The sequence below is a fragment of the Streptomyces sp. cf386 genome (genome assembly GCF_900103585.1).
Lineage (GTDB): Bacteria > Actinomycetota > Actinomycetes > Streptomycetales > Streptomycetaceae > Streptomyces.
This window is the reverse complement of sequence record NZ_FNHV01000007.1, coordinates 1-55,667: the sequence shown is the minus strand read 5'-3', so window position 1 is coordinate 55,667 and position 55,667 is coordinate 1. Positions and strand designations below refer to the sequence as shown.

The 55,667-nt window shown below is 70.3% G+C and carries 56 protein-coding genes, 2 pseudogenes and 2 riboswitches (1 of these 60 running past the window's edge); of the genes and pseudogenes, 22 read left to right on the top strand and 36 right to left on the bottom strand.

The window, feature by feature from the left end; genetic code table 11:
• The 5 genes from metF to BLU79_RS18970 form a co-directional block, all read right to left on the bottom strand.
• Positions 1-150: the beginning of a methylenetetrahydrofolate reductase [NAD(P)H] gene (metF, locus tag BLU79_RS18990; protein WP_093907006.1), read on the bottom strand. Its footprint begins 774 nt before the window's first position; 150 of the gene's 924 nt are visible here — the first part of the coding sequence; it begins with the start codon at positions 148-150; its stop codon lies beyond the left edge, outside the window.
• Between the two features lie 237 nt (positions 151-387).
• A complete protein-coding gene (gene thiE, locus BLU79_RS18985) occupies positions 388-1,050 on the bottom strand; it encodes a thiamine phosphate synthase (RefSeq protein ID WP_093907005.1) in 663 nt (220 codons plus the stop codon).
• A gap of 270 nt (positions 1,051-1,320) precedes the next feature.
• Positions 1,321-1,686: an Rv2175c family DNA-binding protein gene (locus BLU79_RS18980; protein ID WP_093907004.1), complete on the bottom strand. Its 366-nt coding sequence runs from the start codon at positions 1,684-1,686 to the stop codon at positions 1,321-1,323.
• A gap of 74 nt (positions 1,687-1,760) precedes the next feature.
• On the bottom strand, positions 1,761-2,978 hold the full coding sequence (locus BLU79_RS18975; RefSeq protein ID WP_093907003.1) for an NAD(P)/FAD-dependent oxidoreductase: 1,218 nt from the start codon (positions 2,976-2,978) through the stop codon (positions 1,761-1,763).
• A 77-nt stretch (positions 2,979-3,055) separates the two neighbouring features.
• Positions 3,056-3,409 carry an avidin-fold protein gene (locus BLU79_RS18970; protein WP_093907002.1) on the bottom strand — a complete coding sequence of 118 codons (354 nt, stop codon included), beginning with the start codon at positions 3,407-3,409 and terminating at the stop codon, positions 3,056-3,058.
• 52 nt (positions 3,410-3,461) lie between these two features.
• A riboswitch (TPP riboswitch) is annotated at positions 3,462-3,573 on the top strand.
• Here BLU79_RS18970 and thiO point away from each other — a divergent pair.
• From thiO to BLU79_RS18940, 6 genes are all read left to right on the top strand, one after another.
• Positions 3,571-4,737 carry a glycine oxidase ThiO gene (gene thiO, locus BLU79_RS18965; protein ID WP_093907375.1) on the top strand — a complete coding sequence of 389 codons (1,167 nt, stop codon included), beginning with the start codon at positions 3,571-3,573 and terminating at the stop codon, positions 4,735-4,737. Its footprint overlaps the riboswitch before it by 3 nt.
• Positions 4,734-4,946: a sulfur carrier protein ThiS gene (gene thiS, locus BLU79_RS18960; RefSeq protein WP_093907001.1), complete on the top strand. Its 213-nt coding sequence runs from the start codon at positions 4,734-4,736 to the stop codon at positions 4,944-4,946. Before thiO ends, thiS begins: the two co-directional genes overlap by 4 nt.
• A gap of 3 nt (positions 4,947-4,949) precedes the next feature.
• Complete coding sequence (locus BLU79_RS18955; protein WP_093907000.1) at positions 4,950-5,744, top strand: thiazole synthase; 795 nt, start codon at positions 4,950-4,952, stop codon at positions 5,742-5,744.
• A 118-nt stretch (positions 5,745-5,862) separates the two neighbouring features.
• Complete coding sequence (gene pknB / locus BLU79_RS18950; RefSeq protein ID WP_177001083.1) at positions 5,863-7,806, top strand: Stk1 family PASTA domain-containing Ser/Thr kinase; 1,944 nt, start codon at positions 5,863-5,865, stop codon at positions 7,804-7,806.
• 34 nt (positions 7,807-7,840) lie between these two features.
• Positions 7,841-8,734 carry a deoxyribonuclease IV gene (locus tag BLU79_RS18945; RefSeq protein ID WP_093906998.1) on the top strand — a complete coding sequence of 298 codons (894 nt, stop codon included), beginning with the start codon at positions 7,841-7,843 and terminating at the stop codon, positions 8,732-8,734.
• Positions 8,735-8,810: 76 nt separating this feature from the next.
• Positions 8,811-9,299, top strand: a complete 489-nt coding sequence (locus BLU79_RS18940; RefSeq protein ID WP_093906997.1) for a DUF4396 domain-containing protein — start codon at positions 8,811-8,813, stop codon at positions 9,297-9,299.
• A 39-nt stretch (positions 9,300-9,338) separates the two neighbouring features.
• Here BLU79_RS18940 and BLU79_RS18935 read toward each other — a convergent pair whose 3' ends face one another.
• A complete protein-coding gene (locus BLU79_RS18935; RefSeq protein WP_093906996.1) occupies positions 9,339-9,971 on the bottom strand; it encodes a sulfite oxidase-like oxidoreductase in 633 nt (210 codons plus the stop codon).
• 174 nt (positions 9,972-10,145) lie between these two features.
• Here BLU79_RS18935 and bfr point away from each other — a divergent pair, with 174 nt between their 5' ends.
• Entirely contained in the window at positions 10,146-10,622 is a 477-nt protein-coding gene (gene bfr / locus BLU79_RS18930; protein WP_031483318.1) for a bacterioferritin, read from the top strand.
• On the opposite strand, the gene BLU79_RS18925 is transcribed toward bfr, so the two are convergent.
• Both BLU79_RS18925 and BLU79_RS18920 read right to left on the bottom strand, forming a co-directional pair.
• Positions 10,619-10,852: a (2Fe-2S)-binding protein gene (locus tag BLU79_RS18925; protein ID WP_177001102.1), complete on the bottom strand. Its 234-nt coding sequence runs from the start codon at positions 10,850-10,852 to the stop codon at positions 10,619-10,621. The two genes, bfr and BLU79_RS18925, sit on opposite strands and share 4 nt — an antisense overlap.
• Before the next feature lie 144 nt (positions 10,853-10,996).
• Positions 10,997-12,349 carry a class II 3-deoxy-7-phosphoheptulonate synthase gene (locus tag BLU79_RS18920; protein WP_093906994.1) on the bottom strand — a complete coding sequence of 451 codons (1,353 nt, stop codon included), beginning with the start codon at positions 12,347-12,349 and terminating at the stop codon, positions 10,997-10,999.
• A 95-nt stretch (positions 12,350-12,444) separates the two neighbouring features.
• Between BLU79_RS18920 and BLU79_RS50015 the strand changes: the two genes are divergently transcribed.
• Positions 12,445-12,501, top strand: coding sequence for a trp operon leader peptide (locus tag BLU79_RS50015; protein ID WP_071528813.1), 57 nt, complete (start codon positions 12,445-12,447; stop codon positions 12,499-12,501).
• 110 nt (positions 12,502-12,611) lie between these two features.
• Positions 12,612-14,513 carry an anthranilate synthase family protein gene (locus tag BLU79_RS18910; RefSeq protein ID WP_093906993.1) on the top strand — a complete coding sequence of 634 codons (1,902 nt, stop codon included), beginning with the start codon at positions 12,612-12,614 and terminating at the stop codon, positions 14,511-14,513.
• Here the strand turns inward: BLU79_RS18910 and BLU79_RS18905 are convergent.
• The 5 genes from BLU79_RS18905 to BLU79_RS18885 form a co-directional block, all read right to left on the bottom strand.
• A complete protein-coding gene (locus BLU79_RS18905; protein WP_093906992.1) occupies positions 14,465-15,460 on the bottom strand; it encodes a 2-hydroxyacid dehydrogenase in 996 nt (331 codons plus the stop codon). The two genes, BLU79_RS18910 and BLU79_RS18905, sit on opposite strands and share 49 nt — an antisense overlap.
• Positions 15,461-15,533: 73 nt before the next feature.
• Positions 15,534-16,562 (bottom strand): 6-phosphofructokinase, encoded by a 1,029-nt coding sequence (locus BLU79_RS18900; RefSeq protein WP_093906991.1) that lies wholly within the window; start codon positions 16,560-16,562, stop codon positions 15,534-15,536.
• A 160-nt stretch (positions 16,563-16,722) separates the two neighbouring features.
• The gene (locus BLU79_RS18895; protein ID WP_093906990.1) at positions 16,723-17,424 is read right to left on the bottom strand and encodes a response regulator; all 702 of its coding nucleotides are present in this window, start codon (positions 17,422-17,424) and stop codon (positions 16,723-16,725) included.
• Positions 17,421-18,650, bottom strand: a complete 1,230-nt coding sequence (gene macS, locus BLU79_RS18890; protein ID WP_256333381.1) for a MacS family sensor histidine kinase — start codon at positions 18,648-18,650, stop codon at positions 17,421-17,423. The genes BLU79_RS18895 and macS overlap by 4 nt, the downstream gene beginning before the upstream one ends.
• A gap of 43 nt (positions 18,651-18,693) precedes the next feature.
• Complete coding sequence (locus BLU79_RS18885) at positions 18,694-19,413, bottom strand: lysophospholipid acyltransferase family protein (RefSeq protein WP_256333380.1); 720 nt, start codon at positions 19,411-19,413, stop codon at positions 18,694-18,696.
• 148 nt (positions 19,414-19,561) lie between these two features.
• On the opposite strand from BLU79_RS18885, the gene BLU79_RS18880 reads away from it, so the two are divergent.
• Together BLU79_RS18880 and BLU79_RS18875 are read left to right on the top strand one after the other, a co-directional pair.
• Complete coding sequence (locus BLU79_RS18880) at positions 19,562-20,341, top strand: alpha/beta hydrolase (RefSeq protein WP_093906988.1); 780 nt, start codon at positions 19,562-19,564, stop codon at positions 20,339-20,341.
• A complete protein-coding gene (locus BLU79_RS18875) occupies positions 20,334-20,984 on the top strand; it encodes a hypothetical protein (RefSeq protein WP_093906987.1) in 651 nt (216 codons plus the stop codon). The genes BLU79_RS18880 and BLU79_RS18875 overlap by 8 nt, the downstream gene beginning before the upstream one ends.
• On the opposite strand, the gene BLU79_RS18870 is transcribed toward BLU79_RS18875, so the two are convergent.
• From BLU79_RS18870 to BLU79_RS18845, 6 genes are all read right to left on the bottom strand, one after another.
• Positions 20,981-21,736: an endonuclease/exonuclease/phosphatase family protein gene (locus BLU79_RS18870; RefSeq protein WP_093906986.1), complete on the bottom strand. Its 756-nt coding sequence runs from the start codon at positions 21,734-21,736 to the stop codon at positions 20,981-20,983. The genes BLU79_RS18875 and BLU79_RS18870 overlap by 4 nt on opposite strands.
• A gap of 146 nt (positions 21,737-21,882) precedes the next feature.
• A complete protein-coding gene (locus tag BLU79_RS18865) occupies positions 21,883-22,836 on the bottom strand; it encodes an ROK family glucokinase (RefSeq protein WP_093906985.1) in 954 nt (317 codons plus the stop codon).
• Between the two features lie 54 nt (positions 22,837-22,890).
• Entirely contained in the window at positions 22,891-23,397 is a 507-nt protein-coding gene (locus tag BLU79_RS18860) for a DUF5304 domain-containing protein (RefSeq protein ID WP_093906984.1), read from the bottom strand.
• A 57-nt stretch (positions 23,398-23,454) separates the two neighbouring features.
• Positions 23,455-24,633, bottom strand: a complete 1,179-nt coding sequence (locus tag BLU79_RS18855) for an ArsA family ATPase (protein WP_093906983.1) — start codon at positions 24,631-24,633, stop codon at positions 23,455-23,457.
• A gap of 73 nt (positions 24,634-24,706) precedes the next feature.
• Positions 24,707-25,150, bottom strand: a complete 444-nt coding sequence (locus BLU79_RS18850) for an SRPBCC family protein (RefSeq protein ID WP_093906982.1) — start codon at positions 25,148-25,150, stop codon at positions 24,707-24,709.
• A 143-nt stretch (positions 25,151-25,293) separates the two neighbouring features.
• The gene (locus BLU79_RS18845) at positions 25,294-26,091 is read right to left on the bottom strand and encodes a metallophosphoesterase family protein (RefSeq protein ID WP_093906981.1); all 798 of its coding nucleotides are present in this window, start codon (positions 26,089-26,091) and stop codon (positions 25,294-25,296) included.
• A gap of 308 nt (positions 26,092-26,399) precedes the next feature.
• On the opposite strand from BLU79_RS18845, the gene BLU79_RS18840 reads away from it, so the two are divergent.
• Entirely contained in the window at positions 26,400-28,196 is a 1,797-nt protein-coding gene (locus tag BLU79_RS18840) for an AMP-dependent synthetase/ligase (protein WP_093906980.1), read from the top strand.
• Positions 28,197-28,228: 32 nt separating this feature from the next.
• Here the strand turns inward: BLU79_RS18840 and BLU79_RS18835 are convergent, their stop codons facing one another.
• Complete coding sequence (locus BLU79_RS18835) at positions 28,229-29,815, bottom strand: GMC oxidoreductase (protein ID WP_093906979.1); 1,587 nt, start codon at positions 29,813-29,815, stop codon at positions 28,229-28,231.
• A 187-nt stretch (positions 29,816-30,002) separates the two neighbouring features.
• The gene (locus BLU79_RS18830; protein ID WP_093906978.1) at positions 30,003-31,145 is read right to left on the bottom strand and encodes a glycosyltransferase family 4 protein; all 1,143 of its coding nucleotides are present in this window, start codon (positions 31,143-31,145) and stop codon (positions 30,003-30,005) included.
• Positions 31,146-31,295: 150 nt separating this feature from the next.
• On the opposite strand from BLU79_RS18830, the gene BLU79_RS18825 reads away from it, so the two are divergent.
• Positions 31,296-32,531 carry a glycosyltransferase 87 family protein gene (locus BLU79_RS18825; RefSeq protein ID WP_093906977.1) on the top strand — a complete coding sequence of 412 codons (1,236 nt, stop codon included), beginning with the start codon at positions 31,296-31,298 and terminating at the stop codon, positions 32,529-32,531.
• Here the strand turns inward: BLU79_RS18825 and BLU79_RS18820 are convergent.
• Positions 32,492-32,743 (bottom strand): annotated as a pseudogene (locus tag BLU79_RS18820) (MATE family efflux transporter); the annotation flags it as partial. The gene BLU79_RS18825 and the pseudogene BLU79_RS18820 sit on opposite strands and share 40 nt — an antisense overlap.
• Between BLU79_RS18820 and BLU79_RS49105 the strand changes: the two are divergent.
• Positions 32,720-32,917: pseudogene (locus BLU79_RS49105) on the top strand (PadR family transcriptional regulator); the annotation flags it as partial. The pseudogenes BLU79_RS18820 and BLU79_RS49105 sit on opposite strands and share 24 nt — an antisense overlap.
• Here the strand turns inward: BLU79_RS49105 and BLU79_RS18815 are convergent.
• The 5 genes from BLU79_RS18815 to BLU79_RS18795 all read right to left on the bottom strand — a co-directional run bounded on the left by BLU79_RS18815 (position 32,905) and on the right by BLU79_RS18795 (position 38,256).
• The gene (locus BLU79_RS18815) at positions 32,905-34,098 is read right to left on the bottom strand and encodes a hypothetical protein (RefSeq protein ID WP_093906976.1); all 1,194 of its coding nucleotides are present in this window, start codon (positions 34,096-34,098) and stop codon (positions 32,905-32,907) included. The pseudogene BLU79_RS49105 and the gene BLU79_RS18815 overlap by 13 nt on opposite strands.
• 43 nt (positions 34,099-34,141) lie before the next feature.
• Entirely contained in the window at positions 34,142-35,155 is a 1,014-nt protein-coding gene (locus tag BLU79_RS18810; RefSeq protein ID WP_093906975.1) for a C40 family peptidase, read from the bottom strand.
• A gap of 231 nt (positions 35,156-35,386) precedes the next feature.
• Positions 35,387-36,421: a C40 family peptidase gene (locus BLU79_RS18805; protein WP_093907373.1), complete on the bottom strand. Its 1,035-nt coding sequence runs from the start codon at positions 36,419-36,421 to the stop codon at positions 35,387-35,389.
• 211 nt (positions 36,422-36,632) lie between these two features.
• Positions 36,633-37,976 (bottom strand): NYN domain-containing protein, encoded by a 1,344-nt coding sequence (locus BLU79_RS18800; RefSeq protein ID WP_093906974.1) that lies wholly within the window; start codon positions 37,974-37,976, stop codon positions 36,633-36,635.
• A 40-nt stretch (positions 37,977-38,016) separates the two neighbouring features.
• Positions 38,017-38,256, bottom strand: coding sequence for a hypothetical protein (locus BLU79_RS18795; protein ID WP_093906973.1), 240 nt, complete (start codon positions 38,254-38,256; stop codon positions 38,017-38,019).
• Positions 38,257-38,424: 168 nt separating this feature from the next.
• Between BLU79_RS18795 and BLU79_RS18790 the strand changes: the two genes are divergently transcribed.
• The 7 genes from BLU79_RS18790 (at position 38,425) to BLU79_RS18760 (ending at position 44,699) form a co-directional block, all read left to right on the top strand.
• Entirely contained in the window at positions 38,425-39,183 is a 759-nt protein-coding gene (locus BLU79_RS18790) for a rhomboid family intramembrane serine protease (RefSeq protein WP_093907372.1), read from the top strand.
• Positions 39,180-39,461, top strand: a complete 282-nt coding sequence (locus BLU79_RS18785) for an Lrp/AsnC family transcriptional regulator (protein ID WP_093906972.1) — start codon at positions 39,180-39,182, stop codon at positions 39,459-39,461. Before BLU79_RS18790 ends, BLU79_RS18785 begins: the two co-directional genes overlap by 4 nt.
• Before the next feature lie 75 nt (positions 39,462-39,536).
• Positions 39,537-39,830: a small secreted hydrophilic protein gene (locus tag BLU79_RS18780; protein WP_093907371.1), complete on the top strand. Its 294-nt coding sequence runs from the start codon at positions 39,537-39,539 to the stop codon at positions 39,828-39,830.
• Positions 39,766-41,253 (top strand): sensor histidine kinase, encoded by a 1,488-nt coding sequence (locus tag BLU79_RS18775; protein WP_177001081.1) that lies wholly within the window; start codon positions 39,766-39,768, stop codon positions 41,251-41,253. The genes BLU79_RS18780 and BLU79_RS18775 overlap by 65 nt, the downstream gene beginning before the upstream one ends.
• A 22-nt stretch (positions 41,254-41,275) precedes the next feature.
• Positions 41,276-41,938, top strand: a complete 663-nt coding sequence (locus BLU79_RS18770) for a response regulator transcription factor (protein WP_093906971.1) — start codon at positions 41,276-41,278, stop codon at positions 41,936-41,938.
• Between the two features lie 78 nt (positions 41,939-42,016).
• A complete protein-coding gene (locus BLU79_RS18765) occupies positions 42,017-43,432 on the top strand; it encodes an SLC13 family permease (RefSeq protein WP_177001080.1) in 1,416 nt (471 codons plus the stop codon).
• Between the two features lie 73 nt (positions 43,433-43,505).
• Positions 43,506-44,699 carry a glycerate kinase gene (locus BLU79_RS18760; RefSeq protein ID WP_093906970.1) on the top strand — a complete coding sequence of 398 codons (1,194 nt, stop codon included), beginning with the start codon at positions 43,506-43,508 and terminating at the stop codon, positions 44,697-44,699.
• Here BLU79_RS18760 and BLU79_RS18755 read toward each other — a convergent pair.
• The 6 genes from BLU79_RS18755 to BLU79_RS18730 all read right to left on the bottom strand — a co-directional run bounded on the left by BLU79_RS18755 (position 44,654) and on the right by BLU79_RS18730 (position 51,814).
• Complete coding sequence (locus BLU79_RS18755; protein WP_093906969.1) at positions 44,654-46,021, bottom strand: aminotransferase class V-fold PLP-dependent enzyme; 1,368 nt, start codon at positions 46,019-46,021, stop codon at positions 44,654-44,656. The genes BLU79_RS18760 and BLU79_RS18755 overlap by 46 nt on opposite strands.
• Before the next feature lie 145 nt (positions 46,022-46,166).
• Positions 46,167-46,283: riboswitch (SAM riboswitch) on the bottom strand.
• A gap of 85 nt (positions 46,284-46,368) precedes the next feature.
• On the bottom strand, positions 46,369-47,433 hold the full coding sequence (gene trpD / locus BLU79_RS18750; RefSeq protein ID WP_093906968.1) for an anthranilate phosphoribosyltransferase: 1,065 nt from the start codon (positions 47,431-47,433) through the stop codon (positions 46,369-46,371).
• A gap of 188 nt (positions 47,434-47,621) precedes the next feature.
• Positions 47,622-49,259 carry a cytochrome bc1 complex cytochrome b subunit gene (locus BLU79_RS18745; RefSeq protein WP_093906967.1) on the bottom strand — a complete coding sequence of 546 codons (1,638 nt, stop codon included), beginning with the start codon at positions 49,257-49,259 and terminating at the stop codon, positions 47,622-47,624.
• Complete coding sequence (locus BLU79_RS18740; protein ID WP_093906966.1) at positions 49,256-50,305, bottom strand: cytochrome bc1 complex Rieske iron-sulfur subunit; 1,050 nt, start codon at positions 50,303-50,305, stop codon at positions 49,256-49,258. Before BLU79_RS18740 ends, BLU79_RS18745 begins: the two co-directional genes overlap by 4 nt.
• Entirely contained in the window at positions 50,302-51,114 is an 813-nt protein-coding gene (locus BLU79_RS18735; RefSeq protein WP_093906965.1) for a cytochrome bc1 complex diheme cytochrome c subunit, read from the bottom strand. The genes BLU79_RS18740 and BLU79_RS18735 overlap by 4 nt, the downstream gene beginning before the upstream one ends.
• Positions 51,115-51,193: 79 nt before the next feature.
• Positions 51,194-51,814, bottom strand: coding sequence for an aa3-type cytochrome oxidase subunit III (locus BLU79_RS18730; RefSeq protein ID WP_093906964.1), 621 nt, complete (start codon positions 51,812-51,814; stop codon positions 51,194-51,196).
• Positions 51,815-51,959: 145 nt separating this feature from the next.
• On the opposite strand from BLU79_RS18730, the gene BLU79_RS18725 reads away from it, so the two are divergent.
• Positions 51,960-52,361: a response regulator gene (locus BLU79_RS18725; RefSeq protein WP_093906963.1), complete on the top strand. Its 402-nt coding sequence runs from the start codon at positions 51,960-51,962 to the stop codon at positions 52,359-52,361.
• Positions 52,362-52,457: 96 nt separating this feature from the next.
• On the opposite strand, the gene BLU79_RS18720 is transcribed toward BLU79_RS18725, so the two are convergent.
• The 3 genes from BLU79_RS18720 to BLU79_RS18710 form a co-directional block, all read right to left on the bottom strand.
• Positions 52,458-53,723 carry a L,D-transpeptidase gene (locus BLU79_RS18720; protein WP_093906962.1) on the bottom strand — a complete coding sequence of 422 codons (1,266 nt, stop codon included), beginning with the start codon at positions 53,721-53,723 and terminating at the stop codon, positions 52,458-52,460.
• A 131-nt stretch (positions 53,724-53,854) separates the two neighbouring features.
• Positions 53,855-54,253 (bottom strand): cytochrome c oxidase subunit 4, encoded by a 399-nt coding sequence (locus tag BLU79_RS18715; RefSeq protein ID WP_093906961.1) that lies wholly within the window; start codon positions 54,251-54,253, stop codon positions 53,855-53,857.
• Positions 54,250-55,667, bottom strand: a 1,418-nt coding sequence (locus BLU79_RS18710; protein ID WP_093906960.1) for an aa3-type cytochrome oxidase subunit I, incomplete at its 5' end; no start/stop codon positions are given. The genes BLU79_RS18715 and BLU79_RS18710, both read right to left, overlap by 4 nt.

Sequence of the window (55,667 nt, the reverse complement as noted above, 5' to 3'; positions counted from 1 at the left end):
GACCCGGCGCAGCGCGTTCCACAGGTTCCGCTCGCCCTTCGGGGTCTTGGGCGCGTAGAACTCGAAGGAATACGTCGTCTTGCCGGTCGCGAGCATCTCGCGCACGGTACGAGCGTGGTCCGACCTGATGGATGCGGTGCCGAGGGCCATACCCGCAGGTTAGCCAGGGGTCCCCGGTCCCCCAACCAGGAACCGCAAATTTGCCCGATTTGTCGGGAGTGTTGTCCACCCCTTGGACAACAGCGGCCACGGATGAGCCCTGCAGCAGGTCGAGCACAGCCCTGCGACCATGGATCGCGGCCGGACCGACCACTGGCTGAGACGCAACGGGACTGAATCTGAGACGCCACCGTCGGCCCCTACATCTGCCGCGGCCGCGTCGGCCCCCTAAATCTGCCGCAGTCGCTTCGCGAACTCCGTCGCCGCCGCGCCCGGGTCGTCCGCCTCCGTGATCGCCCGTACGACGACGACACGACGGGCACCGGCGTCCAGCACCTGGTCGAGGTTGGCGAAGTCGATGCCGCCGATGGCGAACCAGGGGCGGTCGGTGCCGAGGGCTGCCGTGTGGCGGACCAGGTCGAGGCCGGGGGCGTGGCGGCCGGGCTTGGTGGGGGTGGGCCAGCAGGGGCCGGTGCAGAAGTAGTCGACACCCTCCTGGACGGCGGCCGCGTCGGCCTCGGACTCGGCGTGCGTGGAGCGGCCGATGAGGACGTCGTCCCCGAGGATCGCGCGGGCGGCGGGGACCGGGAGGTCGCCCTGGCCGAGGTGCAGGACGTCGGCGCCTGCGGCGTGGGCCACGTCGGCGCGGTCGTTGACCGAGAAGAGCTTGCCGTGCCGGGCACAGGCCTCGGCGAAGACCTCCAGGTGCTCCAGTTCCTCGGCCGCCTCCATGCCCTTGTCACGCAGTTGCACGATGTCCACACCGCCGGCCAGGACGGCGTCCAGGAACTCCGCGAGGTCGCCCTGCCGCTTACGGGCGTCGGTGCAGAGGTAGAGCCGCGCGTCGGCGAGCTGGGTGCGGGCGGTGGCTGCGGCGGCGGTGTCGGACATGCGGTTCCCTCTGTGGTCGGGTGGCACCGGCTCGTGCCGGACGGTGGCACGGTAGCCGCAGCCGGGCGCGCGGGCAGGGCCGGAACCGCTGCCGGACGGGGCGGCCGGACGGGGCCTGGACGGGCCCTGACCGGCTCCGGACGACGGAGCCGTCGTATCGATATATCGATGGGCGTATGGGCCGGGCGGCCGCGGTCAACCGCGGCCGTGGCCCGCCGGAGCGGGTCCCGGCCCATACGCCGAACGGTGTTCAGATGCGGTTTGTTCAGATCAGACGGCAAGCGCCTGGGCGCGACGCTTCACCTCCGTGCCGCGATTCTCACTGAGCGCCTGCGCGGGGGTGCCGGGCAGGCTGTCGTCGGGGGTGAAGAGCCACTCCAGCATCTCTTCGTCCGTGAAGCCGTCGTCCCGCAGGAGCGTCAGGGTCCCGGACAGGCCCTTCACGACCTTGTCCCCGTCGATGAAGGCGGCAGGGACGTGCAGCGCTCGGTTCTCACCACGGCGTACGGCGATGAGCTGGCCCTCCTTGACCAGCTGCCGCACACGCGTCACCTCGACGTCCAGCATCTCTGCGATGTCGGGGAGGGTGAGCCAGGCGGGGACGAGAGCATCGATCTTTGCGTCAATCTCGGTCACGGAAACAAGCCTGCCATCTGCCACTGACAGTCGGAAGTCAGGCCGGTCCGTACGACACCTCCGATACGCCGCCGCTACGCCACCGCCGCCTTCATCGGCCGCGCCGGGTCCGCCAGCAGCTCCGGGTCCATCGGCGTGCCCGCCTCGATCAGCCGCCGCCCCTGCGCCAGGTCCCTCGGCCGGCCCACCGCCAGCAGGGCGACCAGCCTGTCGTCCTTCAGCCAGCAGACCGTCCACGCCGGGCCCGACGGGTCGCCGCGCCACAGGGTCGTGTCGGCGGAGGCGTGGTGGCCGGCGTACTGGACGAAGCGGCCGAACTGCTCGGACCAGAAGTACGGGACCGGGTCGTAGACCGCGGCGGTCTCGCCGAGGATGTTCGCGGCGACCGTGCGCGGGCCCTGGAGGGCGTTGTCCCAGTGGTGGACCAGCAGGCGCTCGCCATACCTTCCCGAAGGGAAGGAGGCGCAGTCGCCGACCGCGTAGACGTCGGGCACGGAGGTGCGCAGGTGGTCGTCGGCCACGACGTCGCCGTGCGCGCCGAGCTCGATGCCCGAGCCTGCCAGCCAGGCCGTGGCGGGCCGGGCCCCGATCCCGACGACGACGGCGTCCGCGGGCAGGAGCGAGCCGTCGTCGAGGATCACCGCGCCGGGCTCGACGCGCTCCACGCGCGCGTGCGTACGCAGCACGGTCCCGCTGTCCGCGTACCAGGAGGTCATCGGGGCTGCCACCTCCGCGGGCAGCGCACCCGCGAGCGGCCGGTCGGCGGCCTCCACGACCGTCACCGCGCAGCCCGCCTCGCGCGCGGCCGTGGCGAACTCCGCGCCGATCCAGCCCGCGCCGACGACCACGATGGCGTGCTGCCGTGCGAGCACCGGCCGCAGCCGCTCGGCGTCGTCCAGGGTGCGCAGCAGATGCACGCCGGGCACGCCCTCGGCGCCCGGCAGCCGGATCGGCTCCGCGCCGGTGGCGAGCACGAGGACGTCGTACGGGACGGACCCGCCCTCGGTGTCCAGTTCGTGGTCGGCCGGGCGCACGCCCAGCACCTCGCGCCCCAGCCGGAGCTCGATGCCGAGCGCCTCGAAGTCGACGTCGAAGGCGGAGCCCTCGGACTTGCCGAGCAGCACTGCCTTGGACAGGGGCGGCCGGTCGTACGGCTGGTGGGGTTCGGCGCCGATCAGCGTGACCGGGCCCGTGAAGCCCTGTTCCCGAAGGGCGACCGCCGTCTGGACACCGGCCATGCCGGCGCCCGCGACGACCACCCTGCGCTGCGACTGCGTCGTCTGCTCGCTCACCTGATCACCATAGACAACTGACAATTCGTCAGTCAGGAGTCGTGCTCAGTGACCTGCTCCACAACCCCCTCCGGGACCTACTCCCCAACCCCCTCCGGGACCTGCTCCACCACGCTGGTGCCGCTGCCCGCCTGCGACTCCCACTCCCAGGTCTCCTCCAGCCGCACCCGCCCGTCGGGCAGATCGGCCACGGTCGACACACAGTGCCCCGACGACGTCGTCCCGTCCCGCTTCAGCTGCACGTACCGGAAGTCCAGCCGGTCGCCGTCCCTGGTGCCCACGAGATGCCCGCGTACGACGTCTCCGCCCGCGTACTCGGCCCAGATCTCGCCGTCCTTCTCGTGGTACGTGAACCGGGTGCGGGTACCCACCTGACCTGGGGCTTGGTCCGCGACGGGGGCGATGACGAGACCGTCGAGCGAGCGGGCCATGGGGCGAGGCTCCCTTACTGAGGCATACGGCGGCGGGCTAGGGTGGCCAACGTAAAGCACTCGCGGGAGCCCGGACGCACCGGGCTGAGAGGGAGGCTGGCGGCCTCCGACCGTACGAACCTGATCCGGGTCATGCCGGCGAAGGGAGGGGCTGGACGCCCATGTCGCGTACGCGAACGTCAGACGTCCTTGTCATCGGGGGCGGAATCATCGGCCTGGTCACGGCGTGGCGGGCCGCACAGCGCGGGTTCACGACGACCGTCGTGGACCCCGAGCCGGGCGGCGGCGCCGCCCAGGTGGCCGCCGGAATGCTGGCCGCCGTCACGGAACTGCACTACGGCGAGCAGACCCTGCTGGGCCTGAACCTCGCCTCGGCCCGCCGTTACCCGGACTTCGCGGCCGAGCTCACCGACCTCACGGGCCACGACCTCGGCTACCGCCGCTGCGGCACGCTCGCCGTCGCGCTGGACTCCGACGACCGCGCCCATCTGCGGGAACTGCACACCTTGCAGCGGCAGTCGGGCCTGGAGTCCGAGTGGCTGTCGGGGCGTGACTGCCGGCGCCTGGAGCCGATGCTCGCGCCGGGCGTGCGCGGGGGGCTCAGGGTGGACGGCGACCACCAGATCGACCCGCGACGGCTGGCTGCGGCACTGGTGGTCGCGTGCGAGCGGGCCGGCGTGGTCTTCCACCGGGCCTGGGCCGAGCGCCTCGACGTCGTACGGGAGCGGGCCGCGGGTGTCACCACTTCCGACGGCACCGCGCTGGGCGCGGGCCAGGTGGTCCTCGCGGCCGGCAGCCTCAGCGGCCGGCTGCCCGGGGTCCCGGACGCCGTACTGCCTCCCGTGCGCCCGGTGAAGGGGCAGGTGCTGCGGCTGACCGTACCGAAGCGGTACGCGCCGTTCCTGAGCCGGACCGTGCGGGCCGTGGTGCGCGGCAGCCAGGTGTATCTGGTGCCGCGCGAGAGCGGGGAGCTGGTCGTCGGGGCGACGAGCGAGGAGCTGGGCTGGGACACGACGGTGACCGCGGGCGGGGTGTACGAGCTGCTGCGCGACGCGCACGAGTTGGTGCCCGGCATCACGGAGCTGCCGCTCACCGAGACGCGGGCCGGTCTGCGCCCCGGCTCTCCCGACAACGCGCCGCTGCTCGGCCCGACCGAGCTGGCGGGACTGCTGCTGGCCACCGGGCACTACCGCAACGGCGTGCTGCTGACACCGGTCACCGGGGACGCCATGGCACATGCGCTTGCCACCGGTGAACTGCCGGACGAGGCCCGCCCGTTCACGCCCAGGCGGTTCGGCGCCGCGGCCCTCACGGAGCAGCTCGCATGAACACTCCGGTCACCATCTCGGTCAACGGCGAGCGTCGGCAGATCGAGCCGGGCACGGCTCTCGACACGCTCGTGAAGTCCCTCAGCGCGGCGCCCTCCGGAGTGGCCGCCGCCCTCAACGAAACCGTCGTCCCGCGCGCGCAGTGGGCGTCGACGTCCCTCTCCGAAGGGGATCGCGTCGAGGTCCTCACCGCCGTCCAAGGAGGCTGAACCATGGCCGACGATCCCTTTGTCATCGACGGTACGTCCTTCACGTCCCGCCTGATCATGGGCACGGGCGGAGCGCCCAGCCTGGAGGTTCTGGAACGGGCGCTGGTGACGTCCGGGACGGAGCTGACGACGGTCGCGATGCGGCGGGTGAACCCGTCGGTGCACGGGTCCGTACTGTCCGTGCTGGAGAAGCTCGGGATCCGGGTGCTGCCGAACACGGCCGGGTGCTTCACGGCGGGAGAGGCCGTGCTGACGGCCCGCCTCGCGCGCGAGGCGCTCGGTACGGATCTGATCAAGCTGGAGGTCATCGCCGACGAGCGGACCCTTCTGCCGGACCCGATCGAGCTGCTGGACGCGGCGGAGACGCTGGTGGACGACGGGTTCACCGTGCTGCCGTACACGAACGACGACCCGGTGCTGGCGCGGAAGCTGGAGGATGTCGGCTGTGCGGCGATCATGCCGCTGGGGTCGCCGATCGGCTCGGGGCTCGGCATCCGCAACCCCCACAACTTCCAGCTGATCGTGGAGCACGCGCGCGTGCCCGTGATCCTGGACGCGGGGGCCGGTACGGCGTCGGACGCGGCGCTCGCGATGGAGCTGGGCTGCGCCGGTGTGATGCTCGCCTCGGCCGTGACGCGGGCGCAGGAGCCGGTGCTGATGGCCGACGCGATGCGGCATGCGGTGGAGGCCGGGCGGTTGGCGTACCGGGCGGGGCGGATTCCTCGGCGGCATTTCGCGGAGGCGTCGTCTCCCGCGGAGGGCCTGGCGAGGCTGGACCCCGAACGACCCGCATTTTGAACGCACGTTCGATGAACACCTTCGAGCGGTGAGGCGTCCGTCACAGGTCAGCTTCAGTCCCGCCCCGATCCCGGCCGGAACGGCGGGTGTGTCAGTGACGGCTCGTACACTCGCCTGCGTGGATACGACCCTTCAGGACCCTCTGGTCGGGCAGCTGCTCGACGGCCGGTATCGCGTGGACGCGCGGATCGCGGTCGGCGGGATGGCCACGGTCTACCGGGCCGTGGACACCCGCCTCGACCGCGTCCTCGCGCTCAAGGTGATGCATCCCGCACTGGCGGTCGACGGGGTGTTCGTCGAGCGGTTCATTCGCGAGGCGAAGTCCGTCGCCCGGCTCGCGCACCCCAACGTCGTGCAGGTCTTCGACCAGGGCACCGACGGGTCGTACGTCTATCTCGCCATGGAGTACGTCGCGGGCTGCACCCTGCGTGACGTCCTGCGCGAGCGCGGGGCGCTCCAGCCCCGGGCCGCCCTGGACATCCTGGAGCCGGTGCTCGCCGCCCTCGGCGCCGCGCACCGCGCCGGGTTCGTGCACCGGGACATGAAGCCCGAGAACGTCCTCATAGGGGATGACGGGCGGGTCAAGGTCGCCGACTTCGGGCTCGTGCGGTCCGTCGACACCGTGACCAGCACCACCGGTGCCGTGCTCGGCACCGTCTCCTATCTCGCGCCCGAGCAGATCGAGCAGCCCGGCGCCGCCGACGCCCGGGTCGACGTGTACGCGTGCGGTGTCGTCTTCTACGAGATGCTCACCGGCGACAAGCCGCACGACGGGGACTCCCCCGCCGTGGTGCTCTACAAGCATCTGCACGAAGACGTCCCTCCGCCCTCGGCGATCGCGCCGGGGCTGGCGTACGAGCTCGACGAGCTGGTCGCGTCGGCCACCGCGCGCACCCCGGACATCCGCCCGCACGACGCCGTGGCGCTGCTCGCGCAGGCCCGCGAGGTGCGGGCCGCGCTGAGCCCGGAGCAGTTGGACGCGGTGCCGCCGCAGGCGCTCACGGCGGAGCACAGCAACGCCGACGACCGTACGAGCGTGATCCCTCGCGCGCTCAACATCCAGCGGCCGCTGCCCGTGAACGAGGACGAGCCGGATCGCGAGGCCGTCTTCAACCGGACCAGTCGGCTGCAGACGCCGCCTCCGCCGCCGCCCGGGCGCCGGTCACGGACCTCGCGTGCGCCGCGCGGCCCACTCGTCATCGTCGCCGCCGTCCTGCTGGCCCTGGGCCTCGGTGTCGGCATCTGGTACATCAACTCCGGCCAGTTCACCGAGGTCCCGCCGCTGCTCTCCAAGACCGAGGCACAGGCAAAGGAGCGGCTGGAGGACGCCGGACTCGACGTCGGAAAGGTCGAGCGCGCCTACAGCGACACCGTCGAGCGGGGCACCGTCATCAGCACGGATCCGGCGACGGGCGCCCGCATACGACACAACGACTCCGTGACGCTGGTCATCTCGCAGGGACCGGAGACGGTGAAGGTGCCCGACCTGCAGGGCTACAAGTTGGACAAGGCACGGTCCGTACTGAAGGACAGCGGGCTCCAGCCGGGCATGAAGACAGAGACGTTCAGCGACGACGTCCCCCGGGGCTTCGTGATCTCCACCGATCCCAAGATCGGTACCAAGGTCCGCTCCGGCGCCGCGGTCGCGCTCACCGTCAGCAAGGGCAGCCCGGTGGAGATCCCGGACGTCACCGGCGGGAGCCTGGCGGACGCGCGGGCCGAGCTGCAGGAGGCCGGCCTGAAGGTGAAGGTCGCCTCCGCGCGGGTCAACTCCGAGTTCGACGCGGGCCAGGTCGCCCGACAGTCACCGGCCGACGGCGGCCAGGCCGCCGAGGGCGACACGGTGACGCTGACGCTGTCCAAGGGCCCGGAAATGATCGAGGTCCCGGACGTCGTCGGCGACAGCGTCGACGACGCCAAGGCCGAGCTGGAGGCCGCCGGCTTCCAGGTCGACGAGGACCGCGGTCTGCTCGGGCTGTTCGGCGACACGGTCAAGAAGCAGTCCGTGGACGGCGGCGAGACGGCACCCAAGGGGTCGACGATCACCATCACCATCCGGTGACCGGGCGGTCCGGACCGCATGACACCCTGAACGGGTGAGAAGTCAGCAGTCCGGCACCGCCCTCACGGGCCCCTCCCGCAACCCCGTCGGCGGCCACGTCCCCGTGGCCGGCGGCCTCAGCTCCGTCGGGCTCACCTACGCCCATGACCTCAAGGCCGAGACGGTCCAGGTCTTCGTCGCCAACCCCCGCGGCTGGGCCACGCCCGCCGGGAACCCGCGCCAGGACGAGGAGTTCCGCGCGGTGTGCGAGGCCGAGTCGATCCCGGCGTATGTGCACGCGCCGTACCTGATCAACTTCGGCTCGCACACCGAGGCGACCGTCGAGAAGTCGGTGGAGTCGCTGCGGCACTCGCTGCGCCGCGGGCGGGAGATCGGCGCGCTCGGCGTCGTCGTCCACACGGGCAGCGCGACCGGCGGCCGAGAGCGCTCGGTCGCCCTGAAGCAGGTACGGGAGTACCTGCTGCCGCTGCTCGACGAGTTGACGCACGACGACGACCCGTACCTGCTGCTGGAGTCGACGGCCGGCCAGGGGGCCTCCCTCTGTTCACGGACCTGGGACTTCGGGCCGTACTTCGAGGCGCTGGACGCGCATCCCAAACTGGGCGTCTGCCTGGACACCTGCCACATCTTCGCCGCCGGCCACGACCTGACCGGCCCGTCCGGTATGCACCAGACGCTCGACCTGCTGGTGGACACCGTCGGCGAGGGCCGGCTGAAGCTGATCCACGCCAATGACTCCAAGGACGTCGTCGGCGCCCACAAGGACCGGCACGAGAACATCGGCACAGGTCACATCGGCGAGGACCCGTTCCGGGCGCTGATGACCCACCCGGCCACGGAGGGCGTCCCGCTGATCATCGAGACGCCGGGCGGGAAGGAGGGGCACGCGGCGGACGTCGAGCGGCTGAAAAAACTTCGGGACGCATAGCCGGACCAGGAATACCCCTGGGGGGTATACGGTTCTTGCTCGACGCAGGAACCGCAACCCGGCATTGGGGGCAGTCATGGAGCACGAAGCGCACGCGGCACACACCCAGCACCACGCGGTGGCCGCGACCAGCAGCTGGTCGATGGCCGTCCGGGCCACCCTGCACTGCCTCACCGGCTGCGCCATCGGCGAGGTGCTGGGCATGGTGATCGGCACCGCGCTCGGCTGGAGCGCCGTGCCGACACTGGTCCTGGCGATCATCCTGGCCTTCTTCTTCGGTTACGCGCTCACCCTGCGCGGAGTCCTGAAGGCGGGCCTCGGTCTGCGCGCCGCGCTCAAGGTGGCGCTGGCCGCGGACACCCTGTCGATCGCCGTGATGGAACTGGTCGACAACGGCGTGATCGTGCTGTGGCCGGGCGCCATGGACACCGAGCTCACCGACCCGCTGTTCTGGTGGGTGCTGGCCATCGCACTCGCCGTCGCCTTCGTCCTGACGACGCCGGTCAACAAGTGGATGATCGGCCGGGGCAAGGGGCACGCTGTGGTGCACCAGTACCACCAGTGAATTCCGGACCTTGTCCAGCCCGATAGAAGAAGCCAGGAGTCAGAGCTCGGGCCCGTCCCCGGGCTCTTCCTGATACGAGTAACGCTGCTCCGTCCACGGGTCACCGATGTTGTGATAGCCGCGCTCCTCCCAGAAGCCACGGCGATCGGCGGTCATGTACTCCACGCCGCGGACCCACTTGGGCCCCTTCCAGGCGTACAGATGGGGGACGACCAGACGGAGGGGGAAACCGTGCTCCGCCGTGAGCAGTTCGCCGTCCTTGTGGGTGGCGAAAATCGTGCGCTCGGAGGCGAAGTCGGCGAGGCGGAGGTTGGAGCTGAAGCCGTATTCCGCCCACACCATCACGTGAGTGACGGCAGGGGCGGGTGGGGCGATCTCCAGGATCGTGCGGGCCGGGATGCCGCCCCACTCCGCACCGAGCATGCTGAACTTTGTGACGCAGTGCAGATCGGCGACGACGGTGGTGTACGGCAGGGCCGCGAACTCCTCGTGGGTCCAGCAGTGCTTCTCGCCGTCGGCGGTGGCCCCGAACACCCTGAACTCCCAGCGTTCGGGCCGGAACTTCGGGACGGGGCCGTAGTGCGTGACCGGCCAGCCACGCTGAATTCGCTGTCCCGGCGGAAGCTCGGAGTGTGCTGCTGCTCCACTTTCGCGCTCCTCCGGCTGACCCATGACTCCATCCTGACAGACCCGAAGCAGTGCACCTGACCCCACCTCCCTCAATTCGCCGCAAACTGTCTAAGCATGCACTTACTTACTAAGTGAAGACTTACTGGACGATCTTTGTCACCGGTGCAATCATGCGGCGCAACCTGCCAGTTCCCCCGCTTGGAAGGAGCCTCTGCGATGCAGGGCGACCCCGAGGTCCTCGAATTCCTGAACGAGCAGCTGACCGGCGAGCTCACCGCGATCAACCAGTACTGGCTGCACTACCGGATCCAGGACAACAAAGGCTGGACCAAGCTCGCCAAGTACACGCGTGAAGAGTCCATCGATGAGATGAAGCACGCGGACAAGCTCACCGAGCGCATCCTCATGCTGGACGGCCTGCCCAACTACCAGCGGCTGTTCCACGTGCGGGTCGGCCAGACGGTCACCGAGATGTTCCAGGCCGACCGGCAGGTCGAGGTCGAGGCGATCGACCGCCTCAAGCGCGGTATCGAGGTGATGCGCACCAAGGGCGACATCACGTCCGCGAACCTCTTCGAGTCGATCCTCGAGGACGAGGAGCACCACATCGACTACCTGGACACGCAGCTGGAGCTGATCGACAAGCTCGGTGAGGCGCTCTACATCGCGCAGCAGATCGAGCAGCCGAGCTAGGCGGCGTCCTCAAGATCGGCGAGCAAGGGCTGACCCCGGTCGGCCAGCTCCCGGCGCGGGCAGGCACCCCTGCCCAGGAGCGCCTGGATACGGCGTACACACGACCCGCAGTCCGTGCCTGCCTTGCAGGCCGAAGCTATCTGGCGGGGGGTGCAGGCACCGTCCTCCGCGTGCTTCTTGACCTGCTGCTCGGTGATGCCGAAGCAACTGCAGACGTACACGCGGTTCACCTCCCGGCGGGATCGATGTGCCATCCCCTTGATCGGTGAGGCTAACCTAACCTTACCCGTCACACAGGAACCGTAAAAGTGGAGTGGGGCGCGGATCGTATGTGATCCGCGCCCCACTACACATGCCGGTAACAACCGAACCGGCTACTGGTCCCTGTACATCTCCGCGACGAGGAAGGCCAGGTCAAGCGACTGGCTGCGGTTGAGCCGCGGGTCGCAGGCCGTCTCGTAGCGCTGGTGCAGGTCGTCGACGAAGATCTCGTCGCCGCCGCCCACGCACTCGGTGACGTCGTCACCGGTGAGCTCCACGTGGATGCCGCCCGGGTGGGTGCCGAGGGCCTTGTGGACCTCGAAGAAGCCCTTGACCTCGTCGAGCACGTCGTCGAAGCGACGGGTCTTGTGGCCGGAGGCCGCCTCGAAGGTGTTGCCGTGCATCGGGTCGGTCACCCAGGCGACCGTGGCACCGGAGGCGGTGACCTTCTCGACCAGCTCGGGGAGCTTGTCGCGGACCTTGTCCGCGCCCATGCGGACGATGAAGGTCAGCCGGCCCGGCTCGCGCTCCGGGTCCAGGCGCTCGATGTACTGAAGCGCGTCCTCGGCCGTCGTCGTCGGGCCGAGCTTGATGCCGATCGGGTTGCGGATCTTCGAGGCGAACTCGATGTGCGCGTGGTCCAGCTGCCGGGTGCGCTCACCGATCCACACCATGTGCGCGGAGACGTCGTACAGCCGCCCCGTGCGGGAGTCGACCCTGGTCAGCGCGGACTCGTAGTCGAGCAGCAGCGCCTCGTGCGAGGAGTAGAACTCGACCGTCTTGAACTCCTCCGGGTCGGCCCCGCAGGCGTGCATGAAGTTCAGCGCGTTGTCGATCTCACGGGCGAGTTGCTCGTAGCGCTGGCCGGAGGGGGACGACTTCACGAAGTCCTGGTTCCAGGCGTGCACCTGGCGCAGGTCGGCGTAACCGCCGGTGGTGAAGGCGCGCACCAGGTTGAGCGTGGAGGCGGAGGCGTTGTACATCCGCTTCAGGCGCTCGGGGTCCGGGACGCGGGCGGCCTCGTTGAAGTCGAAGCCGTTGACCGAGTCGCCGCGGTAGGTGGGCAGCGTGACGCCGTCACGGGTCTCGGTGCCCTTGGAGCGCGGCTTGGAGTACTGGCCGGCGATGCGGCCGACCTTCACGACCGGCACCGAGGCGGCGTACGTCAGCACGGCGCCCATCTGGAGCAGGGTCTTGAGCTTGTTGCGGATCTGGTCCGCGGACACCGCGTCGAAGGCTTCGGCGCAGTCGCCGCCTTGGAGGAGGAACGCCTCTCCCTTGGCGACGGCCGCCATCCGGGCGCGCAGCTGGTCGCACTCGCCCGCGAAGACGAGCGGCGGATACGACTCCAGCTCCGCAACGACTGCGCGCAGAGCCTCGGTGTCGGGGTACTCGGGCTGCTGCGCCGCGGGCAGGTCTCGCCAGGTGTTGCCAGCACTCGTGCTGGTCTTAGCGTTCACGGTCACGCCTCAACATTACGGGGTCGTGTCGGGCGTCCTGCCCCATGCCCAGCAATTGAGACACGAGGTACACGACTCGGACATGGGGTAGGGTGCCTCGCATGTTCGCGCACTCGACCCAGAACTGGTGGTGGACCGCTCATCCGGCGGCCCACTGACTGCGCGTACGCAAGACTTCGCGAAGGCCGCCCGAGGGGCGGCCTTCGGTGTTTTCCGGGCCGTTCCTCTCCGCCGCATCCACTGATCCACGGAGAAGGAGCACGGACCCATGAACCTGCTCGGCTTGCTGGACGATCCCCGTCCGTTCGCCCTGCTGCGCCGCCGCACCCCGGGACACGACCACGACACGGTCGAGGTCCTCATCGGACCGGTCGCCACCTACGACCGTCTCGCCGACCTCCCCGACGAGGGCCTCGCGCTCGTCCCCTTCCGCCAGATCCGCGAGCGCGGCTTCGACGTCCGCGACGACGGCACGCCCCTGTCGGTGCTCACCCCCGAGGAGTCGTACGGCATCCCGCTGGCCGTAGCCCTTGAGCAGCTCCCGTCCCACGATGTGCGCGTCGAGGGCGGTGGCTTCGACGTCGGCGACGAGGAGTACGCGGAGATCGTCGGGCGGGTGCTGCGGGACGAGATCGGGCGGGGCGAGGGCGCGAACTTCGTGATCCGGCGGACGTACGAGGGTGAGATCCCCGGGTTCGGACGGGCCGATGCCCTGAGTCTGTTCCGGCGGCTGCTGGTGGGCGAGCGGGGCGCGTACTGGACCTTCGTCGTGCACACCGGGGAGCGGACGCTGGTCGGGGCGAGCCCCGAGGTGCATGTGCGGATGTCCGGCGGGACCGTGATCATGAACCCGATCAGCGGGACGTACCGCTACCCCGCCGAAGGGCCGACGCCCGAGCACCTGCTCGACTTCCTCGCCGACGGCAAGGAGATCGAGGAGCTGTCGATGGTCGTCGACGAGGAGCTCAAGATGATGTGCACCGTCGGTGACATGGGCGGGGTGGTCGTCGGACCCCGGCTCAAGGAGATGGCGCACCTCGCGCACACCGAGTACGAGCTGCGCGGGAAGTCCTCGCTGGATGTGCGGGAGGTTCTGAAGGAGACCATGTTCGCGGCCACCGTCACCGGCTCGCCCGTGCAGAACGCCTGCCGGGTGATCGAGCGGCACGAGGTCGGCGGGCGCGGCTACTACGCGGGGGCGCTGGCGCTGCTCGGCCGGTACGCGGGCGGCGGGCGGGAAGGTTCCGTCGGGGCCCAGACCCTCGACTCCCCCATCCTCATCCGCACCGCCGACATCGACGCGGACGGCCGGCTGCGGGTGCCGGTCGGCGCCACCCTCGTGCGCGGATCGGACCCCGAGAGCGAGGTCGCGGAGACCCACGCGAAGGCGGCGGGAGTGCTGGCGGCCCTGGGCGTACGTCCGTCCCGGCCGCGTGGGGAGCACGCGCGCGTGCATCTCGCCGACGATCCACGCGTGCGTGCCGCGCTCGACGGGCGCCGGGCGTCGCTGGCCCCGTTCTGGCTGCGGATGCAGGAGCGGTCCGCGGAACTGACCGGACACGCCCTGGTCGTCGACGGGGAGGACACCTTCACGGCGATGCTGGCGCACGTCCTGCGGTCGAGCGGCCTGGAGGTGACCGTCCAAGGCTACGCCGAACCCGGGCTGCGGGAGGCGGTGAGGGCGCACGAGGGGCCGGTCGTGCTCGGCCCCGGGCCGGGTGACCCTGTCGATCTCGCCGACCCGAAGATGCTGCTCCTGCGCGACCTCACCGCCGAGGTGATCAGGAACAACCGGCACGGTGTCCTCGGCGTCTGCCTCGGGCACGAGCTGATCGCGGCCGAGCTGGGGCTGCAGATCGTACGGAAGGAAGTGCCCTACCAGGGCGCGCAGACGACGATCGACCTGTTCGGGCGGCCGGAGACCGTCGGCTTCTACAACAGCTTCGTGGCGCGCTGCGACGACGAGGCGTACGCGGAGCTGGCCGAGCACGGCGTCGAGGTCAGCCGGGCCGGCAACGGGGAGGTCCATGCCGTACGCGGCCCGGGCTTCGCCGGTGTGCAGTTCCACCCCGAGTCGGTCCTGACGCTGAACGGCGCCGCCGTCGTACGCGAACTGGTGGGTCAGCTGCGCGGCACCAGCACGTTCTCGGAGCGGCGGCCCGCCCTGTAGTCGAGGACGTTCTCCAGCGTGGTCTCGATGATCTGGCCGACGGCGTCCTCGGTGTAGTACGCCTGGTGGGACGTGACCAGGACGTTCGGGAAGGTGACGAGGCGGGCCAGGGTGTCGTCCCCGACGGCCTCGAGGGACTTGTCGAGGAAGAACAGGCCCGCCTCCGCCTCGTACACGTCGAGGCCGACCCCCGTGAAACGGCCGTCGCGCAGCTCGGCGACCAGGGCCGCGGTGTCGATGAGGCCGCCGCGGCTGGAGTTGATGAGGATCGCGTCGTCCTTCATCGTCCTCAGGGCGTCCGCGTCGATGAGCCGGCGCGTCTCCGGCATCAGGGGGACGTGCAGGCTGACCAGGTCGGACTCGGCGAGGAGCTGGTCCTTGGGGACGTAGCGCATGCCGAGCTGCAGGCAGGCGGGGTTCTCGGCGACGTCCCAGCCGAGCAGGTTCATGCCGAAGCCGTGGGCGATGCGGGTGAAGGCCTCGCCGATCTTTCCGGTGCCGAGGATGCCCGCGGTGCGGCCGTGCATGTCGCGGCCCATCAGGCCGTCGAGGCGGAAGTCGAAGTCACGCGTGCGCGTGGAGGCGCGGACGATCCGGCGGTTGACCGCCATGGCGAGGGTCCAGGCGAACTCGGCCACGGAGTGGGGCGAGTAGTACGAGACCCGGGCGACCGTCATGGCGAGGCGCTCGGCGACCAAGAGGTCGATGTTGTTGAAGCCGGTGGAGCGCTGGGCGACCATCCGGGTGCCGCCGGCCGCGAGGGTCTGCAGGACGCGCCGGCCGAGGTCGCAGTTGACGCTGGTGCAGACGACCTCGTAGCCGGTGGCGATCAGGGCGGTGTCCTCGTTGAGGAAGACGTCCAGGCAGCGGACCTCGTGGTGGCCCTGGAAGGCGCGCTCGATCAGGGGCTTCTCGTCCGCCTGCACGCCGAAGGCCAGGATCTCCAAGGCCGCTCCCTTTTGGTGGGGTTGTGGGCCGAATATACGGCCCACAACCCCGTGGGGCAGCCTTCTGATGCGGTCAGCCGAAGAAGACGCCGACCTCCTCGTACAGCTTCGGATCCACCGTCTTCAGCTTGGCCGTGGCGTCCGCGATCGGGACGCGGACGATGTCCGTGCCGCGCAGGGCGACCATCTTGCCGAAGTCGCGGTCGCGGACGGCCTCGATGGCGTGCAGCCCGAAACGGGTGGCGAGCCAGCGGTCGAAGGCGCTGGGGGTGCCGCCGCGCTGGATGTGCCCGAGGACCGTCGTACGGGCTTCCTTGCCCGTGCGCTTCTCGATCTCCTTGGCCAGCCATTCGCCGACCCCGGACAACCGGACGTGCCCGAAGGAGTCCAGCGACTCGTCCTTCAGCACCATGTCGCCGTCCTGCGGCATGGCACCCTCGGCGACGACCACGATCGGGGCGTACGACGCCTTGAAGCGCGAGGTGATCCAGGCGCAGACCTTGTCGACGTCGAAGCGCTGCTCGGGGATGAGGATGACGTTGGCGCCGCCGGCCAGCCCGGAGTGGATGGCGATCCAGCCGGCGTGACGGCCCATCACCTCGCAGACCAGGACGCGCATATGGGACTCGGCGGTGGTGTGCAGCCGGTCGATGGCCTCCGTCGCGATGCCGACGGCGGTGTCGAAGCCGAAGGTGTAGTCGGTGGCGGACAGGTCGTTGTCGATCGTCTTCGGTACGCCGACGCAGGGCACGCCGTACTCGTCGGACAGTCGGGTGGCGACGCCGAGGGTGTCCTCGCCGCCGATGGCGATGAGCGCCTCCACCTCCTGCTTGGCGAGGTTCTCCTTGATCCGGCGGATGCCGTTCTCCTGCTTCAGGGGGTTGGTGCGCGAGGAGCCGAGGATGGTGCCGCCGCGGGGCAGGATGCCGCGCACGGCGGGGATGTCGAGACGGATGGTGTCGTTCTCGAGCGGACCTCGCCAGCCGTCCCGGAAGCCGACGAAGTCATAGCCGTACTCCTGCACGCCCTTGCGGACGACGGCCCGGATGACGGCGTTGAGACCGGGGCAGTCGCCGCCTCCGGTCAGTACTCCGACCCGCATGGAAATGTCCCTTCGCCGCGGTTGCCTGGTGAGGCCACGCTAATGGTGATCCAGGTCACAGCGGGATGGGTCGGTACGGCAATTCCGGTGAACCGGCGGGTGTTTGGTTTACGCGCCGTCAAGCAAACGGCCGACGATCACTCGTCGCCGAGGGCGCGAGTCACTCGTCGTCGAGACCCCGCTCTATCGCGTACCGCACCAACTCCACGCGGTTGTGCAGCTGAAGCTTGCCGAGGGTGTTCTGGACGTGGTTCTGGACCGTGCGGTGGGAGATGACCAGGCGCTCGGCGATCTGCTTGTAGCTCAGGCCCTTGGCGACGAGCCGCAGCACCTCGGTCTCGCGCTCGGTGAGCTGCGGGGCCCCCGGCTGGTCGGCGTCGGAGGCGGCGGGCGTGGGCTCGGAGGCGAGGCGGCGGTACTCACCGAGGACCAGTCCGGCCAGGCCCGGCGTGAACACCGGGTCGCCGACGGCGGTACGGCGCACCGCGTCCAGCAGTTCCTCCGTGGACGCCGACTTCAGCAGATAGCCGGTGGCGCCGGACTTCACGGCCTCCAGGACGTCGGCGTGCTCGCCGCTGGCGGACAGGACGAGGACGCGCAGCGCCGGGTTGTGGCCGACGAGCTCCTTGCAGACCTGGACACCGGGCTTGGCGGGCAGGTTGAGGTCGAGCACGAGGACGTCGGGGGCGGCGGCCTTGGCCCGGCGTACGGCCTGGTCGCCGTCGCCCGCGGTGGCGACCACGTCGAAGCCGGACTCGGCCAGGTCGCGGGCGACCGCGTCGCGCCACATGGGGTGGTCGTCGACCACCATGACCTTGATCGTGCCCGGCCTGCCGTCCGTTCCGTTCGCGGTGTCCGTCATCGCTGCTCCGCCTTCCCCCGTGAAGCGCTGCTGTCCTTCGGTACTTTCAGTTCCACTTCGGTGCCCTGCCCCGGCACCGAGATCAGCTCGGCGCTGCCGCCGAGGTCCCGCAGTCGCCCCCGGATCGACAGGGCGACCCCGAGCCGCCCCTCGCCCTCGGCCTGCGCGAGCCGGCCCTCGGGGATGCCGGGTCCGTCGTCCCGCACGGTGACGATCACCTCGTCGGGCTCGTCCTCGACGAGGATCCACGCGCGCGCGTGCTCCCCCGCGTGCTTACGGACGTTGTCCAGGGCGGCCCCGACGGCGGCGGCCAGCTCCCGCGCCGCGGCCGGCGCCAGCGGCACCGGAGCGCCGGGTTCGGCGAGGTTCACCATGGCGCCGGCGTACGGGGCGAGCAGCGCGCGGAGATCGACGGGACCGGTGGAGTCGTCCGGCACTTCCACGGTCCGTACGACCGCCCCGTGCGCGGCGTCCTCGGACACCCGCGGCACGGGCACCAACCCGCCCGAGACCAGGGTGCGCAGCGCCACCTCCTGCTCGCCGGCCATGCGGCCCAGCTCGGCCGCCTCGCCGCCGATGACGGCGCCGCGCCGCTGCACCATCGCCAGCACCTGGAGCACGCTGTCGTGGATGTCCCGGGCGAGCCTCTCCCGCTCACGCGTGGCCGCCTCGATCTCCAGGGCGCGGGCGAGGGTGCGCTCGGAGGCGCGGGCGACCTCGACGACGTAGCCGATGGCGATGGAGGCGATCCAGACGAGGAGCACCATGTGGACGGTGTCACGGGTCGGCACACCGGAGCGGTGGATCAGGTTGGCGGCGGCGACCAGCGTCGAGGCGAAGGCGGCCCAGCGCCAGCCGCCCTTGATGGCGAACGCCAGCACGGCGCCCGCGGTCCAGATCGACGGCAGGGTCGGGGCCCCGGCGTCGATCCGCGCGGGCGTCTCGGCGAGCCGGGTGAGCAGGATGCCGGCCAGGGCGATGGTGAGGTCCACGGCGAGGAAGCGCCGGGTGCAGTTCGCGGCGTTCGCGACCCTGGGCAGGGTGGCCAGCGTCCAGACGGTCAGTACGGCGAAGTAGGCGATGGCCACCCAGGGCCGGGCCACCTCGTCATACGCGCTGATGAACAGCCCGATCGCGTACACCAGGGTCAGCACCCGGTAGCCGGTGAGCGCACGCCACAACGGCTGCTCGACCGACATCCTCATGACCCGCTCACGCTCGGCCACTTGCCCCCACCCCTTTGCCCCCTCGACCCTGCTGCGGCCGACTCTATTCGGGCTGTTCCTTCTTCTTGCGCGCTTGTTCCTTCTCGGCCTTCGCCGCGTCCGCGATCTGCCGCTTGGCGGCGGTCGCGTAGATGTCGACGTACTCCTGGCCGGAGAGCTTCATGATCTCGTACATGACCTCGTCGGTCACCGCGCGGAGCACGAACCGGTCGTGCTCCATGCCCTGGTACCGGCTGAAGTCCAGGGGCTCGCCGATCCGGATGCCCGGGCGCATCAGCTTCGGCATGACCTTTCCGGGCGGCTGGATCTTCTCCGTGTCGATCATGGCGACCGGGATGACCGGCGCGCCGGTGGCGAGCGCCACGCGCGCGAGGCCGCCGGGCTTGCCCCGGTAGAGGCGGCCGTCGGGCGAGCGGGTGCCCTCCGGGTAGATGCCGAACAGCTCGCCGCGCTCAAGGACCTCTATGCCGCTCTTGATCGCCGCCTCCCCCGCCCCGCGCGCGCCGGAGCGGTCCACGGGCAGCTGGCCGACACCCTTGAAGAACGCGGCCGTCAGCCGGCCCTTGACTCCCGGGGTGGTGAAGTACTCGGCCTTCGCGATGAAGGTGACCTTGCGGTCGAGGACCGCGGGCAGGAAGAACGAGTCGGAGAAGGACAGATGGTTGCTCGCGAGGATCGCAGGGCCCTCGGTGGGAATGTTCTCCAGGCCTTCCACCCAAGGCCTGAAGGCGACCTTCAACGGTCCCCCGATGGTCACCTTCATCGCGCCGTACAACAACCGAGTGCCTCCTGTGTCTGTCGATCAGACCTTAACCCGGAGCACTGTCAAAGAGTCCGACGGCCCTGGTCGGTGTCAGTACGGTCGCGTACGGTGAAGCACACCGTCCCTCTCACGAACAGGAGACCGTAAGGTGCCGGTCCTTCCTGGAGCCGAGCCGTACCGCTTCGAGGGCGGGGAGGTCGGGGTCCTCCTCTGCCATGGCTTCACCGGTTCTCCCCAGTCGCTGCGCCCCTGGGCGGAGCATCTCGCCGAGCACGGGCTCACCGTCTCGCTGCCCCTGCTGCCGGGGCACGGCACGCGCTGGGAGGACATGGCGCTCACCGGCTGGCAGGACTGGTACGCCGAGGTGGACCGGGCCCTGCGCACCCTGCGCGACCGCTGCGAGCGGGTCTTCGTGGCCGGTCTGTCGATGGGCGGCGCCCTCGCGCTGCGGCTCGCCGCGAAGCACGGGGAGGACGTCGCCGGCGTGGTCGTCGTCAACCCGGCGAACAAGGTGCACGGCCTGTCGGCGTACACCCTTCCGGTGTCCCGCCACTTCGTCCGTACGACGAAGGGGATCGCCAGTGACATAGCGAAGGAAGGCGGCGCCGAGATCGGGTACGACCGGGTGCCGTTGCACGCGGCCCACTCCCTGCGGACCTTCTTCCGCCTGGTCGACGGCGAGTTGCCGCAGGTCACCCAGCCGCTGCTGCTTCTGCGCAGCGCCCAGGACCACATCGTGCCGGCGGCGGACTCGGGCCGGATCCTGAGCAGGGTGTCGTCCACGGACGTATCGGAGGTCGTGCTGGAACAGAGCTTCCATGTCGCGACGTTGGACCATGACGCGGACCGGATCTTCGAGGAGAGCCTCGGCTTCATCGGCCGGCTCGCAATCGGCGTGGGCAAGGAAGGGACGACCGCACGTGGCTGAGCACGACTCCGACCGTGAGAGGCGCGAGGACCGCGACGATCGCGAGCCGGAAGAGCAGCACGTCCCGTTCGACGAGGACGCCGCCTGGGCCGCCATCGTGTCCGGATACGGCCAGGAGCCGCCGGACCCGCCGGGCGCGAAGCCGTTCAAGTCGGTGGAGGACCTGGCGCTGCTGGAGTCCGACGCGAATGACGACTCGGACGACAGGGCGGACGACCGGTCCAAGGGCACCAAGGACGGGGCGGACGAGCAGGGCGACAAGGGCGGGGAGTCCAGGGAGGACGCGCCGCCCAGGCCGCTCGGCAGCTCCGTCTCCTTCGCGCCCGGCGTCGGCGGCGGACCGCGTGACTACAGCGCGCCCGAGCCGACCGACGACGACTTCGACACCGACGACGAGGGCCACTTCGTACCGCCCGAGCCGCCGCCGCTGCCCGCCGCCGACGCGACCGCGAAGTTCGCCTGGCTCGCGGTGATCGGCGGGCCGATCCTGCTGCTGCTCGCCGTCCTGTTCGGCTGGGAGATGACGTGGTGGCTGGCCACGCTGGGCATCGGCGGGTTCCTGGGCGGGTTCGCCACGCTGGTGATGCGGATGAAGACGGACGACGATGACGACGACGATCCCGGGCGGGGTGCGGTCGTCTAGAGCGCGGGAATTCTGAGGGCGGCCAGGACCGGAAGGTGGTCCGTGGCCGCCCTCAGGTCTGTCTGCGTCACACCGGGGTGGCCGACGGGGACGCCGCAGCCGAGTACCTCGATGCCCTTGGTGGCGAAGATCGCGTCGATGCGCTGGTGGGGGTCGAGCGGGGTCGAGCTGTACTCACCGCCCCAGGGGGTGGTGGCCCAGCAGTCCTGGAGGCTGTCGGCGAGGCGGCGGAAGGTGCGGCCGGTGGGGCGGTCGTTGAGGTCGCCGCCGGCGATCGCATGGTCCACGCCCAGGCCGGCGAGGCGGTCCAGGAGCATGCCGCCCTGTGCGTAGCGCTCGTCCGTCTGCAGGGAGAGGTGACAGCAGAGCACGCCGAGGCGGGCGCCGCCGAAGCGGACCACCGCCGTGGCGAAGCCGCGCCTGTGGAGTCCGGGCGTGAGCGGGAGGAGGATGTCCTCCGTTCGCTCCACGGTGGCCCTCAGGTCGCACAGGATCGCGGGGCCCGTGGTGGTGGCGCCGCCGGTGAGGACGACGAGGTTCGCCGCGCGGGCCAGGCGGGCGAGCTTCTTGCGCCAGCGGAAGAAGCGGGGGGCTTCCTGGATGAGGACCAGGTCGGGGGCGCAGGCGCTGATCACCCGGGCGAGGGCGTCGGTGTCGTCGCGCATCGAGCGGATGTTGTAGCTGAGGACGCGGATGACTGCGGAACCGTCGGGTTCGGTGGCGGAGTTGGGCAGCAGTGGGGGCGTCGGCATGCGGGTCAATTTACGCCGGGAGCAGGGTGGGGCGCCCAAAAGCTCGGGGCGCGGGGAGCGTGTGCGACTGCCGGTTCGTCGTGGCTGGTCGCGCAGTTCCCCGCGCCCCTGAGTGGGCACAGTGGCCGCAGCTTCGGAAGCAGGCGTCACATGATCGGATCCGGCTCCCGCGCCAGGTCCGCCGCGCCCACCAGGCCCGCCTTGTTGCCCAGCTGGGCCGCGATGACGTCCGCCACGGGGCGCCAGTTGCCGCCTACCAGCCAGCGCTTGTAGGACTTGCGGATCGGGTCGAGGACCAGTTCGCCCTCGTCGGAGAGGCCGCCGCCGACGATGAAGGCGGACGGGTCGAAGAGGGAGGCGAGGTCGGCGAGGCCGGCGCCGGCCCAGCGGGCGAGTTCGCGGTAGGAGTCGACGGCGACCGGGTCGCCCTGGCGCGCGGCCATGGAGATGTGCTTGCCCTCGATGCCCTCGGGGGTGCCGTCGCCCATGTCGAGCAGGATCTCGGCGTTCTCGGGGGTGGCGTTGGCGCGCTGCTTGGCGTATCTGACGAGGGCACGCCCGGAGGCGTACTGCTCCCAGCAGCCCTGCGATCCGCAGCCGCACAGCAGCCCGTCCGGCACCATGCGGATGTGGCCGAACTCGGCGGCGACGCCGTAGTGCCCGCGGCGCAGCTTGTTGCCGATGATGATGCCGCCGCCGAGGCCGGTACCGAGGGTGATGCAGATGACGTTGCGGTGGCCCTTGCCCGCGCCGAACTTGTACTCGCCCCAGGCGGCCGCGTTGGCGTCGTTCTCGACGACGACGGGGAGGCCGACGCGGGCCTCGACCTTCTGCTTCAGCGGCTCGTTGCGCCAGTCGATATTGGGGGCGAAGTAGACCTCCGAGCGCTGACGGTTGACGTAACCGGCCGCGCCGATGCCCACGCCGACGATCTCGTGCCCGGCGCGCGCGCCCTCCACCGCGGAGGCGATGGCGTCCACGATCCCGTCGGGCGTGCCCGGGGTCGGCACCTTGTGGGTCGAGAGGATGTTGCCTTCCTCGTCGACCACACCGGCCGCGATCTTGGTACCGCCGATGTCGACGCCGATGGTGAGTCCCATGAATCCCTCAGTTCGGTCGAGCCCCGCTACGGCCAACCGTACCCGAGGGCTCGGTCAGTCCAAGTCGATGCGCTGACCGGGGCCGGTGCCCTCGCCCGGGTCTCGCTTGTCGTCGTCGAGCTCGTCCAGTTCGGTGGAGTCGTCGGTACCGCTCGTCCAGCGCCGTTCCTGGTTCTGGACCGCGGAGCGGTACGCGGCGAGGAGTTCGTTGCCGGCGGCGGCCAGGTGGTCGAAAACGTCGGGGTTGCGCTCGATGACGGGCTCGACGGCGGCCTTGGCCTGCTCCACGACCTGCTTGACGACCTGCTGGGCGGCGGGTCCGGCGACCGCGCCGAGCAGCGGGGACTGGAGGGTGGACAGCTTGTCCGCGACGGCGTCGACGAGCTTGCGCAGTTCCTCGGCGGCCGAGCCCGGAGGCGCGCCGTGCTCGGCACGACGGCGGGCCTTCTCCGCTGCGAGGTCCTCGGCGCACGCCGTCGCCCAGGCGTCGGCGTCGGTCGCCCGTACCTCGTCGACGGCCTCGCGATCATCGGCGTCGGACGGGGGGAGCTCTTCGCTCATGACGGACTCCTGACTACGGTTCGTCTCTACGACGTTACCCGAACGGCCGTACCTGCTTCACCGTGCCCGCGGCCAGAGATCCGGGTCCGGCGCGAACCGGATCCGCAGCTCGCCGTCCCGCAGCGCGGCCCCGTCCACCGCGCAGCGGCGCAGGGCGGACGGCAGAGGCACGATACGCCGGAACTGTCCCGCTGTGACGACGAGTTCGTCGCCGCGCCGGACGAGGTCGAGTTCGTCCCGTACGGCGCCGGGCAGCGGGATGTGCCAGACGAGCACACCGTCGTCGGCGAGCCGGTCGGTGACGGACCACTCGACGGTGGAGGAAGAGCCTTCGGCGGCGGGCACGGCGAGGGCCGCGAGGTCGTCGATGCCACGGGGGTCCCGCCCGAGGTGAGCGATGTCGTGGACCTGGTGGCACTCCACCCGCCACTCCTCAAGGATCTTGCGCTGCTGGGCGACCGGCCCGGCGAGCCAGCTGCCCGCCGGCGCCTCCGTCTCCGGCAGGACCCGGTTGGCGATCAGCGCGTCGGGGCGCAGGCCGCGCAGGGCGAGGGCGAGGCCGGCGGCGTGCACGGCGTCGGCGCCGCCCGGACCGGGTTCGGCGACCAGCCGTACGACGGTGTCGCGGTCGGCGATGACGGCCTCCACGGCGGCGAGCTCGACATCCCAGCGGGCGGTGGTCTCGTACAGCCACTCCGCGGGCATCGGCACGCCGGCCAGCCGGCCCAGCATCGGCCGCAGGGCACGGGCCGCCTGCCGCTCGGGCGGGAGCAGTCGGCGCAGATAGCGGCGCAGCTCCTCCGGGAGCGAGAGCAGGGCGAGGGCGTGCGGGGTGGCCGGCAGGTCGACGACGAGGAGGTCATGGGCCTCGGCGAGCGCCGCGTCCCGGAGGGCGCGGAGCAGCGCGAGTTCCTCGGCGCCGGGCAGGGGGGTGACCTCTTCCGGGTCGAGCCGGGACGCGCCGAGGAGGTCGAGGGCGGAGGTGGCGCGGTCCTGGAAGGCGGCGAGGTCGTCGCGGAAGCCGGTGGCGGCGTCGGGGCGCCAGGCGGTGAGGGTGTCGGTCACCCGGACCGGGGTCGCGCCCGTGGTCACGCCGAGTGCCGCGCCCAGGGTGTCGGTGCGGTCGGCGCTGAGGACGAGGGTGCGGCTGCCCTCGCGGGCGGCGGCGAGCGCGGTGGCGGCGGCGATGGTCGTACGGCCGCTGCCACCGGGGCCCGTGATCAGGATCGTGCGCATGGGGGTGAACCGTAGCCGAGGCAGAGAACAGCCACGTTCGAGGAGTACCCCTCGCCGCAGACTGCGCCGGTCGCTACTTCCCGCCCGACTCCACCCGCTTCTTCAGCCCCGCCAACGCCCGGTCGATGATGACCTTCTCGGCCTTGCGCTTGATCATCCCCAGCATCGGGATCTTGACGTCGACCGTCAGCTGGTAGGTGACCTCGGTCGAGCCCGCCCCCGCCGGCTTCAGGATGTACGAGCCGTCGAGCGACCGCAGCATCTGGGACTTCACCAGCGTCCAGGACACCTCGTTCTCGCCGGTCCAGGTGTACCCGAGGACCTGGTCGTCCTTGATCGCGCCGGCGTCCATGACGAGGCGGACCTGCTCGGCGCGGCCCTGGTCGTCGGTCTGGAGGACCTCCGCCTCCTTCACCTCGCCGGTCCAGTCCGGGTAGCGGGCGAAGTCGGCGATCACCCCCATGACATCGGCCGGTGCCGCCTCGATCGTGATGCTCGAGCTGGTGTGTTCCGCCATCGCTGTGGCTCCTCCAGATGCGGGCCGGTATGAAGTGGTGGTGCGCACGCGTGTGCAGCGTGAAGGCTACCGCGCGTCCGACCAGCCGACTTCACCCCCACCTGCACCCCACGCCGGAAAGCGCCCCCGGTGCCGGAAATCGCTCACCATTCCAGCGCCCACGGCTTCCCCGACCCGGCGAAATGCCCCACGTTCACGCACTCCGTCGCCCCGATCCGCATGCGCCGGACCAGCGGCTGATGCACATGGCCGAAAAGGGAGTAGCGGGGGCGAGTGCGGCGAATCGCCTCCAGCAGCGCCCGGCTCCCCCGTTCGAAGCGCCGCGCCACCGTGTCGTACACCAACTCCGGGACCTCCGGCGGAATGTGCGTGCACAGCACGTCCACCTCGCCCACGGCCTCGATCTTCGCGGCGTACTCCTCGTCGCTGATCTCATAGGGGGTCCGCATCGGGGTCCGCAGGCCGCCGCCCACGAAGCCGAAGACCCACCCGCCGATCTCCACCCGCTCGCCGTCCAGCACCGTCGTACCGGACCCGGCGTACTCCGGCCACAGAGGCGGCATGTCGACATTGCCGTAGGTGGCGTACGTCGGTGTCGGGAACGCCGCGAACATCTCGGCGTACTGCTTGCGGACCGCCTTCTCGATCACCGCACGCCGGTCCCCGCCGATCCCGGCCCACAGCCGCGTCCCGAGCTCCCGCGCCTCCTCGAAGCGCCGGGCGGTGCGCAGCTCCACGATGCGGTGGGCGTTCTCCACCCCGAACAGGTCGGGGAAGATGCCGCGCGAGTGGTCGGCGTAGTCCAGGAACAGCACCAGGTCGCCCAGACAGATCAGGGCGTCCGCGCCCTCGCCGGCCCTGGCCAGGTCGCGGGCGTTGCCGTGCACGTCGCTGACCACATGGACGCGTGTCCTGCGGTTTCCCGTCGATGTCGGTGCCATGACGATCAAGGGTAGGCGTGTGCGGCATACGTGAACAGTGCCGGGCGGAACGATGGTTACTGGCCAGTCGTCAGACCGCTCGACTACTGTGCGCGCAGGAATACAAGCAGAAACACCAATCCGTGTGACGCAGCGAACATCTCGCCGGGACCCCCTGTCGAAGAAGCCATACCGGCGGGTAACGTCCGGTCGGTCCAGTCGTGCTCTGGATTTCAACTTGTGAATCCCAGAGCACCTGCCCGAGCCTTGGACCGCACCGTCGCATCACACAACGTCGTGGCGCCGGCGCCCTATGAGGAGCAGCAGTCTTGCGCGAGTTCAGCCTTCCGGCTTTGTACGAGGTCCCTGCGGACGGCAATCTGACCGACATCGTCCGCAGAAACGCCGCGCAGCACCCTGACGTCGCCGTCATCGCCCGCAAGGTGGGCGGTGCCTGGCAGGACGTGACGGCCACCGCTTTCCTCGCCGAGGTGCGCGCGGCCGCGAAGGGGCTCATCGCCTCCGGGGTCCAGCCCGGCGACCGCGTGGGCCTGATGTCCCGCACCCGCTACGAGTGGACCCTGCTCGACTTCGCGATCTGGTCGGCGGGCGCGGTCACCGTGCCGGTGTACGAGACCAGCTCGCCGGAGCAGGTGCAGTGGATCCTCAGCGACTCGGGCGCGACCGCCATGATCACGGAGCTGGACAACCACACGGCCGCCGTCGAGTCGGTGCGCGACCGGCTGCCCGCCCTCAAGCACGTCTGGCAGATCGACGCCGGGGGCGTGGAGGAGCTGGGGCGGCTCGGGCAGGACATCAGCGACGCCACGGTCGAGGAGCGCAGCTCGCAGGCGAAGGCCGACGACCCGGCGACCATCGTGTACACCTCCGGCACCACCGGCCGCCCCAAGGGCTGTGTGCTCACCCACCGCAGCTTCTTCGCGGAGTGCGGCAACATCGTGGAGCGGCTGCGCCCGCTGTTCCGCACCGGCGAGTGCTCCGTACTGCTCTTCCTGCCCCTCGCGCACGTCTTCGGCCGGCTGGTGCAGATCGCGCCGATGATGGCGCCGATCAGGCTGGGCACGGTCCCGGACATCAAGGACCTCACCGACGAGCTCGCCGCCTTCCGCCCGACGCTGATCCTGGGCGTGCCGCGCGTCTTCGAGAAGGTCTACAACTCGGCCCGCGCCAAGGCCCAGGCGGACGGCAAGGGAAAGATCTTCGACAAGGCCGCGGACACCGCGATCGCCTACAGCAAGGCGCTGGACACCCCGTCCGGCCCGGCCGTCGGCCTGAAGATCAAGCACAAGGTCTTCGACAAGCTCGTCTACAGCAAGCTGCGCGCGGTGCTCGGCGGCAAGGGCGAGTACGCCATCTCCGGCGGCGCCCCGCTGGGCGAGCGGCTCGGGCACTTCTTCCGCGGCATCGGCTTCACGGTCCTGGAGGGCTACGGCCTGACCGAGTCCTGTGCCGCCACCGCCTTCAACCCCTGGGACCGCCAGAAGATCGGCACGGTCGGCCAGCCGCTGCCGGGCTCGGTCGTGCGGATCGCGGACGACGGCGAGGTGCTGCTGCACGGCGAGCACCTGTTCAAGGAGTACTGGAACAACCCGGGCGCGACCGAGGAGGCGCTGGCCGACGGCTGGTTCCACACCGGCGACATCGGCACCCTGGACGAGGACGGCTACCTCAGGATCACCGGCCGCAAGAAGGAGATCATCGTCACCGCGGGCGGCAAGAACGTCGCCCCGGCCGTGATCGAGGACCGTATCCGCGCGCACGCGCTGGTCGCGGAGTGCATGGTGGTCGGCGACGGGCGCCCGTTCGTGGGCGCGCTGGTCACCGTCGACGAGGAGTTCCTGGGCCGCTGGGCCGCCGAGCACGGCAAGCCCGCGGGCTCCACCGCGGCGTCGCTGAGCGCGGACGCCGACCTGAACGCGGCCATCCAGGCCGCGATCGACGACGGCAACGCCGCGGTGTCGAAGGCGGAATCGGTGCGGAAGTTCCGCATTCTGCCCTCCCAGTTCACGGAGGAGTCGGGCCATCTGACGCCGTCGCTGAAGCTCAAGCGCAACGTCGTGGCGAAGGACTACGCCGACGAGATCGAGGCGATCTACCAGAAGTAGTCACTGGTACGAGGCTTCCACTCGTACGACGGTTATGGCGCGGTGTCCTCCACGAGGACCCGCGCCATCGTGCGTTCGGCGAGCGCGGTGATCGTCACGAACGGGTTCACGCCGATCGATCCGGGCACGAGCGAGCCGTCGGTGACGTAGAGCTTCGCATACCCCTTGACCCTCCCGTAGTTGTCGGTCGCCTTCCCCAGCACACAGCCGCCCAGCGGGTGGTAGGTGAAGTCGTCGGCGAACACCTTGCTGGCCGAGCCGAACAGGTCGTACCGGTAGATCGTGGCGTTCGCCGAGTTGATCCGGTCGAACAGCTTCTTGGCCATGCTCACCGACACCGCGCTCTGGGCGGCACTCCAGCCGAGTTTCACCGCTCCCGTGCCGCTGTCGTACGAGAACGACGCCCGCGACGGGTTCTTGGTGATCGCCAGATAGAGGCTGACCCAGTGCTCCAGTCCCGTCGGCAGGGGCGCGATCTCGGCGAAGACCGGGTTGGCGGCGTTGGCCCAGTCGTCGATGCCCATGACCGGCATGGTCGACTGGTTCGCCCCGACCGTGTCCCAGAGGTGGTTGGCCCGGCCGAGCATCACGTTGCCGTTGGTCCCCCACCCGGTGCCGACGTTCGTGTCCAGGGCGGGCAGCGTGCCCGACTCGCGGGCGCGGACGAGGAGTTCGGTGGTGCCGATGCTGCCGCCGCCGAGGAAGAGGTACGTACAGCCGTACTCCTTGGTCTCCACGACGGTGCCGGTGTCGTCGATCCGGTCGACGGTCAGGAGGTACGTCCCGTCGGCCGCCCTGCTGATCGACCTCACCTTCTCCTGGGTGTGGATGGTGACGTTCCCGGTGCCGAGCGCGGAGGCCAGATACGTCTTGTCGAGGGTGCGCTTGCCGTGGTTGTTGCCGTAGATGACCTCACCGGCGAGCGCCGACTTGGTCGCCGTGCCAGCCGCCTCGCGCTGCATGTACCCGAAGTCGTAGACGTTGGGTACGAAGGTGGTCTTGAGGCCGGTGTTGGTCGCGTGTTTGCGGGAGATCCGGGTGAAGCGGTACCAGTCGGTCGACTCGAACCACGCGGGGTCGATGGTGTTGACGCCCAGCATGGAGCGGGCGCGCGGGAAGTACGTGCCGTACATCTCCGCGGTGTCCACGGTGGGGAACTGCTCGGCGAAGTAGGACTGGAGCGGGGTGACGGCCATGCCGCCGTTGACCAGGGAGCCGCCGCCGACGCCTCGGCCCACGTACACGGACATGTGGTCGTAGTGGACGCGGTCCAGGACTCCGGGGTAGGCGCTGATGTCCTTGTTGACCACGTCCAGCCACAGGAAGGTGGCGAGCGGGGCCTCGGTGCGGGTGCGGAACCACATGGAGCGGTGGTCGGGGGCGCTGGTGGAGCAGAAGATCTTGCCGTCGGGGCCGGGGGTGTTCCAGAGGCGGCCCATTTCGAGGACGAGGGTGCGGATGCCGGCCTGGCCGAGGCGGAGGGCGGCCACGGCGGCGCCGTAGCCGGAGCCGACGACTATCGCCGGGGCGGATTCGACTGCGTCGGGCTCGGCGGCTTGGGCGGACTGGAGGGCGATGCGGGTGAAGCCGAGGGTGGCGGCGGTCTGTAGTGCCGCCATTCCGAGGATCTGACGTCTTGTCAGCTGACGCTGCATCAGGTTTGATGTCATGTGCGCAGCATGTGCGGAATATTTCGTTCCGCCTAGTGGGGTGCCACATGTTCTATAGCGGCGGCTGCGAGCTGTTTGTGGCTGGTCGCGCAGTTCCCCGCGCCTTGAAGGCCCTTTCCCCGCGCCCCCAAAAGCCCTACAGCAGCGTTTGCAGCCTCTCCGCCAGCAGGTCCCAGCGCCACCTCTCCTCGACCCACTCCCTGCCCCGCTCCCCCATCCGCCGGCGGAGTTCGGCGTCTCCCAGGAGCGTGACGATGCGGTCGGCCGCCTCCTCCGGGGAGCCGCCCCTCACCACCCAGCCCGTCTCGCCGTCCAGCACGGCGTCCGGCGCCCCGCCCGAGTCGCCCGCGACCACCGGCAGTCCCGTTGCCGAAGCCTCCAGGTAGACGATGCCCAGGCCCTCCACGTCCAGGCCGCCCCTTCGCGTCCGGCACGGCATCGCGAAGACGTCGCCGGCGCCGTAGTGGGCGGGGAGTTCGGACCAGGGCACCGGGCCCGTGAAGCGGACCGAGTCGGCGACGCCCGTCTCGTGCGCCAGCCGTCGCAGGTCCTTCTCGTAGGGGCCGCCGCCGACGATCAGCAGCACGGCCTCCGGCTCGGTGGCCAGGATGCGGGGCATGGCGAGGATCAGGGTGTCCTGCCCCTTGCGCCGCACCAGTCGGGAGACGCAGACCACCACCGGGCGGTCGGTCAGGCCGAGCCGGGCCCGGATCTCGTCGCCGCCCGAGCCCGGATGGAAGGTCTTCTCGTCCACTCCCGGCGGCAGTTGGACCATCCGCGAGGCCGCCCGAGGCGTCAGCGCGGTCGCGATGCGCGAGCGCGTGTACTCGCCGAGGTAGGTGATCGTGTCGGTCGACTCCCCGATCCGGCCCAGCAACTGCCGGGCGGCGGGCAACTGGGCCCAGCCCGCCTCATGACCGTGGGTCGTGGCCACCAGCCGCTGTGCGCCCGCCTTCCGCAGCGCCGGCGCCATCAGGCCGAGCGGTGCCGCCGCGCCGAACCACACCGACGTGCACCCGTGCTCGCGCAGCAGGCCGGCCGCCCGCCGGGTCGCCCCGGGCGTCGGCAGCAGCATCGTCGTACGGTCCCGTACGACCGTGAAGGGCTGCTCCGCGTCGAAGGCGGCCGTGGCCTCGATGCCTTCGCGGCTCCGCTTCCAGGTGGAGGCGTAGACGACCAGCTGCTCCGGGTCGAGCCGCAGCGCCATGTTGTGCAGGAACGCCTGGATGCCGCCGGGGCGGGGCGGGAAGTCGTTGGTCACGATCAGGGTCTTGTGCATCGCCGCCGACCTTACCGAAGCCGCCGTTCACGACCGAAGCCGCCGTTCACAGCCGGGGCTCGGCCACGCTTATGGCCCGCTCACAGCCGGAGGGGACATCATGTTCCCCTCAAGGCGGGAATCGAACGGCAGGGAACGGCAGGGGATCCGGTGGAGACGAAGGGCACGTGGCGGCCCCTGGCGTGGCTTCTGGGGATCTGGGCCCTGACCAGGGTGATCCTGCTGCTCTTCGTGTTCAAGGTGTACCTCTTCCCGGGTCCCGATGTCACCAGCGACGTGTCGGTGATCTACCAGGGCTGGTACGAGGTGCTGCGCACCGGGACCTTCCCGCTGGACGACGTCACCTGGCAGTACCCGCCCGCCGCGGCCCTCGCGATCCTCTCCCCCGCGCTGGTGTTCTGGCTGGACTACCCGTCGGCCTTCTTCGTCCTCGCCTTCGCCGCCGACCTGGCCGCGCTGCTGCTCCTGCTGTACGCGGGCCCGCGCCCGGGCCGGACGCTGCGCGGGGCCTGGGTGTGGGTGCTGGGCGTACCGCTGCTCGGACCGACCGTGTACGCGCGCTACGACGTCATGGTCACCGCCGTCGCCGTGGCCGCGCTGCTCGCGGGTGCCCGCCATCCCCGGCTGATGGGCGCGCTGACGGCGCTCGGGGCGATGCTGAAGGTGTGGCCGGTGCTGCTGCTGGTCGCGGCCCGCAGGCGCCTCGCCTGGGGCTGGGCCGCGCTGACCGCCGGCGCCCTCGCGGCGGTGTTCGCCCTCGCCATGCCCGGCGCCTTCGCCTTCCTGACCTTCCAGCGCGACCGGGGCACCGAGGTGGAGTCGCTGGGCTCGCTGGTCTTCCATGTGGCCCGGCAGTACGGCTGGGACGGCCAGGTGCTGCTGAACTACGGCTCGGTGGAGTTCCTCGGCCCGTACGTCGACGTCGTCAGCACGGCCGCCCTCGCCCTCAGCGGGCTCGCCTTCGGGTGGCTGCTGCTGTGGCGGCTGCGGGCGCGGCGGTTCCACGCGCACACGCTCGCGGACGCGGCCTTCGTGGCGGTGCTGATGTTCGTGACGACCAGCCGGGTGATCAGCCCGCAGTACATGGTGTGGCTGGTGGGCCTGGCGGCCGTGTGCCTGTGCTTCCGCGACAGCCGGATGGGGTTCCCCGTCGTCCTGGTCCTGGCGGCGTGCTTCGTGACGGTCCTGGAGTTCCCGGTCTGGTTCGCGAACGTCGTCGCCAGCGACGCCCGCGGTGTCACCCTGCTGTTCCTCCGCAACGGCCTGCTGGTCCTCGCCACGCTCCTCGCGGCCCGCGTGCTCTGGCGCTCGACCGTCACCCGGACCGCCCCGCTCCGCGTGCCGCCTCAGGCCACCCGCACCAAGGAGACGTCCCCGCCCTCCTGACGCCGGACCCGCCGCAGCAGCACCGGCACCGCCGCGCACTGCGCCGCCATGGCGAGCGCCAGCGCCAGGCACGCGCCGGGCAGGCCGAGGCCGGACAGCCCGAAGGCGAGCGGCAGCTGTACGGCCGTACCGAGCAGGGTCACCCGCAGCAGCACCGGCGCTCCCCCGCTCCCCTCGAAGACCCCGCCGAGCGCGATGAAGCACGCCGCAGGCTGGAGTTCCTCACCGCGCCCACGAGCTTCTTCTACGAGGGCGGCGAGCCGGTACGGCTGGAGGAGGCCGGCGATCTGTTCCGGCAAGGCATGCTGCGGGTCGCCCGGGCCACCGGGGAGGCGGAACGCGCGTGGCTCACGGAGGCCATCGCGCAGCTCGATCAGCCGAGCTGAGCCCGCAGATACGCCCGCCACGCGGCGGTGAACTCCTCCAGCGACGTCCCGAGTACGTCCTTCAGCGCCCCCTCGACCGCCCCTGCCCGTCCCTCGTGCGCGCCCACGGCCCGGTAGAACTCGACGAGTCTGACCTCGCCCCAGCGCTCCGCGATCAACCGGCAGGCCAGCCACCCGCTCTCGTAGGCCCGCGCCAGCTTGCCCGAGTCGCCGGTGAAGCCGAAGTCCGCGTCGGCGGGGAGTGCCTCCGGTACCCGGCCCTCGGTCACCGCACGCCACAGTTCGGGCGCGGCCTGGGACGGGGAGCGTCCGCTGCCGAGATAGCCGACCCGGTCGGCGTAGCCCTCGGAGAGCCACAGCGGGGTGGCGGCGGTGGTGTGGGCGCGGGTGGCGACATGGGTGGTCTCGTGGGTGAGGACGACCTGCTTGCCGGTGGCGCCGAGCACGCCGTACGCGTCGGGGTTGACGATGATCCGGTCCGCGGGCGCGTTCGCCGGGGCGCCGGTCTCGCCGGTGGTGACCGCGGCGATCCCGCGGTAGGAGGATTCGGGCGAGCCTAGGAGCCCCGCCATGTCGCCTAGCGAGGCCGGTACCAGGACCACGATCTGCCCGGGCCAGTCCGTGCCCCACGCCTGCGACACGGCCGGTACCGCGCCGTCCGCCAGCTCCGCGTACTGCCGCAGCGCCTCGGCGGACTGCCCCACGCCCATGACGAGGCTGTGCTCACCCCGTACGACGCTCACCGCGCCCTGGTCCCACAGCTGCTCGGCGGAGCCCTTCGCGGGCCGCTCGGCCTCGACGTACCAGCGGCCCCCCGCGTCCAGGCTCAGGCTGAGCGTGCGGCCGGCGCTGACCGGGGCGCGGTCGTAGCCCCGGACGCGGTAGCGCAGTTCGGCCTCGGCGGTGGCGGTGTCGCCGGTGCGGTGCAGCCGGGTCAGGCGGTACGACCAGTCTGCGAGGGGCAGGGCTCGCACGTTGCCGAACCAGTCCTGGGCGCCCGTGCGCAGGAAAGCCGCCCGGTCGCGGTCGAGGACCGCCGCCGCCCGCCCGTCGAGGAGGCGCTGCACGTCGGCCCGCGCGCTGTCGGTGGCGGACCGTCCGCCGCAGCCCATCAGGGAGACGAACAGCAGACAGAGCGCCACGACGACTCGCGTTCCCGACGCCCGCCTTCGACCGGCCACTTCCCGATCGTACGGCGGCGCGGGCGCGGAGGTCAGACCCGCGTCAGACCCTGGTGACCGTCGCCCCCGGCATCATGCCGACCGGGTCGTAGCGCACGGGTGCGCCGGGGTAGGGCGCGTGGATCACCTGGCCGTTGCCGACGTACATCCCGACATGGCTGGCGTCTGAGCGGTAGGTGACCACGTCGCCGGGCCGGGCCTCGGCGAGCGAGACCTGCCGTCCGGCGTACCGCTGGCCCTGCGAGGTGCGCGGCATGGCGACGCCGGCCTGGGCGTACGACCACTGGATCAGGCCCGAACAGTCGAACCCGGAGGGGCCGTTGGCGCCCCAGACGTACGGCTTGCCCACGGCGGAGTGGGCGGCGGCCAGGGCGGCTGCGGCACGGCCCGAGGGCGCGCCGCCGCCGAAGAAGTCGGGCATGACGTCGCGGCTTGAACGGGTGGCGCGGTCGTAGGCGGCGCGGTCGCTCGCCGTGAGCGTGTTGAGGAGCCTGCGGGCCTGGGCGAGTTTGCGCTCGACGGTCCGCTTGTGGGCGGCGACGGCCTTGCGGCTCTTGTCCAGGTCGATGAGTTTCTTCCCCGCCTCGGCGCGCTCCTGGGCGAGGACGCGCATGGCGTCCTGGAGTTCCTCCAGCTGGCCGGCCTGGTGGGCGCTGATCCGGGCGATCCGGGCGGCCCTGTCGAGGTAGTCGGCCGGATCGTCGGAGAGCAGCAGGGCCAGGGAGGGGTCGATGCCGCCGGACCGGTACTGGGCGCCGGCCAGCGAACCGAGGGCGTCCCGCATGGAGTTGATGCTCTCCTGCTTCCGGGCGATCCGGTCCTGTGCCCGGCTCACCTGGTCGCGAAGCCCGTCGGCGCGCTCGTCGGCCTTGTTGTAGGCCTCGGTGGCCTTCTCGGCCTCCTCGTAGAGGCGGTCCACCTTGGCCCGGGTGTCGTCGTGCGGCGTGGCCGTGGCGGGTACGACCCCGAGGGCCGTGGCGGCTGCTGACATGACGCAGAGCGCTGTACCGGCGCCCCGGTCGAACCCGGACGATGCAAGACGGCGATGGGACCCCACGGGAAGCCGCTCTCCTTCCGCTCGCGGACAAGGACCGTTCCCCCGGCTGCGGGGGAAACGCGGCAGACAGTAGCTCCGTGTCGGGGCGGCGACCAACGACCTCCGCGGGCACACACAGTGACGCCCCGCCTCTGACGCAGGTCATCGGCGGGGCGCGGGGTCAGCGAGTGTCGTCGTGATTCGCTCGTTCGGGCGGCACGTCGTGTTGATCTTGGAGGCGTACGGCCGGGGTCAGATCCGGACGCCGAACTGGAACGGCATGTTGTTGATCGACTCGTAGCGCACGACCGTGCCGCTGCGCGGGGCGTGCAGGATCTGGCCGTTGCCCGCATAGAAACCGACGTGGTGCAGGTCGCCGTAGAAGATGACCAGGTCACCGACCTTGAGCTGGCTCTGCGAGTAGATCCGGGTGCCGGCGTTGGCCTGGGCCTGCGAGGTGCGCGGGATGGAGACGCCGGCCTGGGCGTAGGCCCAGGAGGTGAGGCCCGAGCAGTCGTAGGAGGCGGTGCCGGTGGCGCCGTAGACGTACGGCTTGCCGATCTGGCTCTGGGCGGCCTGGAAGGCGGCCTGGGCCCGGCCGGAGGCGGAGCCGACGTTGCCGAGGTCCACGCGGTCCGCGGCGGAGCGGCTGGCGCGGGCCTCCTCGGCGGCCATGGCGGCCTTCTCGGCGGCCGTCAGGGTGTTGAGCAGCTTCTGCGCCTCGGCGAGCTTGCCCTGGACTTCCTTCTTCTTCTTGCCCAGCTCGGTGCGGGTGGAGGCGAGGTCCTTGAGCTTGTCGGCGGCCTCGGCGCGCTGCTGGGAGAGCTCGCGCTGCTTCTCCTGGATCTTCTTCAGCGAGTCGACCTGCTGGGCGCTGAGCTGGTCGGCGGTGGACGCCTTGTCCAGGTAGTCGTCCGGGTTCGACGACAGGAACAGCTGGAGGGAGGAGTCGATGCTGCCCGTGCGGTACTGGGCGGCGGCGGCCAGGCCCATCGCGTCGCGCAGCTCGTTGAGCTCTTCCTGGCCGCGGGCGACGTTGTCCTGGATCGTGGAGATCTCCTTCTGGAGCTTCTCCTGCTTCTCCTTGGCGCCGTTGAACTTCTCGGTGGCCTGCTCGGCCTGCTCGTAGAGCGCGTCGACCTTGGCCTTGACCTCGTCCTTGCTCGGCTTCTCGCTGGGGGCCGCGTTGGCGGCCTGCGAACTGATGGCCACGGCAGCAGCCGCCGCGGTGGTCAGCACGGTCACGCGTGCTCGGCTCGGCTGCTTGGGTCGACGGTGGGACGCCACTGAGGTGAAACCCTTCTTGTGAGTGATCACCCGCTCGGAGGTTCGACGCCAGACCCTAGTGACCCTCTTGTGATCAGATCAAATCCTCACACGAAAAATCTCGTCACACCCATCATTCTTTACACACAACTCACATGCGGTAACGCGCGCTTGACGCTACGTTGCGTGACAGCCCGGCCAATTCGGGCATTGCGCCAGTACGTTGGCGCTTTCAGGACAGTCGCTTGAGAAGCACCACAGAAGCCACCGGACGCGCTCCGGCCCGGGCCACCCCGTCGGCGACCTCGCGGTCGGTCGAGGCGACGATGACCGGACGGCCCGGAGGCTCGGCGCGCACCAGCTGGCGGATCAACTCGTCGGCGGTCACGCCCGGCTTGGAGAACAGCACCCGCACCCCGCGCGGCGGCGCCAGCAGCACCGGTGCGGCAAGTTCGGCCCCGTCGAAGACACAGGTCACTTCTGCCCCGGTTTGGGCGGCGAGCTGCGAGAGCTGGCCGAGGAGCCTCAACCGCTGCTTCTCCAGCGGCATCTGGGGATAGCCGGTCTTGGTGACGTTGTAGCCGTCGACGACCAAGTGCGCCTGCGGCAGGGCGAGGAGCTGGTCGAGGATCGCGGGGTCGTTCTCGGACAGGGCCCGGGCGGCGATGTCCTTCGGGGTCATTCGTCCCGGTTCGACCGCGTCCACGGTCTCGGCGGGCCGCACGGACACCGGCGGCAACGCCAGCTCCCGGCGCAGCCCTTGGGTGGCGTCCAGCAGGGTGTCGAGCAGCAGCCGTACGCGCATGTCCTCGACGCTGCGTCCCTCGCGTGCCGCCCGGCGTGTGGCCTCCAGGGCGGCCTCGGCCTCCCCGAGCCGCGCCTTGAGCCGCCGGGTCTCGCTCTCGGCCGCGGAGACCTGGGTGTGCCCCTCGGAGCGCACGGTCTCGATCTCGCCCTGGATCTTGCGCAGGGCGGCCTCGCCGCGCTTGACGTCACTGAGGGCGGAGCGCAGTTTTCGGTGAAGCGATTCGGCTTCCTTCTTCGCCGCGTCCAGCTCGGTGCGCAGCCGCTCCGTCTCCTGCCGGGTGTGCTCGCGGGCGTGGGCGAGTTCCTCGCGCAGCCGCTCCAGCTCGGCGCGGCTCTCCTCGTCGGCGCGCTCGGCGTCGGCCCGCTGGGCCTCCTCGCCGGCCGCGGTGACCAGCTTGACCCAGCCGGTGGGCCGCAGAACATAGGCCGCGGCCGCCACGTCGAGCGGGTCCGCGGCCGCAGGCGCCGAGCCGGTGTCGAGAGCGCCGGAGAGCTCCGGCTGGGCCTCTCTGAACTTCTCCCCGATGCGCTGCCGGAACAGCGGATCGGTCTCCAGCGCCGCGGCCATCGCGTTGCCGGCGAACTTGGCCCGGCGGTTCGGGGCGAACCTGGCGTACTGCCGCAGCTGCGCGGGCAGTTCGCCGACGGTCAGCCCGCCGAAGCCGTCGGACACGATCTGTACGACCTTGCGCCGTACACCGTCGGGCAGCGGACGGTCGAGCACCTCAGCGGCGCCGTCGCCCGGCCCCCCGCCTTGTGTCTCCACCATCCGTCAACACCCCAATTGCCTGTGCGGGGCCGCGCTCCCGTCAGGAGTCGGCGCCCGGCCTGTCCACGAGTTCCACCTTGTCCACGGCGTTGCACCAGCGGCAGCGCACCGACTCGATCGTCTCACTGAGCACCTCGCGCTCCTCGACCTTCGGCGCACCGGCCAGATCGAGGTGGATGTACTCCACGACCTTGGACGAGCGCGTCACGTCGAAGCGCGTGAGGTTGCCGCAGAGGGTGCAGCGCCACCGCGTCGTGTCGGTCGGCAGGGGAACCGTCATCGTGACCGTGCTCTTTTCCTTCTAGGTCTTCTATTGTCAGTGACGCTTCGGGACTCCCCGGTGCGTGTGGCTCGTAACCCTACGGCCTGGCGGGTACTCACCGCCTGTCCGTCTCGGGCGGCGAGGCGGTCTGTGCGGCTGCGTCCCGTTACGTCATGCTCTGTGTTCATGATCGGCGACTGGAGCGTGGCGCATTTCGGGACGCGGTTCGGCAGGGCGGGCCGATCGGCCCGGCGGTCGCCGGCGCCGGTGACGTACGGGCTGATCGCCCTGTGCTCGCTGCTCTTCCTGATCGGCCCGGCCGCGGGGCTCAATCCGACGTACGGCTCCGGCGAGGGGCTGCTCGCCGCGCAGCGGGCCTATTTCCACCGCTGGGGCGTGGTCCCCGCGGAGCTGTTCAAGGGGACGCCCCGGGCCGCCCTCACTCCTGCCACGGCCCTCTTCGTGCACGGCAGCTGGGTGCACCTGCTCGGCAACATGCTCTTCCTCTACGTCTTCGGCGCGATGACCGAGGATCGGATGGGCCGCGTCCAGTTCACGCTCTTCTACCTCGGCTGCGGCTACCTGGCCCTGCTGGGCTACGCGGCCGCCAACGACGACTCCACCCAGTCCCTGGTCGGCGCGTCCGGGGCGATCTCGGCCGTCCTCGGCGCGTTCCTGTTCCTCTTCCCCGGGGCGCGCGTGACAAGCCTGCTCCCGTTCCTGCTCTTCCTGCCGCTGCGCTTCCCGGCCTGGGTGGTGCTGCCCTTCTGGGTGGCCCTGCAGTGGGTGGCGGCGGGGCGGGCGGACCAGGGGCCGGGGGTGGCGTACCTGGCGCACCTGGTGGGCTTCGGACTGGGCTTCGGCTTCGCGTGGGCCCGCTTCGGACGTCCTACTAGAGTGAAGCCCGTCCCAGCTCCGGCCCCCGAGGGAGAGAACCAACCGTGATCACCGCGATCGTCCTCATCAAGACCAGCGTGGACCGGATCCCCGAGATCGCGGAGCGGATCGCTTCGCTGGAGAGCGTCACCGAGGTGTTCTCGGTCACCGGTACGTACGACCTGATCGCCATGGTGCGGGTGAAGCAGCACGAGGATCTCGCCGAGGTCATCCCCGGCCGGATCAGCAAGATCCCCGGCGTCGAGGCGACGGACACCCATGTGGCGTTCCGTACGTACTCCCAGCACGACATCGAGGCCGCGTTCGCCATCGGCCTGGACAACTGAGCGGTGCCCCAGGATGAAGAGTTCTTCATCCTGGGCTCATCCTCACGACCGGGCGGCCGCGGCAGGCTCGGACGCATGGTCTTCTCGCATCGGATCGCGGCCCTGGCCGCCGTAGTGGCGATTCCGCTCGGCATCGCCGCGACCAGCTTCGCCCTCACCGACAGTCCGGAGTCTCCCAAGGTCCCGGCCAAGGTGGAGCTGGAGAGCGGCTCCCCCACGCCGACGCCCACCCGGCCCGCACCGACGCCGAGCGACGAGGTCGTGTCCCGGCCCCCCGTGACCGACAGCCCCGCGAGTGACGACGATGACGACGCCCCCGACCGGGAGACCGGAGACGACGACCGTGGCGAACCCGGGGACGACGGCTGAGCCTGTGCGCCGTCGTATCTCCGCCCGGGTCCGCATCCTGCTCTGGCTGCTGCTGGTGATGGCCGTGGGACTCGTGTCGGTGGCGACGACCACGCGCTCGATCCTGCTGCGGGACGTCGACCACCGGGTGAACGGGCTGCTCGCGCAGGAGGCCGGGGAGTTCGCCAACTTCGAGGAGCGGGGTGTCGACCCCGAGACCGGCCGTCCGTTCACGGATCCGTCGCGGCTGCTGCGGGAGTTCCTGGTACGGCAGTACGCCGACCCGGACGAGGAGCTGATCGGCCTGGTGGGCCGGCCGGGCCACACCCCGGCGCAGATCATCCAGCCGCGCGACATCCCCGTCGCCCTGCCCCTGCACAAGGACGCCGACGCCCGTCGCCGTATCTTCGACTCCGCCGACTCCACGGGCACGCTGCAGCGCGCGTCGGGCGAGATCCGCTGGGCGAAGGTGGCCGTCGCCCGGGCCGGCGGCGAGACGGAGGCCGCGTTCGTGGTCGCCTTCCACCCAGGGCGCGAACAGGCCGCCGTGAACGATGAGTTCCGGATCCTGCTGGCCATCTCCGGGGTCGCCCTGCTGATGATGACCGGCATCGGCTGGGCGGTCTCCGGGCGCATCCTCAAGCCCGTACGCCTGGTCCGCACAGCGGCGGCGCAGCTCACCGAGCAGGACCTCACCCGCCGCATCCCGGTGCACGGACGCGACGACATCGCCGCGCTGGCGGAGACCTTCAACGCCATGCTCGACCGGCTGGAGCGCGCCTTCGCCGCCCAGCGCCAGTTCGTCGACGACGCGGGCCACGAGCTGCGCACGCCGATCACGATCGTGCGCGGCCATCTGGAGCTGATGGGCGACGATCCGGCCGAGCGCGAGGAGACCATACGGCTGGTCACCGACGAGCTGGACCGGATGAGCCGCATCGTCGAGGACCTGCTGCTGCTCGCCAAGTCCGAGCGCCCCGACTTCGTCACCCCGGAGCCGGTCCAGCTGGCCGAGCTCACCGCCGACGTCTACGTCAAGGCCCGCACCCTCGGCGAGCGCGACTGGCAGCTCGCCGAGGTCGCTGACATCGAGGCCGAGCTGGACCCGCAGCGGATCACCCAGGCGATGGTCCAGCTCGCCCAGAACGCCGTGCAGCACACCGCGCCCGGGCAGACCGTCCGGATCGGCTCCCGCGCCGACGGGCCGGGTGTCGAGCTGTACGTCGCCGACTCCGGGTGCGGTGTCCAGCCGCAGGACGCCGAGGTGATCTTCGAACGGTTCCGGCGCGGCACGTCCCGCCGCGGCGCCCGGGGCTCCGGCGCGGGGCTCGGCCTGTCGATCGTCCGGGCGATCGCGGAGGCCCACGGCGGCCGGATCGGGCTGCGCGACACCGAGGGCGGCGGCGCCACCTTCGTACTGACCCTGGAAGAGGCCCGTGCATGAGCGTGAACGAAGAGGTGCGCCCGTGAACCGCATTCTGATCGTCGAGGACGAGGAACGCATCGCGTCCTTCGTCGAGAAGGGCCTGCGCGCAGGCGGCTTCACCACGACCGTCGTAGGCGACGGCGACGCGGCCTACGAGTACGCCCTCACCGGCGGCTTCGACCTGGTCGTCCTGGACATCGGCCTGCCCGGCCGGGACGGCTTCACCGTGCTGCGCGAGCTGCGCGAGGCACGGGTGACGGTCCCGGTGATCGTGCTGACCGCCCGGGACTCCGTACGGGACACGGTGGCCGGTCTGGAGGGCGGCGCCGACGACTGGATGACCAAGCCGTTCCGCTTCGAGGAGCTGCTCGCCCGGGTACGGCTCCGCCTGCGTACGGCGGCCCGGGCGCCCGAGGTGACGGTGCTGCGGTCCGGCTCGCTCACCCTGGACCTGCGCACCCGGCGGGCGCGGGCCGACGAGCGGACTGTGGACCTGACGGCCCGTGAGTTCGTGCTGCTGGAGCTGTTCCTGAGGCATCCGGGGCAGGTACTCTCCCGCGAGCAGATCCTGTCGCACGTGTGGGGCTACGACTTCGACCCCGGCTCCAACATCGTGGACGTGTATGTACGGGCACTGCGCAAGAAGCTCGGTGCCGAGCGGGTCGAGACGGTGCGCGGCGTGGGGTACCGCCTGTCCGCCTGAAGTCCCCTTCCGCCCGCGTGAAGTCTCCTTCATGTACGGCTCATCGAAGGCTCACCCCCCGGGTGAACCCTCGATGACGTGACCCTGAACCTCCGTCTGGGCGCGGCCCTCTGCGCGGCGCTCTCCCTGTGCGCACTGCTCGCGGTGCCCGGCAACTTCCCGGGCCTCGGCGCCGACGCCCGTCTCACCCTCGCCGTCTTCGCCCTGGCGACCTGCGCCTGGGTCGCCACTCCGGTCGACGACACCTACATCGCGCTGGGCGCCGGACTGGCCCTGACGGTGACCGGGGTGATCAGCAGCGACACCCTCTTCGGCACCCTCGGCGACTCCACGGTGTGGCTGCTGATCTGCGCCTTCGTGCTGGCGGCCGCGGTGACCCGGACCGGGCTCGCGGGGCGGGCGGCGGCGTTCCTGGTCGGCGGGGCGCGCACCGTACGCCAGCTCGTGCACCTGACCACGGCCGCCCTGGTCGTCACGGCGTTCGCGGTGCCGGCCACCTCGGGGCGGGCCGCCCTCGCGCTGCCGGTGTTCCTCGCGCTGGCCAAGGTCCTGGCCGACCGGAAACGGCTCGTCGTGATGCTGGCGCTGCTGTTCCCGACCGTGATCCTGCTGTCGGCGGTGGCGACCCTGATCGGGGCGGGCGCGCATCTGATCACCGTGTCGGTGCTGTGGCAGGCCACCGGCGACCGGATCGGCTTCACCGAGTGGCTGCTGCTCGGCCTGCCGCTGGCCGTGGCGTCGTCCCACCTGGCCGCCGAGGCCGTCCTGCTGACGGCCACCCGGCGCGCTGACCGCAAGGGCCCGGTGCACATCACCGCCGAGCAGATCCAGGAGCACAGCGACCATCCGGTCACCGGCCCCTGGTCGCAGGCCGAGAAGCGCTGCGCGCTGCTGCTCGGCACGGTCGTCGTGCTGTGGTGCAGCGAGCCGCTGCACCGGGTGCCGCCCGCTGTGGTGGCGCTGATCGGCGCGGTGGTGGCGGCCTCCCCGGCCCTCGGCACAGTGCACCTGAAGGACGCGCTGAAGACGGTCCCCTGGTCGCTGCTGCTGTTCATGGCCGCAACGATGGCGATGGGCGTCGCACTCGCCGACTCGGGAGCGGCGAAATGGCTGGTCGACGGGCTCCCCGCGGGCGTCAGCCCGCTGCTGTTCCTGGCCGTGGTGATCGTGATCAGCACAGCGGCCCACCTGATTCTGCAGTCCCGCTCGGCCCGCTCGTCGGTCCTGGTCCCGCTGGTGGTCGCGGCTGCCGTCGGCGCCGGCGTCAACCCGGTCGCCGCCGCACTGGCGTCCACCGCGGCGGCCGGCTTCTGCCACACCCTCCCGGCCTCCGCCAAGCCGGTCACCCTCTTCTCCGACCTCCCCGGAACGCCCACCTACACCCCGCGCGACCTGCTCCGCCTGTCCGCCGTCCTGGCCCCGCTGACCGCCGCCCTCGTCCTGCTGTTCGCCGTCGCGGTGTGGCCGCTGCTCGGCGTACCCATGACCCGCTGACCGATCACAGCACCGTGCCCCTTGGGGCATTGCCGCAGCGCAGCGACTTCACCCGACCTACCCAGGAGATCTGATGCTGACCCGAGTCGTCGTAGCCCCCAGCGGCTTCAAGGAGTCCCTGTCCGCCCAGGCCGCCGCCGACGCCATCGCGGACGGCGTCCGCCGGGTACTCCCGGACGCCGTGCTCGACCTGATCCCCCTGGTGGACGGCGGCGAGGGCACCGCAGCGGCCCTCGCCGCCGCGACCGGCGGACGCCTCGTCGCGCTGCCCGCCACGGGCCCGGTCGGCGAACGGATCGGCACGCACTTCGCCCTGCTGGGCTCCCAGGACACGGCGGTCGTGGAGATGGCCGCGGTGGCCGGGCTGTCCCTCGTCCCCCGCTCCCTGCGCGACCCGGGTGCGACGACGACGTACGGCGTCGGCGAACTCATCGGCGCCGCGCTCGACACGGGCGTACGGCGCATCCTGATCGGCTGCGGCGATTCGGGTACGTCCGACGGGGGCGCCGGCGCGCTCCAGGCCCTCGGCGCCCGACTGCTGGACGTCGACGGCTTTGAACTCCCGCACGGCGGAGGCGAGTTGACGCGCCTCGCCCGGATCGACCCGTCCGGCCTGGACCCGAGGCTGCGGGACGTGGAGCTGCTCGTCGCCTGCAATCCGTACAACGTGCTGTGCGGCGAGCGCGGCGTGGCCCGTGTCTTCGGCCCGCAGAAGGGGGCGACGCCCGCTCAGGTCGAGCACCTGTCGGCGGGCCTGGAGAACTGGGCCGACGTCCTCACCCGCGATCTCGCCGTCACCCGCACCGACCTGCGCCACGGCGACGGCACGGGTGCCTCCGGCGGTCTGGGCGCGGGCCTCGCCGCCCTGGGCGCCCGGCTCCTCCCCCGCTTCGACGTGCTGCTGGACCACCTCGACCTGGACGCCCGCCTCGCCCGCGCCGACCTGGTCGTCACCGCCGAGGGCGCCCTGGACCACCAGACGCCCAGGGGCAAGGTCCCGGCCGAGGTGGCCCGCCGGGCCAAGCTGTACGGCCGCCCGGTGCTCGTGCTGGCGGGCACGCTCGGCGAGGGCGCGCACGAGGTGCCGGGCGTGGACGCGTTCAGCGGGATCCTGCCGGCGCCGATGGCCCTGGCGGAGGCCCTGGTGCGGGCCTCCGAACTCCTCACGGACGCGACCGAGCGCGCCCTGCGGATGATCCTGCTGGGCGCCCGGCTACCGGCTCACGCGGAGGTGTCCGGGACGCAACGACCGTCCTCCGTGCGGTAGTTCCACTGCGCGCCGACCTGGACGAGCTCCTTCACGGCGCCCACGAACCGCTCGACGTGCTCGTCCGGCGTACCGGCCCCGAAGCTCACCCGGATGGCGTTGAGGGACTTCTCGCCGGGAGCGGCCTCAGGGGCGCCGCACTCGCCCTGCGTCTGCGGGTCGCTGCCCAGCAGGGTCCGGACGAGGGGGTGGGCGCAGAACAGCCCGTCCCGCACCCCGATGCCGTACTCGGCGGAGAGCGCGGCGGCGAAGTGGGAGCTGTTCCAGCCCTCGACGACGAAGGAGATGACACCGACGCGCGGGGCGTCGTCACCGAAGAGGGAGAGGATCCGCACCTCGGGAACCTCGGCGAGCCCCGCCCGCACCTTCTCGATCAGGTACTCCTCACGGGCGACCAGGTTGTCGAACCCGGCCTCGGTGAGCGCCTTGCAGGCCGAGGCGATGGAGTAGGCGCCGATGACGTTGGGCGACCCGGCCTCGTGCCGTGCGGCGCTCTCGTGCCACTCGACGTCCACTCCCCCGTCCTCCCGCCGGCTGACCTTGCGGCTGGCACCGCCGCCCGCGAGGTACGGCTCCGCCTCGCGCAGCCAGTCGGCGCGCCCGGCCAGGACGCCCGAGCCGAAGGGGGCGTACAGCTTGTGCCCGGAGAAGGCGACCCAGTCGACGTCGAGGTCGCGCACGGAGACCGGGTGGTGGGGGGCCAGCTGGGCGGCGTCGAGGACGATCCGGGCGCCGTGCGCGTGGGCGGCGGCGGCCAGCTCGCGGACCGGCCACAGCTCGCCGGTGACGTTCGAGGCGCCGGTGACGCAGACCAGGGCCGGGCCGTAGGGGTCGCGGTCGGCGAGGGCACGCTCCAGGGTCTCGACGGCCTGGCGGGGGGTGCGGGGCGCGTTGAGGTAGGTGACGCGGGCGTCCCGCCAGGGCAGCAGCGAGGCGTGGTGCTCGGTCTCGAAGACGAAGACCTGGCAGTCGGCCGGGAGGGCGGCGGCGAGCAGGTTGAGCGAGTCGGTGGTGGACCGGGTGAAGACGATCTGGTCGCCGTCCCGGCAGTCGAGGAACTCGGCGACCGTCCGGCGGGCGTTCTCGAAGAGGTCGGTGGAGAGCTGGGAAAGGTAACCGGCGCCGCGGTGGACGCTGCCGTAGTACGGCGCGTAGGCGGCGACGTCGTCCCAGACGCGCTGCAGGGCCGGGGCGCTGGCGGCGTAGTCGAGCGCGGCGTAGGTGACCTCGCCGCCGGTGACGAGCGGCACGGTGACATCTCGACCCAGAACGGGCAGCGGGGCGCAAATGGTCCGGGCGGCGGCAGCGGTGGAGACAGACATGGGGGAACTCCCGTGAGAGACATGCCGATTGAAGGCATGCAGGAAAAGAGAAAAGGGTGCGCGGAGGCGGGGCTCAGCAGCCCTATCGCATTCGCTTGCTCACGGAAGACTCCCTCGAACGACCAGGACCCCTGGTTTCGAGAGGGGCCCGCGCTTGCCGTAGACCTCGCTGCCTACGGCCTGGTCTTCACCCGGGGCACCCCGCCACGGACGGAGGGTTGCCGGACAGTCGGCCGGGGCCTCATGACTGTCACTCATGACCTGGTCCAATATCCTGCCACACGATCTTCAGCACGCAAGGCGCAGTCCAGATTCCGGACTGCGCCTTGCGTCACATCATGTGGACCTCAGGCGTTGCTGGCCGCCACCCAACGCTCCAGCGTCCGCTTCGCCGTCCCCGAGTCGATCGACTCCGCCGCCCTCGCCATGCCGAGCCGGATCTGCTCGGTGAGCGGAGCGCCCGTCGGCTCCAACGCCACCAGCGCCGCAGCCGAGTTGAGCAGTACGGCGTCCCGTACAGGCCCCGTCTCGCCCTCCAGCAGCCGTCGCGCGACCTCGGCGTTGTACGAGGCGTCCGCGCCCCTCAGGGCCTCCACCGGCACGAGGTCGATGCCGACGTCGCGCGGGTCGAAGCCCTCCTCGGTCACCTTGCCGTCCCGGACGACCCACACACGCGAAGTGGCCGTCGTCGTCAGCTCGTCGAGACCGTCGTCGCCGCGGAACACCAGCGCGGACGAGCCGCGCTCGGCCAGTACGCCGGCGATGAGGCCCGCCATCCGGGTGTCGAAGCAGCCGACGGCCGAGGAGGTGACGCGGGCGGGGTTGGTCAGCGGGCCGAGGAGGTTGAACGAGGTCGGAATCCCCAGGTCCCGCCGTACGCCACCGACGAACCGCATCGAGGGGTGGAACTTGGCCGCGAAGCAGAAGGTGATACCGGCCTCGTCCACGACCCGCGCCACGCCCTCCGGCGACAGGTCGAGGTTGATGCCGAGCTTCTCCAGCACGTCGGACGAGCCGCTCGCCGAGGACGACGCCCGGTTGCCGTGCTTGACGACCTTCGCCCCGGCGCCCGCGATCACGATGGCGGACATCGTGGAGATGTTGACCGTCTTGGCCCGGTCACCACCGGTGCCGACGATGTCGACGGCCGGTCCGGGAATGTCCAGCGGCTGGGCGTGGGCGTACATCGCCTCGACGAGACCGTTGATCTCCTCGACCGTCTCGCCCTTGGCCCGCAGCGCCACCATGAAGCCGGCGATCTGGGCGTCCGAGGCCTCGCCGCTCATGAAGCGGTCCATCGCCCATGCCGTGTCGGCGGCGCTCAGGTCCCGTCCGCCGAGCAGGGCACTCAGCACCTCGGGCCAGGAGCGGGCCGCCGCGGTGTCGCCTCCAGCGGGGGTCACAGCGCTCATAAGCCGCTCCAGGGTCAGGCGTCCCGCACTGCGGGACGAGAGTCTCAACAGGTCCACCCTATCCAGCCCCGGGACCCGGAGAAGGGCCCCGTCCGAAGACCGGACGGAGCCCTCACCCCGGCACGGCCGAGGGCCCCACCCGTTCAACCGGATGGGGCCCTCAGCCGTGGCGTGGCGAAACGCAGCGATCAGTGGTGGCCGTGGCCGCTCGTGATCTCCTTGTACTCCTCGACCGTCGGCTTGGGGATCTGGCCGTCCTCGCCGAAGTACGACTCGCTGAGCTTGGCGCGCAGCTTCTCGGAGCCCTTCACCTTGCGCTCGACGCCGTTCTCGTCGACCGTCGGGCCGATCTCCAGCGGCTGGTACTGCTCGTGCGCGGTGAGGGTGTGCAGCGCGTCCTGGCTGAGCGGCTCGTGCACCTCGATGAACTCACCGTGCGGCAGGCGCTTGATGATGCCCGACTCGCGGCCGTGCAGCACCTTGTCCTTGTCCCGGCGCTGCAGGCCCAGGCAGATCCGCTTGGTGACGATGAACGCGATGACCGGTCCGGCGAAGAACCCGATCCGGACGAACCAGGTGACCGCGTTGATCGACAGGTGGAAGTGGGTGGCCCACAGGTCGTTGCCACCGCCGACCAGGCCGATCATGTACACCGTGATCCAGGCGACACCGAACGCGGTACGCGTCGGGGCGTTGCGCGGGCGGTCCAGGATGTGGTGCTCGCGCTTGTCGCCGGTGACCCAGGACTCGATGAACGGGTAGACCGCGATCGCGCCCAGCACCAGACCGAAGAGAACCAGCGGGATGAACACGCCCAGGACGAGCGTGTGACCCCAGAAGTTGACTTCCCAGCCCGGCATGTAGCGGACCAGACCCTCGGCGAAGCCCATGTACCAGTCGGGCTGGGCGCCCGTGGACACCATGTCCGGACGGTAGGGACCCATGGCCCAGATCGGGTTGATCTGCGCGACCGCCGCGATGACCGCGATGACACCGAAGACCAGGAAGAAGAAGCCTCCGGCCTTGGCCATGTAGACCGGCAGCAGCGGCATGCCGACGACGTTCTTGTTGTTCTTTCCGGGGCCCGAGAACTGCGTGTGCTTGTGGTAGAAGACCAGGATCAGATGGCCGACCACCAGACCGAGCATGATGCCCGGCAGCAGCAGGATGTGGATCGAGTAGAAGCGGGCAACGAAGTCGACGCCCGGGAACTCGCCGCCGAAGAGGAAGAACGAGATGTACGTGCCGACGATCGGCATGGACAGGATCGCGCCCTCGGTGAAGCGCACACCGGTGCCGGAGAGCAGGTCGTCCGGGAGCGAGTAGCCGGTGAAACCGGTGAACATGCCCAGGACGAACAGCAGGAAGCCGAACAGCCAGTTGATCTCTCGCGGCTTGCGGAACGCGCCCGTGAAGAACACGCGCATCATGTGCACGAACATGCCGGCGAGGAAGATCAGCGCCGCCCAGTGGTGGATCTGCCGGATGAGCAGACCACCGCGGACGTCGAAGGAGATGTGCAGCGTCGAGCTGAACGCCTCCGACATGAGCTGACCCTGCAGCGGGACGTAGCTGCCGTGGTACTCCACCTCGTTCATCGACGGGTGGAAGAACAGCGTCAGATACACACCCGTGAGGATGATGATGATGAAGCTGTAGAGGCAGACCTCACCCAACATGAACGACCAGTGGTCGGGGAAGATCTTGCGCATGTTGGCCTTGGCCAGGGAGTAGATCCCCAGCCGGCCGTCGGCCCAGTCGGCGACGCGCTCGCCGGCCGGTGCCTTCCCGCGTGCGCGGGACTCGGTGGTCTCTGTAGTGCTCATCCGCGCTCCCAGAATGCAGGACCGACGGGCTCTTCGAAGTCGCCGAGCGCCTCGAGGTAGCCCTCGTCGTTCACGCCGATGCGCAGCTGCGGCAGGGCGTGGCCGGCGGGGCCGAAGATCACTCGGGCACCGTCGGAGAGGTCGAAGGTGGACTGGTGGCAGGGGCAGAGCACGTGGTGCGTCTGCTGCTCGTACAGGGAGATCGGGCAACCGACGTGGGTGCAGATCTTCGAGTACGCGACGATCCCCTGGTAGGACCAGTCGAGCTCCTGCTTGTCCTTGATGTCGTCGGGCTGGAGCCGGACGATCATCAGGGCGGCCTTGGCGATCTCGTTCTGGAAGTCGTGGTCGTGCTCCTCCAGGCCCTCCGGCTTGGCGAAGGTGAGGGAGCCGACCGCGACGTCCGAGGGACGCAGCGGCTCGTTGGTGTTCATGTTGACGAGCAGCTTGCCCTTGGACCACAGAGTGTGGCGGAGCTTGGTGCCGGGCAGCGGACCGAGGTCACGCAGCAGGACGACACCGGAGAGCGGGAACAGGGCCAGCGCGCCGAACATGGTGTTGCGGATCAGCTTGCGGCGACCCAGCGCGGACTCCTTGGCGCCCTGCTTGAAGTCGGCCATGACCTTGGCCTTGACCTCGGGCTCAGCCGCGATCGCGTGCCGGTCGTCCGCGACTTCCTCGTCGGACATCAGAGTGCGGGCCCAGTGGACCGCGCCCGCGCCGATGCAGAACAGCGCCGCACCGAGGGTCAGCCCCAGCGCGAAGTTCAGCGCGTTGAGGTGCCCGATCGGGAAGACGAAGATCGACTTGTCGTGCGGGATCGTGACGTACGAGGCGATGAAGCCGACGGTGGCCAGCATCGACACCGTGAACAGCAGGGCGACCGTGCGCTCGGACCGCTTGGCGGCCCGCTCGTCGATGTCCTGGATCCGGTGCTCGTGGGGCGGCAGGCCGGGGTCGGCGAAGGGGTTCTTCTCGTCCGCTACCGCGACGCTGGCGTCCCGCTCAGCGGGCAGGTTCTCTTCTGGAATGTCTTGGCTACTCATGACTTCCTGGCCTTTGCGGTCCGAGCGGCGACCCAGACGGCGACAGCGATCAGTGCGCCGAGACCGAAGATCCAGGAGAAGAGGCCCTCGGTGACCGGCCCGAGGCCGCCCAGCTCCAGACCACCCGGATTCACCGTCTCATCGCTGTTGACCGCGTGCAGGTACGCGATGATGTCCTTCTTGTTCTGCTCCGACAGGGTGGTGTCGGGGAACGAAGGCATGTTCTGCGGGCCGGTCTGCATGGCCTCGTAGATGTGCTTCGGGTCGACGCCCTCAAGGCTCGGCGCGTACTTGCCCTTGGTCAGCGCGCCGCCCTTGCCGGTGAAGTTGTGGCACTGGGCGCAGTTGTTGCGGAAGAGCTCGCCGCCCTTGGCGATGTCCGCGCCCTCGGGGCCGTACTGCTCCTCGGACGGGACGTTCGGGCCGGCGCCCAGCGAGGCGATGTACGCCGCGAGCTGGTCGATCTCGGCCTGGGAGTAGATGTTCTTCTTGGCGGGGACCTGGGCGCCCTGGGAGGTGGCGGCAGGCATACGTCCCGTCGAGACCTGGAAGTCTACGGCGGCGGCGCCGACGCCCACCAGGCTAGGACCGTCGGAGGTGCCCTGACCGCCGGTTCCGTGGCAGCTGGCGCAGCCGACGGCGTAGAGCTTCTTGCCCTCTTCGATGGTGAGGGACTGGGCGGTTTCCTCGGCCTGCGCCTTGTCCGCGGGCGCGAACACGGCGTACAGCCCCCCCGTGCACGCCAGCGCGAGGAGTAGGACGACGACCGCCGCCAGCGGATGGCGTCGTCGTGCGGAGAGCTTTTTCACGGATTACCCCGGTGTCAGGATCTTCTGCGTCGATGCTTCTGGAAAGTGCGTTGTGGAACGCGCGCGGGATCGAGCCCGACTACTTGATCATGTAGATCGTGGCGAAGAGGCCGATCCAGACGACATCGACGAAGTGCCAGTAGTAGGACACGACGATCGCGGCGGTCGCCTGCTCGTGCGTGAACCTCTTGGCCATGTACGTGCGGCCGAGGACCAGCAGGAAGGCGATGAGACCGCCCGTCACGTGCAGGCCGTGGAAGCCGGTGGTCAGGTAGAAGACCGAGCCGTACGGGTCGGACGAGAGCGAGAGGCCCTCGTGCTTGACCAGCTCGGTGTACTCGTACACCTGACCGCCGATGAAGATCGCACCCATGATGAAGGTGACGATGAACCAGCCCCGGAGCTTCTTGACGTCACCGCGCTCGGCGGCGAAGACGCCGAGCTGGCAGGTGAGCGAGGAGAGCACCAGGATCGTGGTGTTCGTCGCCGAGAACGGGAAGTTCAGGGCCGCGGCCTTCTCATGCCAGAAATCGGGCCCCGTCACCGATCGAAGGGTGAAGTACATCGCGAAGAGGGCCGCGAAGAACATCAGCTCGGAACTCAACCAGATGATGGTTCCGACGCTGGTGAGGTTCGGTCGATTGACCGACGGGTGCGCGTGACCCTTGTCTACTGTCGTTGCTGTCGCCACGACCGACATTATGTCGGTCGCTTATCCCGCCCTCACTCCGGGGGGTGCCGTTCGGAGTGTCTTGGGTGTTCGTACCGGTGTTGACGTGGTGTTCAAGGGAGTAGCATCCGGCCCAACGGGCCTGTCCTTACGACGCTGACGTCACGGAGGAACAATGCAGCCGACCGCCACGGTGCTGGTCTACAGCGACGACTCCAACACCCGGGAGCAGGTGCGGGTTGCCTCCGGCCGGCGACCGGCTCCCGACGTGCCCTTGGTCAGGTTCGTGGAGTGCGCTACGCCCGCCGCCGTCATCAAGGCGCTGGACAAGGGCGGGATCGACGTCTGTGTCCTGGATGGCGAGGCGGTGCCCATGGGGGGCATGGGGGTCTGTCGGCAGATCAAGGACGAGGTGTTCAACTGCCCGCCGGTGCTGTTGCTCATCGGGCGGCCGCAGGATGCGTGGCTGGCCACGTGGAGTCGGGCCGAGGCGGCGGTGACGTTGCCTGTGGAGCCGGTGGAGTTCGCGGGGGCGCTGGCTTCCCTGTTGCGGACGAAGCGGCTTCAGAGCGCCTGAGAACTCGGGTTCTGAGGGTTGTGGGGCGACTGCGGGTCCGGCTGGGGCTGGTCGCGCAGTTCCCCGCGCTCCTGAGGGCGTTGCCCCGCTGCCCTCTCAAATGCTCTGGGGCCTCAGTCTCGCCCGTTCCGACGGGCTCGGGCCCTCCGGGATGCCGGCCACCAGGGCGCTGCCGTTGCGCCAGTTGCTCCACGGCAGGTTCCAGTCGCCGAAGCCGTTGCCGAATGGCTCCATGGTGTTGCCGCCCGAGTTGATGACCTTGACGATGTCGCCCTCGCGGACGTTGTCGAAGAACCATGAGGCGTTGGCGGTGCTCATGCCCGTGCAGCCGTGGCTGACGTTGGCGTAACCCTGGGAGCCGACCGACCAGGGGGCCGCGTGGACGTACTCGCCGCTCCAGGTCACGCGGGTGGCGTAGTAGACGGGTAGGTCGTACGACTCCGAGGAGCCCTCCGCTATCCCTATGCTCGTGCCGCGCATGCGTACGAAGTACTCCTTGGCCAGTACGACCTTGACGCCGTTGCGGGTCGCGAAGCCCGGCTTGCCGGTGGTGACGGGCATCGACCTGACGGCCTCGCCGTTCCGGTAGAGCGTCAGCTGGTGCGATGCGGCGTCCGTGACGGCTATGACCTGGTCGCCGATGGTTATTCGCAGGGGCTTGACCTTGCCGCCCCATATTCGGTCGCCGATCTTGACGCCTTCGAGGTTGCTGCGGGCCTGGATCGTGGCGCCGGTGGGCCAGTACTCCTTGGGGCGGTAGTGGAGTTCCTTGTCGTCCACCCAGTGCCAGGTGCCCTCCACGGCGGGCGTGGAGTCGACCTTCAGGGCCCGCTCGACTATGGCGCGCTGCTTCTTGTCCTTGACGGGCTGGTTCAGTGCGGCCGTGATGGGCTGCCCCACGCCGTAGGTGCCCGCCTTCGGGCCGAACTCCACCATCAGATGCTTCTGGGTGGTCGGCCGGCTGGTGTCGAAGGTGAGGACCTTGCGGCCGGGGGCGCCGTCCTCGTCCTCGGTGCTCACCCGCACCGTGTAGCGGGCGTTGGCGGCCAGCGGAGAGGTGCTGTGCCAGCGAGTGCCGTCGGCAGAGAGTTCGCCCGCTACGTAGCGTCCTGCGGCGTCCCTGGCGGTGACGTCCGTGATACGGCCGTCGGAGTCCTCTGCGGTGACTTCCAGGGGCTTGTCGGGGTCGGCCTTCTTGCCGTCGCCCGAGGGGCCGTTGAAGGCGATCTGGTCGGCCGCATCGTAGGGCTCGGCGGCCAGCGGGTTGCCGTCACTGCTGCAGGCGGCGGCACTCGCACCGAGTGCTATCAGCAGGAGCGTGCAGCCTATGACGGTCTTCTCGCGCTGTGCTCTGTTGCTCATGGCTTCACGCTAGGAAGCGGCGTCAGTGGCGGCGCGCCGGGTGACACGTACGGGTGATTTCGATTGCTGCAAAAGCGGGAGCCCGGACGCTCCTGACGGAGTGTCCGGGCTCCCGATGAGCTCGGTTCGTGCTACTGGGTGCGGTTCTCACCGCGGTAGTACTCGAAGACCCAGCCCCAGAGGCCGATCATGATCAGCGGCGCCGAGAAGTACAACAGCCACCAGCCGATGGCGATCGCCAGGAAGGCGAAGGCGCCACCGATCGCGAGGGAGAGCGGCTGCCAGCTGTGCGGGCTGAAGAACCCGACCTCGCCGGCGTCGTCCGCGACGTCCGCTTCCTTGTTGTCCTGCGCACCCGTGTCGACCCGCCGGGCGGTGAAGCCCAGGTAGAAGCCGATCATGATGGACAGACCGAAGGCCAGGAAGAGGGCCGTCGTGCCGGCCGGCTCCTTCGACCACACGCCATAGACGACCGCCATGGCGAGGATGAAGACGCTCAGCCAGATGAACATCTTGCCCTGAACCTTCACTTGCCGGCCTCCTTGCCACCAGCCAGAGCCTTGTCACCGTGAGGTGCGTTCTCGAGCTGGTCGAGGGCGGCGATCTCAGGGTGGTGCAGGTCGAACGCCGGGGATTCGGAACGGATCCGCGGCAGGGTGAGGAAGTTGTGGCGCGGCGGCGGGCAGGACGTGGCCCACTCCAGCGAGCGGCCGTAGCCCCACGGGTCGTCGACGCCGACCGGCTTGCCGTACTTGGCCGTCTTCCACACGTTGTAGAAGAAGGGCAGCAGCGACGCGCCGAGCACGAACGAGCTGATCGTCGAGATCGTGTTCAGGGCGGTGAAACCGTCGGCCGCGAGGTAGTCGGCGTAACGACGCGGCATGCCCTCGGCGCCCAGCCAGTGCTGGACGAGGAAGGTGCCGTGGAAGCCGACGAACAGCGTCCAGAAGGTCATCTTGCCGAGGCGCTCGTCGAGCATCTTGCCGGTCATCTTCGGCCACCAGAAGTGGAAGCCGGAGAACATCGCGAAGACGACGGTGCCGAAGACGACGTAGTGGAAGTGCGCCACCACGAAGTACGAGTCGGAGACGTGGAAGTCCATCGGCGGCGAGGCCAGGATGACACCCGTCAGACCACCGAAGGTGAAGGTGATCAGGAAGCCGGTCGCCCAGAGCATCGGTGTCTCGAAGGACAACGAGCCCTTCCACATGGTGCCGATCCAGTTGAAGAACTTCACGCCTGTCGGTACGGCGATGAGGAACGTCATGAAGGCGAAGAACGGCAACAGCACACCGCCGGTGACGTACATGTGGTGCGCCCACACCGTCACGGACAGACCCGCGATCGCGATGGTCGCCGCGACCAGACCCATGTAGCCGAACATCGGCTTACGGGAGAAGACCGGGATGACCTCGGAAATGATGCCGAAGAACGGCAGCGCGATGATGTACACCTCTGGATGCCCGAAGAACCAGAAGAGGTGTTGCCAGAGCAAGGCTCCGCCGTTGGCCGCGTCGAAGATGTGCGCTCCGAACTTGCGATCCGCCTCCAGCGCGAACAGCGCGGCCGCGAGGACGGGGAAGGCGAGCAGGACCAGGACCGCGGTGAGCAGCACGTTCCACACGAAGATCGGCATGCGGAACATGGTCATGCCGGGGGCGCGCATGCAGATGATCGTGGTGATGAAGTTGACCGCGCCGAGGATGGTGCCGAAGCCGGAGAAGGCCAGACCCATGATCCACATGTCGGCGCCGATGCCCGGCGAGCGGACCGCGTCCGACAGCGGGGAGTAGGCGAACCAGCCGAAGTCGGCCGCACCTTGCGGGGTGAGGAAGCCACCGACCGCGATGAGCGAGCCGAACAGGTACAGCCAGTAGGCGAACATGTTCAGCCGCGGGAACGCCACGTCCGGCGCGCCGATCTGCAGCGGCATGATCCAGTTCG

Bases quoted from the DNA above. Each gene is read 5' to 3' on its own strand.
- bfr (WP_031483318.1), top strand. From the start codon at position 10,146: ATGCAGGGCGACCCCGAGGTCCTCGAATTCCTGAACGAGCAGCTGACC.
- BLU79_RS18830 (WP_093906978.1), bottom strand. From the start codon at position 31,145: ATGCACAAGACCCTGATCGTGACCAACGACTTCCCGCCCCGCCCCGGC.
- BLU79_RS18720 (WP_093906962.1), bottom strand. From the start codon at position 53,723: ATGAGCAACAGAGCACAGCGCGAGAAGACCGTCATAGGCTGCACGCTC.
- BLU79_RS18860 (WP_093906984.1), bottom strand. From the start codon at position 23,397: ATGAGCGAAGAGCTCCCCCCGTCCGACGCCGATGATCGCGAGGCCGTC.
- BLU79_RS18885 (WP_256333380.1), bottom strand. From the start codon at position 19,413: ATGAAGGTGACCATCGGGGGACCGTTGAAGGTCGCCTTCAGGCCTTGG.
- BLU79_RS18845 (WP_093906981.1), bottom strand. From the start codon at position 26,091: ATGGCACCGACATCGACGGGAAACCGCAGGACACGCGTCCATGTGGTC.
- BLU79_RS18725 (WP_093906963.1), top strand. From the start codon at position 51,960: ATGCAGCCGACCGCCACGGTGCTGGTCTACAGCGACGACTCCAACACC.
- BLU79_RS18850 (WP_093906982.1), bottom strand. From the start codon at position 25,150: ATGGCGGAACACACCAGCTCGAGCATCACGATCGAGGCGGCACCGGCC.
- BLU79_RS18800 (WP_093906974.1), bottom strand. From the start codon at position 37,976: ATGGTGGAGACACAAGGCGGGGGGCCGGGCGACGGCGCCGCTGAGGTG.
- BLU79_RS18870 (WP_093906986.1), bottom strand. From the start codon at position 21,736: ATGCCGACGCCCCCACTGCTGCCCAACTCCGCCACCGAACCCGACGGT.
- BLU79_RS18730 (WP_093906964.1), bottom strand. From the start codon at position 51,814: ATGTCGGTCGTGGCGACAGCAACGACAGTAGACAAGGGTCACGCGCAC.
- BLU79_RS18910 (WP_093906993.1), top strand. From the start codon at position 12,612: ATGAACCTGCTCGGCTTGCTGGACGATCCCCGTCCGTTCGCCCTGCTG.
- thiO (WP_093907375.1), top strand. From the start codon at position 3,571: ATGTCGCGTACGCGAACGTCAGACGTCCTTGTCATCGGGGGCGGAATC.
- trpD (WP_093906968.1), bottom strand. From the start codon at position 47,433: ATGAGCGCTGTGACCCCCGCTGGAGGCGACACCGCGGCGGCCCGCTCC.
- BLU79_RS18780 (WP_093907371.1), top strand. From the start codon at position 39,537: ATGGTCTTCTCGCATCGGATCGCGGCCCTGGCCGCCGTAGTGGCGATT.
- BLU79_RS18795 (WP_093906973.1), bottom strand. From the start codon at position 38,256: ATGACGGTTCCCCTGCCGACCGACACGACGCGGTGGCGCTGCACCCTC.
- BLU79_RS18835 (WP_093906979.1), bottom strand. From the start codon at position 29,815: ATGGCGGCACTACAGACCGCCGCCACCCTCGGCTTCACCCGCATCGCC.
- BLU79_RS18935 (WP_093906996.1), bottom strand. From the start codon at position 9,971: ATGGGTCAGCCGGAGGAGCGCGAAAGTGGAGCAGCAGCACACTCCGAG.
- BLU79_RS18790 (WP_093907372.1), top strand. From the start codon at position 38,425: ATGATCGGCGACTGGAGCGTGGCGCATTTCGGGACGCGGTTCGGCAGG.
- BLU79_RS18970 (WP_093907002.1), bottom strand. From the start codon at position 3,409: ATGGCCCGCTCGCTCGACGGTCTCGTCATCGCCCCCGTCGCGGACCAA.
- BLU79_RS18955 (WP_093907000.1), top strand. From the start codon at position 4,950: ATGGCCGACGATCCCTTTGTCATCGACGGTACGTCCTTCACGTCCCGC.
- BLU79_RS18855 (WP_093906983.1), bottom strand. From the start codon at position 24,633: ATGCGCACGATCCTGATCACGGGCCCCGGTGGCAGCGGCCGTACGACC.
- BLU79_RS18745 (WP_093906967.1), bottom strand. From the start codon at position 49,259: ATGAGCACTACAGAGACCACCGAGTCCCGCGCACGCGGGAAGGCACCG.
- BLU79_RS18755 (WP_093906969.1), bottom strand. From the start codon at position 46,021: ATGTCTGTCTCCACCGCTGCCGCCGCCCGGACCATTTGCGCCCCGCTG.
- thiS (WP_093907001.1), top strand. From the start codon at position 4,734: ATGAACACTCCGGTCACCATCTCGGTCAACGGCGAGCGTCGGCAGATC.
- BLU79_RS18895 (WP_093906990.1), bottom strand. From the start codon at position 17,424: ATGACGGACACCGCGAACGGAACGGACGGCAGGCCGGGCACGATCAAG.
- BLU79_RS18760 (WP_093906970.1), top strand. From the start codon at position 43,506: ATGCTGACCCGAGTCGTCGTAGCCCCCAGCGGCTTCAAGGAGTCCCTG.
- BLU79_RS18865 (WP_093906985.1), bottom strand. From the start codon at position 22,836: ATGGGACTCACCATCGGCGTCGACATCGGCGGTACCAAGATCGCGGCC.
- BLU79_RS18940 (WP_093906997.1), top strand. From the start codon at position 8,811: ATGGAGCACGAAGCGCACGCGGCACACACCCAGCACCACGCGGTGGCC.
- thiE (WP_093907005.1), bottom strand. From the start codon at position 1,050: ATGTCCGACACCGCCGCCGCAGCCACCGCCCGCACCCAGCTCGCCGAC.
- BLU79_RS18775 (WP_177001081.1), top strand. From the start codon at position 39,766: ATGACGACGCCCCCGACCGGGAGACCGGAGACGACGACCGTGGCGAAC.
- BLU79_RS18900 (WP_093906991.1), bottom strand. From the start codon at position 16,562: ATGCGGGTCGGAGTACTGACCGGAGGCGGCGACTGCCCCGGTCTCAAC.
- BLU79_RS18740 (WP_093906966.1), bottom strand. From the start codon at position 50,305: ATGAGTAGCCAAGACATTCCAGAAGAGAACCTGCCCGCTGAGCGGGAC.